Annotated in this window: 38 protein-coding genes (2 of these 38 cut by a window edge); 13 read left to right on the top strand and 25 right to left on the bottom strand. The window is 39.3% G+C overall.

Annotated features, from left to right (window positions below):
* The 7 genes from R2R28_RS05530 to R2R28_RS05500 all read left to right on the top strand — a co-directional run.
* Positions 1 to 155, top strand: partial view of an SOS response-associated peptidase gene (locus R2R28_RS05530; protein WP_316824711.1) — the 3' end only. The gene continues 550 nt to the left of window position 1, outside the view; 155 of the gene's 705 nt are visible here — the last part of the coding sequence; its start codon lies off the left edge, out of view; it ends in the stop codon at positions 153 to 155.
* A gap of 388 nt (positions 156 to 543) precedes the next feature.
* Positions 544 to 1,101, top strand: a complete 558-nt coding sequence (locus R2R28_RS05525; RefSeq protein ID WP_316824710.1) for a hypothetical protein — start codon at positions 544 to 546, stop codon at positions 1,099 to 1,101.
* A 278-nt stretch (positions 1,102 to 1,379) separates the two neighbouring features.
* A complete protein-coding gene (locus R2R28_RS05520) occupies positions 1,380 to 1,769 on the top strand; it encodes a hypothetical protein (RefSeq protein WP_316824709.1) in 390 nt (129 codons plus the stop codon).
* A 186-nt stretch (positions 1,770 to 1,955) separates the two neighbouring features.
* Positions 1,956 to 2,195, top strand: coding sequence for a hypothetical protein (locus tag R2R28_RS05515; protein WP_316824708.1), 240 nt, complete (start codon positions 1,956 to 1,958; stop codon positions 2,193 to 2,195).
* Between the two features lie 462 nt (positions 2,196 to 2,657).
* Positions 2,658 to 2,942 carry a hypothetical protein gene (locus R2R28_RS05510; RefSeq protein WP_316824707.1) on the top strand — a complete coding sequence of 95 codons (285 nt, stop codon included), beginning with the start codon at positions 2,658 to 2,660 and terminating at the stop codon, positions 2,940 to 2,942.
* A 70-nt stretch (positions 2,943 to 3,012) separates the two neighbouring features.
* Positions 3,013 to 3,786, top strand: a complete 774-nt coding sequence (locus R2R28_RS05505; RefSeq protein WP_316824706.1) for a GLPGLI family protein — start codon at positions 3,013 to 3,015, stop codon at positions 3,784 to 3,786.
* A gap of 41 nt (positions 3,787 to 3,827) precedes the next feature.
* Positions 3,828 to 6,452 carry a hypothetical protein gene (locus R2R28_RS05500; protein ID WP_316824705.1) on the top strand — a complete coding sequence of 875 codons (2,625 nt, stop codon included), beginning with the start codon at positions 3,828 to 3,830 and terminating at the stop codon, positions 6,450 to 6,452.
* 234 nt (positions 6,453 to 6,686) lie between these two features.
* On the opposite strand, the gene R2R28_RS05495 is transcribed toward R2R28_RS05500, so the two are convergent.
* Positions 6,687 to 7,241, bottom strand: coding sequence for a hypothetical protein (locus tag R2R28_RS05495; protein ID WP_316824704.1), 555 nt, complete (start codon positions 7,239 to 7,241; stop codon positions 6,687 to 6,689).
* A gap of 358 nt (positions 7,242 to 7,599) precedes the next feature.
* Between R2R28_RS05495 and R2R28_RS05490 the strand changes: the two genes are divergently transcribed.
* The gene (locus tag R2R28_RS05490; RefSeq protein ID WP_316824703.1) at positions 7,600 to 8,331 is read left to right on the top strand and encodes a LytTR family DNA-binding domain-containing protein; all 732 of its coding nucleotides are present in this window, start codon (positions 7,600 to 7,602) and stop codon (positions 8,329 to 8,331) included.
* Positions 8,332 to 8,615: 284 nt separating this feature from the next.
* Here the strand turns inward: R2R28_RS05490 and R2R28_RS05485 are convergent, their stop codons facing one another.
* The 4 genes from R2R28_RS05485 to R2R28_RS05470 are packed head-to-tail and all read right to left on the bottom strand — an operon-like array spanning position 8,616 to position 13,639.
* The gene (locus R2R28_RS05485; RefSeq protein ID WP_316824702.1) at positions 8,616 to 9,461 is read right to left on the bottom strand and encodes a hypothetical protein; all 846 of its coding nucleotides are present in this window, start codon (positions 9,459 to 9,461) and stop codon (positions 8,616 to 8,618) included.
* A gap of 3 nt (positions 9,462 to 9,464) precedes the next feature.
* A complete protein-coding gene (locus R2R28_RS05480; RefSeq protein WP_316824701.1) occupies positions 9,465 to 10,676 on the bottom strand; it encodes a hypothetical protein in 1,212 nt (403 codons plus the stop codon).
* A gap of 17 nt (positions 10,677 to 10,693) precedes the next feature.
* Positions 10,694 to 12,232 (bottom strand): hypothetical protein, encoded by a 1,539-nt coding sequence (locus R2R28_RS05475; protein WP_316824700.1) that lies wholly within the window; start codon positions 12,230 to 12,232, stop codon positions 10,694 to 10,696.
* 30 nt (positions 12,233 to 12,262) lie between these two features.
* The gene (locus R2R28_RS05470; RefSeq protein ID WP_316824699.1) at positions 12,263 to 13,639 is read right to left on the bottom strand and encodes a hypothetical protein; all 1,377 of its coding nucleotides are present in this window, start codon (positions 13,637 to 13,639) and stop codon (positions 12,263 to 12,265) included.
* 311 nt (positions 13,640 to 13,950) lie between these two features.
* Between R2R28_RS05470 and R2R28_RS05465 the strand changes: the two genes are divergently transcribed.
* Both R2R28_RS05465 and R2R28_RS05460 read left to right on the top strand, forming a co-directional pair.
* A complete protein-coding gene (locus tag R2R28_RS05465; protein WP_316824698.1) occupies positions 13,951 to 15,525 on the top strand; it encodes a hypothetical protein in 1,575 nt (524 codons plus the stop codon).
* A 127-nt stretch (positions 15,526 to 15,652) separates the two neighbouring features.
* Positions 15,653 to 17,677 carry a gliding motility-associated C-terminal domain-containing protein gene (locus tag R2R28_RS05460; RefSeq protein WP_316824697.1) on the top strand — a complete coding sequence of 675 codons (2,025 nt, stop codon included), beginning with the start codon at positions 15,653 to 15,655 and terminating at the stop codon, positions 17,675 to 17,677.
* On the opposite strand, the gene R2R28_RS05455 is transcribed toward R2R28_RS05460, so the two are convergent.
* The 6 genes from R2R28_RS05455 to R2R28_RS05430 all read right to left on the bottom strand — a co-directional run bounded on the left by R2R28_RS05455 (position 17,678) and on the right by R2R28_RS05430 (position 25,579).
* Positions 17,678 to 18,685, bottom strand: a complete 1,008-nt coding sequence (locus R2R28_RS05455; RefSeq protein ID WP_316824696.1) for a type IX secretion system membrane protein PorP/SprF — start codon at positions 18,683 to 18,685, stop codon at positions 17,678 to 17,680.
* Positions 18,686 to 18,720: 35 nt separating this feature from the next.
* Complete coding sequence (locus tag R2R28_RS05450) at positions 18,721 to 19,971, bottom strand: hypothetical protein (RefSeq protein ID WP_316824695.1); 1,251 nt, start codon at positions 19,969 to 19,971, stop codon at positions 18,721 to 18,723.
* Positions 19,961 to 21,253 (bottom strand): tail fiber protein, encoded by a 1,293-nt coding sequence (locus R2R28_RS05445; protein WP_316824694.1) that lies wholly within the window; start codon positions 21,251 to 21,253, stop codon positions 19,961 to 19,963. The genes R2R28_RS05450 and R2R28_RS05445 overlap by 11 nt, the downstream gene beginning before the upstream one ends.
* Before the next feature lie 8 nt (positions 21,254 to 21,261).
* Positions 21,262 to 22,923, bottom strand: a complete 1,662-nt coding sequence (locus tag R2R28_RS05440) for a hypothetical protein (RefSeq protein WP_316824693.1) — start codon at positions 22,921 to 22,923, stop codon at positions 21,262 to 21,264.
* Between the two features lie 6 nt (positions 22,924 to 22,929).
* Entirely contained in the window at positions 22,930 to 23,919 is a 990-nt protein-coding gene (locus R2R28_RS05435; RefSeq protein WP_316824692.1) for a tail fiber protein, read from the bottom strand.
* A gap of 88 nt (positions 23,920 to 24,007) precedes the next feature.
* The gene (locus R2R28_RS05430) at positions 24,008 to 25,579 is read right to left on the bottom strand and encodes a hypothetical protein (RefSeq protein ID WP_316824691.1); all 1,572 of its coding nucleotides are present in this window, start codon (positions 25,577 to 25,579) and stop codon (positions 24,008 to 24,010) included.
* A 436-nt stretch (positions 25,580 to 26,015) separates the two neighbouring features.
* On the opposite strand from R2R28_RS05430, the gene R2R28_RS05425 reads away from it, so the two are divergent.
* Positions 26,016 to 26,225 carry a hypothetical protein gene (locus R2R28_RS05425; protein WP_316824690.1) on the top strand — a complete coding sequence of 70 codons (210 nt, stop codon included), beginning with the start codon at positions 26,016 to 26,018 and terminating at the stop codon, positions 26,223 to 26,225.
* A gap of 169 nt (positions 26,226 to 26,394) precedes the next feature.
* Here the strand turns inward: R2R28_RS05425 and R2R28_RS05420 are convergent, their stop codons facing one another.
* The 3 genes from R2R28_RS05420 to R2R28_RS05410 form a co-directional block, all read right to left on the bottom strand.
* Positions 26,395 to 26,856 carry a hypothetical protein gene (locus tag R2R28_RS05420; RefSeq protein ID WP_316824689.1) on the bottom strand — a complete coding sequence of 154 codons (462 nt, stop codon included), beginning with the start codon at positions 26,854 to 26,856 and terminating at the stop codon, positions 26,395 to 26,397.
* A gap of 2 nt (positions 26,857 to 26,858) precedes the next feature.
* Complete coding sequence (locus R2R28_RS05415; protein WP_316824688.1) at positions 26,859 to 27,887, bottom strand: RHS repeat-associated core domain-containing protein; 1,029 nt, start codon at positions 27,885 to 27,887, stop codon at positions 26,859 to 26,861.
* A 96-nt stretch (positions 27,888 to 27,983) separates the two neighbouring features.
* Positions 27,984 to 28,250 (bottom strand): hypothetical protein, encoded by a 267-nt coding sequence (locus R2R28_RS05410; protein ID WP_316824687.1) that lies wholly within the window; start codon positions 28,248 to 28,250, stop codon positions 27,984 to 27,986.
* Between the two features lie 239 nt (positions 28,251 to 28,489).
* On the opposite strand from R2R28_RS05410, the gene R2R28_RS05405 reads away from it, so the two are divergent.
* Positions 28,490 to 28,807, top strand: coding sequence for a hypothetical protein (locus R2R28_RS05405; protein WP_316824686.1), 318 nt, complete (start codon positions 28,490 to 28,492; stop codon positions 28,805 to 28,807).
* A gap of 81 nt (positions 28,808 to 28,888) precedes the next feature.
* On the opposite strand, the gene R2R28_RS05400 is transcribed toward R2R28_RS05405, so the two are convergent.
* The 10 genes from R2R28_RS05400 to R2R28_RS05355 all read right to left on the bottom strand — a co-directional run bounded on the left by R2R28_RS05400 (position 28,889) and on the right by R2R28_RS05355 (position 54,943).
* On the bottom strand, positions 28,889 to 29,296 hold the full coding sequence (locus R2R28_RS05400) for a hypothetical protein (protein ID WP_316824685.1): 408 nt from the start codon (positions 29,294 to 29,296) through the stop codon (positions 28,889 to 28,891).
* Positions 29,296 to 30,756, bottom strand: coding sequence for an RHS repeat-associated core domain-containing protein (locus R2R28_RS05395; RefSeq protein WP_316824684.1), 1,461 nt, complete (start codon positions 30,754 to 30,756; stop codon positions 29,296 to 29,298). The genes R2R28_RS05400 and R2R28_RS05395 overlap by 1 nt, the downstream gene beginning before the upstream one ends.
* 890 nt (positions 30,757 to 31,646) lie before the next feature.
* Complete coding sequence (locus R2R28_RS05390; protein ID WP_316824683.1) at positions 31,647 to 40,967, bottom strand: RHS repeat-associated core domain-containing protein; 9,321 nt, start codon at positions 40,965 to 40,967, stop codon at positions 31,647 to 31,649.
* Positions 40,968 to 41,061: 94 nt separating this feature from the next.
* Positions 41,062 to 41,844 carry a hypothetical protein gene (locus tag R2R28_RS05385; protein WP_316824682.1) on the bottom strand — a complete coding sequence of 261 codons (783 nt, stop codon included), beginning with the start codon at positions 41,842 to 41,844 and terminating at the stop codon, positions 41,062 to 41,064.
* A gap of 11 nt (positions 41,845 to 41,855) precedes the next feature.
* Complete coding sequence (locus tag R2R28_RS05380; protein WP_316824681.1) at positions 41,856 to 48,344, bottom strand: hypothetical protein; 6,489 nt, start codon at positions 48,342 to 48,344, stop codon at positions 41,856 to 41,858.
* A gap of 1 nt (position 48,345) precedes the next feature.
* A complete protein-coding gene (locus R2R28_RS05375) occupies positions 48,346 to 48,756 on the bottom strand; it encodes a hypothetical protein (RefSeq protein ID WP_316824680.1) in 411 nt (136 codons plus the stop codon).
* Positions 48,753 to 49,853, bottom strand: a complete 1,101-nt coding sequence (locus R2R28_RS05370; protein WP_316824679.1) for a DUF928 domain-containing protein — start codon at positions 49,851 to 49,853, stop codon at positions 48,753 to 48,755. Before R2R28_RS05370 ends, R2R28_RS05375 begins: the two co-directional genes overlap by 4 nt.
* Entirely contained in the window at positions 49,850 to 52,408 is a 2,559-nt protein-coding gene (locus R2R28_RS05365; RefSeq protein ID WP_316824678.1) for a hypothetical protein, read from the bottom strand. The genes R2R28_RS05370 and R2R28_RS05365 overlap by 4 nt, the downstream gene beginning before the upstream one ends.
* Positions 52,409 to 52,715: 307 nt before the next feature.
* Positions 52,716 to 53,690, bottom strand: a complete 975-nt coding sequence (locus R2R28_RS05360) for a hypothetical protein (protein ID WP_316824677.1) — start codon at positions 53,688 to 53,690, stop codon at positions 52,716 to 52,718.
* The gene (locus R2R28_RS05355; RefSeq protein WP_316824676.1) at positions 53,687 to 54,943 is read right to left on the bottom strand and encodes a hypothetical protein; all 1,257 of its coding nucleotides are present in this window, start codon (positions 54,941 to 54,943) and stop codon (positions 53,687 to 53,689) included. The genes R2R28_RS05360 and R2R28_RS05355 overlap by 4 nt, the downstream gene beginning before the upstream one ends.
* 357 nt (positions 54,944 to 55,300) lie before the next feature.
* Here R2R28_RS05355 and R2R28_RS05350 point away from each other — a divergent pair, with 357 nt between their 5' ends.
* Complete coding sequence (locus R2R28_RS05350; RefSeq protein WP_316824675.1) at positions 55,301 to 56,041, top strand: LytTR family DNA-binding domain-containing protein; 741 nt, start codon at positions 55,301 to 55,303, stop codon at positions 56,039 to 56,041.
* A 1,079-nt stretch (positions 56,042 to 57,120) separates the two neighbouring features.
* On the opposite strand, the gene R2R28_RS05345 is transcribed toward R2R28_RS05350, so the two are convergent.
* Positions 57,121 to 57,671, bottom strand: the end of a protein-coding gene (locus R2R28_RS05345; protein WP_316824674.1) for a glycoside hydrolase family 97 protein. The gene runs 1,570 nt beyond the window's last position; only the last 551 of its 2,121 coding nucleotides appear in the window; its start codon lies off the right edge, out of view; the stop codon is at positions 57,121 to 57,123.

The following is a 57,671-nucleotide window of genomic DNA, read 5'->3' as shown; positions in this document are numbered from 1 at the left end:
CACTTGATACCAAAATGACTGTGCTGGATACCTTTTCCCAAGAACTGATGAATATGGTTAAGGTGAGCAAGCGTGTAAATGCTGTTTCAACTTTGAAGAAACCGAACAACGACTCGGATTTGTTGCTTCCTTTGAACACTGATGATGATGTCTAACCTATGTTTAAAATGCACATTTTCTTTTCACATCTGTTTCATTAACCCCTTTATTATAAAAATGTTCAATGAGTGGATAAACCGCAGAGGGTTGATCCCATCTCGCCGGAAATTAGATTTGAATTAAATTTAATTTTCTTGTCATTATGGATTTGGCGATATGGGGTCAAATAAATTGGTTTTTCCAATCTTACCCTCTTTTCTTAAAAAAAACGTGTTGGCCGCATATTCGCGAAATGCAGCCTGACCAGAAGTTCATCAAGACGATCATTGAGAGTAGGTTCAATACGATTAATAGTTCCTTAAGCCAAAGTGAAGAGCTAGATAACAAAAACTTAATATACACAATATTTGATATATTCTATTTTAGCCTCATAAACCAAATCAAATGAACACAATGCAATTTCGAACGGCTATTTTAATAGCCTGCCTACTCCTCACAGGACTCTCGTGTAAGAAAAAAAGTAATAACCCTGTTAACGACTTACCACCGCTAACCACAACTGGCGCCAATACTTTCGGATGCCTTGTTAATGGTCAGGCATTTTTACCAAAAGCCGCTGGCGTCAGTGGTAGGGAACCGCTAAATTTCTCCTATGAAATGATAAATAATAAAACTTCCCTTATTATCAATGTTGAAAACAGTGGATCAAAGGGCTCTGCTTATATCCGTTTATTCATTAATGCAGCAATACTTAAACAGGGAGAAGATTATACGTTGGCTAGTGGCTATCCTTTAGACGATAGTCCTAATGGACATTATAATTACAGAGGCCTTCAAGAGTCTTACGGTACTGATTACAATACAAATAACCTGGTGAAAGGAAAACTGCACTTAACGTATTTTGATGAGAAGATTGCTTCGGGAACATTTTCGTTCGATGCAGTAAGTGAAGCAGGAGAAAAAGTGAAGATCACGGAAGGAAGATTCGATATTAAACTGTAAAAATTTTTAACCTATGATAAAAAAACGTTCTCAGGGGAATCCTCATTTCCCTTTTTTCGCTTGCCACATTCTTTGAAAAAGCGCAGGCATAGGAAATCAACACTTCATTTTCAGAAGCGATCGCTCAGGCTTTCGGAACGCTTGAAACTAACCGTACGCCGCATGGCTTACTGTATGATATAGCATTTTAACAGGTAAATCACAACGGTAGTTTTATTGCAGACAGTACCTTTGTGGATATTAAAGAGTTATATGGCATACACCAGACGCTACGCTCAATGCGGTTTGGAAACTCCGCGCCAGCCTTCATGAAAGAAGAAGATATTGACACACTCGCTTTTTCTGTAAGGAAACCTGGTAAGATTCTTTTATGCGGACTATTTTACCATTATACTAAATTAATGGAAGATGCACTGAGCAATAACCTGATAACAGTAAGCAACAATGCCCTATACGATCGTTATATCAACGAAAACTGGCAAAACCCTTATGAAGTTTCATCTGCATTTGCCATAAGTTCCTTTACTGACAATTACGTGGGTCTCCATCAACAGATAGTGCTTCCGACCAACCTTTTTTTCGGAAATCAGGCGGAAGCAATCAGCAGTATGGAGATAGATTCCATCAATAGTGGTTCTTCGTCACTTTTAGCGGAACACCCAGTTTGAGGGTAACAGATCAACCTTACGATTTAATTGAAGTCTTTCCAAAAATACATGGCACGAGAGACACCGTGTAACTGTAAACCCTTTCTGTAAAGTATTATAAGCTTTCTGTAACGAAAATCAGCCGTGCATTTGATTTCCGATGCGTTAGAATCTATTTTTATACCCCCTGAAAACCTTGTAATACCAATGGACAAAAACATTATAGAACTTTTCACAAAATTTATAGAGAATAGACAGACATTTGACGAAAGACTTAGAGTTATTGCCCTTCTTGAGCTAGGAGAAAATATGGAAGAGTGGAAGATAGTAGTTACTAATATGCATGATATAGCTAGCGAAGGTACTTTGAGAACAGGAATGACTCAGAATACCTTTAAAAAGATATCCGAAAGGATTAAACGCAGAAAGATCAAAAGCCTCCCATAATCAAGACATCACTTTAGCCAACATTAGCAATTCTATTTAATCCTTTTTGTCACTAATTAATGAATTGAAACATTAAGAAATAGCCACTCCTATTAAAGCTAAAAAAATCGCCGAATTAGCTCCGCCTAAATTAACAGCCAAAAACTTACACATAAGTAGTTTTAACAGCTAATTATATCTTATAAAAAATACAATAATATAAACTATTAATATGTCAATTTATTTTAATCAATAAATACACTATTAATCAGTATTTTATTACAAAAAATTTCTTTTGACTTAAATAATAATTAGATTAGGGGAATATTATCAGAATAAAATTTCAATTTATGCTCTTTACAAGGTTTTGTGGGCTACCTACCCTTTGTCAAAATATGTGAAAGCCGCTCTTGACATTAAATATGCGGACGAGGAAAGACCGAAAATCGAAAGAGTAGGTCGAAATTCTAAATTAAATTCTGTATGAAAAATTTCCTTATCGCAAGTGCATTGCTTCTAACGACCACTGTAGCAATGGCTTCAAATACCGGCAACGGCCTTAAAAAATCAGAAAAAAACACTTCTAAACAACTAGTTAAAGCAAAAAGCAAGCTTAACCTTGGTACATGTGTAGCTACTTATACTGCATATGACGCCAACACAGGGTCTGCCCTTTATTCGTGGACAGAAACCTATCCTGCAAGTGACGCTGCCGATTGTGCCATGCAAGTGAGAATTCGTGTATGGGCACTTAATAATCCAGCCTAAAGATTAAAAATCATACGGTATACTATAAATACCGTATGATTTTTAATGTTATTAAACAGATCTTTATTACATGAAACTAAAAATAATTAAAACGATAGTTCTATTTCTGATACTTAGCAATTGGGCAGTTGCACAAACAATTCCTGCAATTATGGTTGAGTATCAAAAAAAATATACAGGCTTTGTTGGTACTGAGATGCTTTATGCACAAAAGGACCATGCCTGGTATGTGATACAGCCTAAAAAAGTAAACCAAGCTGGCACCACCAAAATAGATGAAAAGGATGATATGCATGGCATTATAACTTTTAAAACAGATGACATAAAACCTGCTAAATATTTCCAAAAAATTGATAACCCTACCATGTACTACGAGGCATATATTGAAAACAAGCCTTATCTGGTTACTGATAGTGTGCCCGAAATGCAATGGCAACTAATACCGGGGCAAACCAGACAAATTGGTAACTATACCTGCAACAAAGCCGAATTACAATTTAGGGGAACCACTATGGTAGCTTATTACGCTCCGGATCTGCCGATATCGTTTGGCCCGTTAAAATTTAAAGGCCTACCAGGGGTGATATTAGAACTTTACGCTAAAGATCATCCAGAGTTTGGCTGGTTGGCATCGAAAATCAGTTACCCATATACACAACCTAATACATACACTTTCAACGATAAAGACGAAAAAATTTCTATCAAAAATTATGTTGCCCTTTTAGATAAACAAAGCAAAACTAAATTTAATGTTATAATGTCGAGGGCACCTAAAGGAACCCAGTTTTCAAACATTAAAATTTACAGGCCCGGAATAGAGCAAGTTTTTGAATGGGAGAAATAAAAATCAGGTTTTTTTCCTTCTTGTATTTTACTCTTGTTGGCATGACCTGTTTTGGCCAGTATATAATTAGCGGCGCCATTAAGGATAGCACCGCAACAGGCATTGGTTATGTCAGTGTTACATTACTTAACCCCACAGATAGATCTGTCTTAGCTTACAAAAATGCTGATGCTAAAGGCATGTATAGCATCGGGATTAAAAAAACCGGCCTATATATACTGGCTTTTTCAGATATGCAATATCAAACGAAAGAACTGTCTGTTGAACTAAATGGGGTTGAAAAGCTTTATAAAATTGATGTAACCTTATTTGGTAAATCCCGTATGCTTAATGATGTTATTGTAACCGCCACAAAAACGCCTATTACAATAAAGAAAGACACAATAGTATATGACGTCAATTCCTTTAAACAAGGAAACGAAAGAGTAATTGAAGACTTACTGCGTAAACTTCCTGGAATAAATATTGACGATGACGGCAACATTACCGCAAACGGCAAAACAGTTGAAAAGGTAATGGTAGAAGGAGATGACTTCTTTGAAAGAGGGTACAAAGTACTTACCAAAAACATGCCTATACAGCCTGTTGAAAAGGTAGAATTGCTACAACATTACTCGGCGAATAAACTTTTAAAAAATATCGAACAAAGCGATAAAGTTGCTTTAAATTTAAAGCTTAAAGATGCTGCAAAAAGCACATGGTTTGGTAATATTGAAGCTGGGTTAGCTCCTGCTAAAACTATGCTTTATGACACCAGGATTAATCTCATGAATTTTGGAAAAAAAACTAAATACTACTTTTTGACAGCCTTTAATAACATAGGCTATGACGCAACCGGGGATGTCAGTTTACTGACCAGACCAACTATTGGCGAGCAAAATTATTTAAACGGTGATGAAAGTATACAACCGGCCATGATAAGTGATTTTACAGCACTTAGTTTCAAGAAAGACCGGTTTAATTTTAACCAAAACAAGCTGTTAACGGTAAACGCTATCCACAACCCTGTTAAAAATTTGAAGATAAAAACACAGGGCTTTTTTAATTGGGATAAAAACAGTTTATTTCAAAGCACAATCGAAAAATATCAGTTACCCGGCGCGTCTTTTACAAACACTACAGATTTTTTCAGAATAAAGAATCCATTTACGGGCTTTGGTAAAATCAATATCGATTATGAACTAACTTCGCTAAAATCCCTCAATATGGTAACAAGCTATAATTATGGCACTACCGATAATAACAGTGATCTTGTTTTTAACAATATACAGAGGCCAGAATCATTATATGATAACAACAAACGATTTGATCACCATATACTTTTTACAAATAGACTCTCGGACAAGGATGTTGTTCTGATATCAGAAAATATAACAATTGAGCAACTGCCCCAAAAATATAAATCAAGTAACTTCATGTTTGCCGAATTATTTCCTAACGAAATAAACGCCAATAATATAAGCCAAAACATTAACAACACAATGGGTTTTTATGGCGCTAATGCTACCTGGTTGCATAGAACAAAAAGAAACGATCTGTTTATGTTGGTTGCAGGTGATAAATTCAGGATAGATAACTTTAAATCTGTTTTTAACATAAATGAAAATAACACCACGTTAAATATACCATCTGGATATCAAAACGACATGAGATTCACAACTAACACCGTGTTTTTAAATGGTAGTTTTGGATTAACAGTAAAGAATTTTACCGTTACCCCAAAAATTGATCTGCTTCACATCCATAACACCTTAACCACATCCTCTTTATCAAAAGAGAATAATCTTACACTTGTAAACCCACAAGTTGGGATAAAATGGGAAATTAACAAAATCAATAAGCTGCTCGCTCAGTACAGTTATAATACGACCAGCAATAAGCTGCCCGATGTTTACGATAACTACTTACTTACAGATTACCGTAGTTTTTCGAAAGGAGTAGGTCAAATTGATCCGCTTAGTACAAGTACTTACTCATTATCCTATGTTCTAGGTAATTATTTAGACCGGTTTTTTGCCAATACATTTGTGGTCTACACCAATTATGCCGATTACTACGCTAACAAGATTTTTGTAACCCAAAACTATTCCTTGGCAGACAGGATATTGTTGCATGGTAAAAAATCACTTAACGTGCATACCGATGTAAATCTATTTATTGACAAGCTAACCTCTAATTTTAAACTCACCTTAGGATATAATACCAATGATTATCAAGATATTGTAAACACCTCCAATCTTAGAAATGTAAAAACAAACAATTATCTTTTAGGCGCCGAGGTCCGCTCAAGTTTTAAAGGTATTTTTAACTTCAATACAGGTTGGAAGTATAATAAAAATACTTTTGTTACAACTGTAAAGGTAAGTGCTGATAACAGCTACTATTTTTTTGACGCGCTTTTTAATGTCAACAAAAAGTTAAACTTCCAGGCTTCCCAAGAGCTATATCATTTTGGGGGACTTGCCGGAAAAACCGATTACCATTTCTTAGATATTACGGGCGGATATAACGTGATAAATAATAAGCTGGGCCTGTCAATTACAGGAAAAAACCTCCTTAATACAAAAACTTTTGTAAGTTATTCCGTCACAGATATTGGCTCATCTACTGTATCGTACCGCTTATTGCCGCGTTATATTTTACTTAAAGCAGCTTATACGTTTTAAGGTACGCTAAACCTAGTTTGCTTTTCTACTTACTAAAATACTGCTTATTGTTAGTAATAGCATTCATCCCCAATTTACACCACCTCAAATGTTCAAATACCTCTACAAATATCGTAGATTTATTTAGGGGATGTAACACACCTAAAAAATGCAGCGTTATCTACCAAAAGCGACTAACTATCCTTGGGTGGAATGGCTAATGTTCTCTTAGTGAAGATACTATACTTAAAAAGACTAATTTTTCAATTCTTTATGGAACTTTGTGTAATACTGATGAAGTTCCCGAATACCTATTCTCCAATTCAAGCCCTTTGAATCTAGCGGATAGAACCCTATCGCCTTGGCAAAGCCCGCGCTATCTTCATTACAGCATTCGAGTTCTATAAATTCATATTTGTGCGTTATTGCTAGATTGAGGAGAAACCTCATTAAATGTTTACCCTTCCCGTTACGAGTCTTAGCAAAACCAATTCTTGCTATTATAATAGTAGCATGTTTCCTGATATCACCTTGCTCAAAGAACCGAAGATAAAGATCAACCCTTTTTTGCCTAGCGTAGATCAAATTTTCATTTAACCCGAAAACAGCAAAAGGCCGTTTATAATTAAACTCTTTCAGCAGGTAATTATTAACATCATTTAATATTACGGAATATTTCATTAAGTATATTGAAACTAAGTTTTTTTGTAAATAAAATTTCTTTGCCCCTGTGATTGCTCTTAAAATAAAATCTGTTTTAGCAATCCGGTAGGCCACACTGTCAAATTTATGTTCAATAGCAAGATTCATTTTCAATTGCTCATTCTGTTCTGCTATTAGTGGAAAGTCACGCAATCAGTCCCTAAAATAAATTCTATCTCATATATTCCAAAGAAGGAGGCTAAAAATCCCTCCTCCTTCTAACACCATAGGCTTCCGACAGCTTGGTAAAAACTAAAAAATTGAAATGACGAATTAAAAATTAAACCATTATTTCACCGGTAAAATCTTAAATTATTAAAAATCACGCAACAATTTTATGTGAATGACCATTTTTTTATGCGAACTACCTGTACCGCTATGCGAAAGACTTCTGAAGCAGCCATATATTGCTAATTAAAAATACAATTCTTATTTTAGCCATATACCTAGCCGGAACTATTTTGTTATGGAATTAAAATGCGTAATCATCGATGATGAACACTACATACTCACCCAAATAGAGGAACTGATATTAATGACTCCAGGAGTCATCCACGAAAAAAGTTTCGATAATGCTTATAACGCTTTGACCTATTTACATGATCAAAAACATGTTGACATCGTCTTTTTAGATATTGAAATGCCACAGATCAATGGCATTGAAGCCGCAAAACTGCTTCGGGCCTACTGTGATTTTTTAGTATTCGTTACAGGCCATGCGGAATACGGAGCGGAAAGTTTTGAAATCGGTGTAGATGGTTATCTACTTAAACCAGTAAGCGAAGTTAAATTTATTCAACAGGTTCAGCGCCTTCTGGAAACAAAATCGAATGAACCATCCACTAAAAATCCCGACAACTTCTTACTGGTGAAGGGAGGCGCAAAGCATAAATATATCAGCATACAGCTCGAGAAGATTTTATACATCAAATCAATGTCCAACTATATACAGATTTTTTTGGCTGATGAAGAACATATAAGCTATCATACATTGAAGCATGTAGAAGAAGCTATCCGGGAGCGGACTGAATTTTTGAGAATCAACAGGTCTGAAATTATATCTTTTAATCACGTCAAGCAGGTTGATGGATACCAAATCCTGCTCAACAACGGAAAAAGATTTGTGGTTAGCAGAAGTTATAAAAATAAATTTGACGCATTTTTGCGCGGCCGCTTACCTGGTCCGGGGATCAGATAGGCTAAACAGGTATTTGGAAATAAATTCGCAAAAGGATCAGAAAATATCTTAAAGTAAAATAGGTTTACAGTTTTTGAAATAAATTTATTTCAAAAACGAATGAACATACTCTATAATTATAACGCGAAAACGACAAGTAAAAACCAGGATGAGTCAAAAACCCTCTATGCTTATCCTTTGCCGATAAAAATAGCGGGCCATCTGCCAGACGAGCATAAAAACTTAAATGCAAATTATCGCTTTATATACCGTGCTTAAATATTTTTAGGAACTGTCACGATTTATTATCTGATTTTAGTAATTTCCTGAAGTACTTTGATTAGTTTTCCCTGCTCATTAAGTTGCCCTTGCTGTTCAATAAGGTGAAGGGTAAGCTCTTCTATTTTTTTTAACAGTAATTTATTCATTTCGCCTAAAGCAACACCATGCTCATTTACTTCTTTAGCTGTTGGTATTTCGGGAAGGTGTTTATTCGTTTTTATGTAACGTTCCAATTCTTCCAAATTCTCAACTTTATACCCTTCTTCAAAAATATAATCGGGCCAATTTTGGGCATCTACTTTAATTTCGTGTGCTCTTATTTTACCGTTAACCGACAAGGTTTCGCGTGGAGTTGATGTTCCTAAACCAATGTTCCCAGCCTCATCTGTCATCATCAACGGAATAATTTGCAGTGAATTACCCATGTCTGTCCCATCGGGTACTGTGCGCTGGGTTATTATATTTATATAATGTTCGGCAATACCGTTACCAAAAGTAAAAGAAGTAACTGCAAATGATGCGTAATCATTAGGATTGGGTACAATATAGAAATCAATATTGTCCCCGTTCTGATATGCCTTTAATGATATCCTACCCTTCGAATAACTACCTAAACTTGTTTGTTTAACACTTAATCCTCCCCTGTTTGAAATATAATAGCTCGTTTCACCATTTGAATCAGAAAAAAAACTTCCCCCAAAAATCTTAACGATTATTTTTTGCGAGTTTCCTCCAGAGCTGTTTTCCATTATTAAACTCCCAACATAAACATATTTAGAGCCAGGCAGGGTAATCACCTGCACTGGCATTTGAGCGTTCGACAACAGGTAATAAAAAACGCTAATAATTAATAGTATTATTCTTTTCATACTTTATTTTTTATTCAATAGATATTCCTTTAACTCTAGGTAATCTTTTTTCAATCCGTCGATTTGTACCTGCTGGTTTTTAATTAAAGAAGCAGCGTTTTTCAACTCTTTATCTTTCTCAATCAAGTGTAAAGTAAGCTCCTCTACTTTTTGTAGTAATTTAATGTTCAACTCACCCAAGTTTACTCCCTTTTCTACCATTTGTTTAGCCGTAGGGATTTCCGGCAGGTGTTTGTTGGTTTTTACAAATTTTTCGAGTTCAGCCAGATCAGGGAGTCGGTAACCTGGTTCGAATACAAAATCGGCTCCCGAACTGGCAGAAACTTTTATTTCACGTGCACCAATAGTACCTGCCACAGTAAGCTTTTCTTGTGGATTAAGCGTACCAATGCCAATCTGCCCGTTGAGATCCAAAAACATAGCAGTCTGGTATTCGAGCGCTTCATAATTACTTTTACTTTTGGCATATTGAAACTGTAAACCTGGCCCACCGTTATCAATGTTTGTCATCAATTTTATTCCATATGAATTATCTACAGAATTATGATTTACCATTTCCAAAGCCGTGTTTCCATTACCTAACTGCCCAAGCTGAACCCTTTCGAAATTATAGACTCCTGGAATAATCATCTGTTTTGATTGATATGCACTTTTAAAATCCCCTATTTGGAGTAGAGCGGTCGGATTAGCAGTACCTATACCAACATTTCCATTATCCATCAATGTGAATTTATTTGCACACATGCCTCCGTTACAGCCCGGTACATCATAAGCCCAAAACTGCAAACTATTGCCATAGCCACCGCCCATATTATAGATTTTCCAGGAACTAGCTGTACCATTTGTAGTTTTGGCAGGATTATCAATTTGGATTGTACCTCCAATATTCTGATCTGCTATTGTACTGATTAAAGCCCCATTAATTATAGCATTGCCCCTTACATCTAATTTTTGTTGTGGTTCTAAAGTCCCGATACCAATATTATCGGCGTAATTGATAAAAAAATTAGTTTTATTACTTGAACTATTATACAAACCAAATCCCAAATTATTAGAATACAAACTATTATAGTTTACACTGTCTAATTTACGCATCAGGATTTCTGTCGAATTCACCCCATTGCTTCGCAGGTCAATAAATTGTTTAATGGTTTGCTGTGCCTGTAATGAAGCTGAAAGTGATAGTGAGATTGCTAATAAAATGGTTTTCTTCATTTCTATATGTGTTTTTATTAAGGCTTCCTATTTAATCGATTGATCTCGGTTTGTTGCGCATCTACCTTCTTATTTAATTCGATGAGATGCAATGTTAATTCTTCCAACTTCTGCAATAATTTAATATTCAGTTCACCCAGGTTTACACCATTATCTACCATTTGTTTAGCCGTTGGGATTTCTGGCAGGTGTTTATTGGTTTTTACAAATTTTTCGAGTTCGGCTAAATCAGGTAGTTGGTAATCAGTTTCGAATACAAAATCGGCACCTGTATTGGTAGAAACTTTTATTTCACGTGTGCCAATAGTACCTGCCACGGTAAGTTTTTCCTGTGGATTGGCTGTTCCAATACCGATATTACCATCAGCTTTTATTGCCATCGAAAGTTTTCCTGCATAAACCTGATCCTCTGTCACCGATGCGGGTGTATTGGTATAAAAGACAATGCTACCCTGATTAGGCTGATTGTTGCCTGGAATTAGAATGGAAGCGCCAGACAAGCTTGGATGTGTTCTGGCGATTTTTAAATCATCGCTACCATAAAAAAATAGGTTAGAAGAAATGAGTACCGAACCATGGTTGTTCGAACTAAAGTTAGCATAATTCTTTGTACTTGTAGCGGCATTTGGTTGACCAAAAGCCGTATTAAAGCTATTTAGATTACCCATTATATCCAATTTTGCTGTTGGCACATCCATACCGATACCCACGTTACCATTCGACAGAATAGAAAACCTCCTTGATCCCCCGAGGTATGCAGTCAGGTAATCGTCGCTGCCTTCTAAAACAGCTGCCTGATTTGCGCCCTGAAAAGCTATTGAAGGAACATTGGTAGAACCTTTTTTTAATGTTAAGGTGACCCCCGGGGAGCCATTAATAATCGCCGCACCATTTACATCTAACATGGCATTGGGAGTTGTTGTGCCTATTCCTACATTACCACCTGTAAAATAACTATTGCCAGCGATATTCAAATATACTTTCTTTTCTCCCTGTTGACTGACTACAAAACCATGGGATTCTGCTCCTTGATTAGTCATCCATTCTAGATCCCCATCTGAAGATGAATATAGTTTTTTATCTGAAGAATTGTTATCAAATCCTATCCCTCCACCTTTTATTGTAAATTTCTGATCTGGATGATCCGTTCCGATCCCAACATTCCCTCCATTAATGTAATGGTTTCCAGCACCAGTAATCATAAGTTTACCGGATGATTGTACATCATTTTTAGAATCTAATAATGTCATCCAATCAGACCATGCATTTTGCGCATAGAAGGCTTCCCTATATCTGATTTTAGAATTATCCCAGCCTCCAAAGTAAAGCTGACCGGTTTGATGGCCAACTAAACCATAAATTTCCATTACCGTTCCAAAAGAAGTAGGGCCACCATTATTATAATTATCCCATAATTTAATCGACATGGGGTTTATACTTGTTCTTGGTGCGGCTGAAAAATTAATATTTTGGTGTGAAAAGGTTACTTGTTCTTCTTGTGCAAATAGGTAACCTGAAAATATAAGGTTGATTAAGAGGGTTAATTTAAACTTCATCTTTATAGTTTGATTAGTTAGTTTCTAATGTTAATAATTTGCTTTTTGTTTCCTGGGTTTAGGTTTTTGCTGCTCAAGGAGTTCTACTCTTTTAATAAGTCTATTGATTTTTTTATCCCTTTCAATCAAATACAAAGTAAGTTCTTCAACCTTTTGCAGCAATTTTGTATTGAGTTCACCCAACCCTACCCCGCTTTCTGACATCTGTTTAGCGGTAGGCATTTCGGGTAGGTGTTTCTCTTGTCTGACAAATGCTTCAACTTCCTTAAGCGGCCGTAACCTATAGTCATTTTCGAAAACAAAATCTGCTCCATCGGTATTTACCACAATTTCGTTTACTCGTGCTTTACCATTCACATCGAGCTTGTATGAAGAATTGGATTGGGTAATTTTCCCAACCACCAGATTACCGTTTCTGTTAATGTGCATGGTCGATCCCAATGTTGACCCTGAAGGATAAAAATTTATTCCGGCATTAATACTTGAAGCAATTGCGGGTACATCAGGTCCATAATCACCTCCCCAGGTCAGGTTGTACCCATCAGGCATATTAATATTCCCGTTAACATCAAGTTTTGCAAGGGGCGTTGTTGTACCGATGCCAACATTACCATTATCACCGATAACAAATTTTGGCCCCATGACAGAAGTATCATAGTTGTAACTCCAAAACTGTAGCGAGTTACCATATGACCCAGTCATATTATATAAAGCCCAACGGTACGCTAAGTTATCGACATTTTTTTTAACAGGATTTACAAGTATTAGCGCTCCTCCTTCATTTGAACTCGCACTCGAGGAAATATTGCCCTCAACCGATAGTTTCTCAACTGGTTGATTCGTACCTATCCCCACATAACCATTACCATTCCAGATGCCATTACCAGCAAAATTAACGTCTCCTTTGAAACGGTTCTTATATGGAATTTCAATAGTTTTCACCCCTGTCAAAGGCTCGTCTACAGCTGTCCATCCTTCAAACCAACTCGAAATTTCACTTAAACCTTGAGCGAAAGCACTCACTGTAAAACGTTGGTAATAACTTTTGTCATCAATAAATATAACCACCTTCCCATTTTCTGCTGATAAATATACCCTTGGTGTGTAAGCGCCTGCAGAAGACATTGCTGGATAAAGAAAATAATAATTAGATGGATCACTAAAATCGTTCCCGCCTGAGTAGATATAGTAGATTATTGATAAATTAATAGGTTCACTGGCGCCATAATTATAGCCCGTAATAGTAATAGTAGGCATATAACTGGCCGGTGTAAATGGCAAATTGGTTTTAATTTTGACGCCATGCAGAGGCAAACTATTAAATGAGTAATTAAGGATATTGTTGTAATTCTGGGCAAGCACGATATTCGAAGCCAATACAATTAAAATTGTGTAGAGATATTTCATGAGTGTGTTTTGAAATCAGGAATAAACGAATGTAAAACGATACAAAATAGCTGTTTTTAATAAACCGACCTAGATCCGCGTCATGCAGAAACAGCCGATTCATCAATGATTTCGGGAGATTCGTCAAACAAAAAACTGTTTCTGTACAACAGGGTATAAAACTGCCAACTTTTCGCGCATAATTTATTCACTTTTGCGGTGATGGCTTAAGTATTCACGGAAGCAAATCATACCAATATAAAAACAGAAGAAACCAAATTTGATTGGTTATCTCAAACTTATTAAATGCAGCCAGATCAATAAAATAAACTATGATAAAAAGATATAAAATCTTATTGTTTAGCATGCTTTTAGCTAATGTTGTAAAAGCACAGAGCACCTTCCCTCCTGATGGCGGCAATGTTGGTATTGGGACGCTTAATCCAGACAGCAAATTACAAGTAATTGGTGATATACACAGCACCGGAATGATCGGCACTAATGGGGCTTACTATAATATCCTTAAAATCCCTGCACTGCAATCCTCGCCAGCCTATTTTTATATGGATACCAATATACCTGCAACCGATAAACCTGCGCCGCAGATACAGATTACAGGTTATATGTACGCAAGTGGAAATAATACGTATGGGAGTGGCAACAAAGCCATGAAAGTGACCCTAGGCTGGTATTACTATCAGAATAACTTTTATTGGACACAATATCAAAGCGATTTAGGTTATAACAAACCGGACAGAATCAGACTTGGAAAATATGAGAAAAACGGTGCAGCCTATATTCGAATAGAAATTGCGACTAATTCTGTGTATTGGGCCAATTATACGATATCTGCAACTGATCGAGATGACTTTTTGGGTTATTATTCGGGCTGGACTTATGGCCTAGGAGAAATGCCAGCCAATACCACTCAAATGACAGAGGTTGTACAGCAAAAAGAGGTGATAATTGACGGTAACTTAGGCTTGGGAACTGCAACACCAGAAGGCAAACTTGATGTAAGAGGTGTCGGTTATTTCAATAATACTGCCGGACAAAATTATACTGCTATAGCAGTAGGTGCTTCGGGTAGTGCTTATGGAACGGTTGGTTATGGTTACCGTTTTACTCCAAACAGCGATGTTTACACTTATGCCAGTACCGATTTTTCATCACAGATATTTTTTATTCAGGGTGGAATGCGGTTTAGGACAGCCCCCAGTGGTTATTTAGGAAACAATGTGCCATTTACTGATGCAATGACACTTTCACAGAATGGCAACCTGGGAATTGGAACAACGTCCCCCTCTTCGCCACTGCACGTAACAGGTGGTATCCCTATGACTTCTGGCTGGAATAAAACAGTTGTACTAGAAGCCAATTATCCCGTACAGATTTTCAATAGTGCATCCAGTAAATATGGTGGGATTGGCTATGACCGCGATAATGGGATGTACTTATGGGTGAATGGACAAAGTGCTGATGTAAGTGGTTCAGGAACACTTGCTTTAGTTATTGATAATTACGGAAACATGACTGTTGGCAGGGGCGTTCCTGCTAGTAATACAGCATACAGGCTAAATGTACAGGGAAGGGCCAGGGTAAATGAAATTGTGGTGAATACAACGGGTGCCGACTTTGTATTCGAAAAAAATTACAGCCTGTGTTCTTTACCAGAGCTCGAAAAGTTCATCAAAACCAACAAACACCTCCCAGAAATCGCAAATGCAAAAACAATGCAGACACAAGGTATGGGTGTAGGCGATCTGCAAACCAAACTCCTGCAAAAAGTAGAAGAATTAACGCTATATGTTATCGAACTGAACAAGCAAAATATGAAACAGGAAAAGAAGATCAACCAGTTAACTTCAGCACTTAAAAAAGTGGCAATAAAGCATAAAAACAAATAGCTATAAAACAACCCTATCCTGCAAGTTTCCATTTTATTAAAAACGCAAAAGATACGATCTGTAAAAAGTCTGTTGACCAATTATTTAATAATCAATATTTTTACGGACTAACGCTCAATACTATTCTATGTTAATACGCATACTGCTGTTTCTGGTTTTCTTTGCCTTTATTGCTGAAGTGCTGGCACAGGCGCCTGTTAACGACGATATTAAAACAGCAAGTCCGCTTAAAAACGTTATGGTTTATTGCTCTGACGATGCAGCCTTTACAAGTATCAATGCCACTGCGAGCGGGTATAAAAAGGGAAGTTTGTGGAGCAGCGAAGGGAAAGACATCTGGTTCAGTTTTACAGCAATAGGTACCGATATTACCGCTACAGTAACTGGTCAGGCAGCCGGTAACAGCAACACATTGATTAGCCCCTCAATTGCCTTTTATACTTACAAGGACAATATACTTACCGAGCAGATTGGTGCTATGACAACAGGAGGCAACCTTACCACAGCTTATAAAGGAGGCCTGATGATCGGGGAAATCTATTACATCCGCATCAGTGCTGAGAATAACGCCACCGGAAGCTTTAAACTTTGTGTAAACAGTTATAATCCACCTAATAAACCCGGGCAAGATTTCTCATCGGCATCACTTTTATGCAATAAAGACAGTTTTACCGAACTTAAAGTGACTGGCGCTGGTGTCAATAACCGTGAGGCAACCGGCACCTGTTTAAGCCTCGAATCGAACAGCGCATGGTACACCTGGATAGCAGCCAATAATGGCACTTTAGGCTTTACTATTACCCCCACTGCCGTTACCGATGACATTGATTGGGTATTATTTGATCTCGGGCCTACCACAGCACCTGCCACGCCATCATCGGCCAATTCTATCCGCTGTGCGGCAGGCAGTGGTGTAGATTGTAATCCAGGGTATTACATTACTGGTGCCAACAGTAGCTCGATAGACCTTACTGAACAAGGGGGGTGCTCACCAAACCAGGATGGTTTTGTTAAGGCTATTGATATGATCGAAGGACATCAATATGCCTTGCTCATTGACAATTTTTCGAACAACAACAATGGTTTTACGTTGGCCTTTGACGGGGATGGAGAATTTTCAGGGCCTAAATCAGCCATCGATGCTAAAACCGTGGATGCTTGCCTCAGTACACAAAAATTTATATTTATAGCTAATGCCAGTAACTACAGCAGCTTAAAATGGAGTTTTGGTGAAGGTGCCAGCATCGCAAATGCCAGCACAACCGGTCCTTTCGAAATTACGTACAGCACTACGGGCAGCAAAACGGTAATCCTCGAGGCCTTTTCGCTAAAGAATTGCCGCACAGTAAGCAGTTATACTTTTGATATGGCATTGAAACCCGATAAACCTGTTATCTCTGCAAATAGAACCAATTTTTGTTTTGGCAGTACCATGGAACTGAACATACCAGAAGTTCAGGATGCAACATACCAATGGTCGGGGCCGGCCAATTTTAGTGCCTCAACCGCGGCCATCAGCGTACCGATAAGTAGTTTTGCCCAGGCGGGCGATTATATGGTGACCGTAAAAGTAGGTGATTGTTATAGCGAAGTGGCAACAATTAATATTCCCACCATTGTTAGAAACCCCGTAGCAAATTTCCAGACAGATCCTATTGTGCCCGGTAAGTTTGCAGCCCCGGTGCCCATTACTTTTTTAAACCATTCACGTGATGCAGATTATTTTGAATGGAATTTTGGTGACGATGAAACCTCTAACGATTACCAGCCCACGCATATTTACCAGAAAAAAGGAAACTATACGGTAACGCTTAAGGCTTTTACCAACAATGGCTGTGTAGATATATTTACGCTCAATAACCTAGTGGTCCTGGACGGCACAACATTACAAATTCCAAATTCCTTTTCGCCCAACGGAGATGGCATTAATGACCTGCTGAATATTAACGTAAGCAATTTAAAAAGATTCAACTTTAAAATCTTTAACCGTTATGGTGACGAAGTTTTTTTGACCACCAATATATTTGATTCCTGGGATGGAACCTGGCGCAATAAACCTGTACCGGTAGGCGCTTATTATTATGTATTGAACGGAACAGATGTTTTTAATAAGGAGGTCCGTTTTACCGGATCGATCACCTTGATCAGGTAACTACCATTGGCGTTGTGGGCACACCACTTTATAAACGTTATTGAGCAGTAAACCCAGTACAATTTCATGGCTCCCTTTACTGGCTTGGTTGAGCACACTAGTGGTCACATCGTAACTATAGCTAAGGTTAACCAGATGGCTGATATTAAAGCCGGCCATCATGTTTAACGCATCATGCTTTCTATAGCCTGCCCCGATCCAGATGCGGTCTTTAAAACCCATTTTCACATTTACATCTACCGATAATGGAACATTGGGCACATATTTAAATAATAACGAAGGGGTAACATTCAAATCTTCGGACACGTAAAACTTATAACCACTATTTAGAAATACATGAGGAACCTGTTTGCCTGTATTATACTGTTCATCGCCTGAAAAACTTAGCTTTTGTGGCAAAACCTGCTGAACGGAAAGTCCTGTAAAAAAACTAGCGCCGTATAACCATGCACCTACCGAAAGATCGGGTAAAAGCCTGGCATTAGCGGCATTGTTTAAAGCAGGATCGCGTGGATTTTCGAGCAAAAGCGCATTCACATCTATGGCCATGCGGGTTATCCCTCCTGCTGCACCTAATGAAAAGTTAAGCTGCTTGTTTAGTTGCAAATGATAGGCATAACTGATATCAAAAGTAGTAGTTGATAATTGGCCTGCTTTATCTGATACGGCTACAAAGCCCAATCCATGGTGCGCCGGAGAAGCGGTATAGTTTTGGGTGTAGCTCCTGGAGCGGGGATTGTTACCATCGGTTTCGAAAGATAAAGCATTAGCCCACAAGTATTCATCGCCCAGTGCCCAATGTGCCGATATAAATGCAGTTTTAGGTGCATCCTGCAGCCCAGCCCATTGTTGTCTATAACCTACTTTCACATCCGTATAATTTTCGATACCACTTAATGCAGGATTTAGCAGGTAACTGTTGAGCAGGTATTGGGTATATTGCGGCTGTTGCTGCGCATTAAGCCCTAAGGCAATACATAACAATAACAGGGAGAGCCAATTCTTCATTACCAGTTTTTATTTACCATTTGGTTGCTGCCAATTTACTGTTTCTCCAGCTTTGTCTCTAACAGGCGAATGCGCGCTTCCTGTTTTTTCACATCACCCAGCAGGCCATCATATTGTTTATCTTTTTCAATCAGATGCAGCGTAAGTTCCTCTATCTTTTTCAACAACAATTTATTCATATCACCAAGGGCTATCCCATCCCTTTCAAATTCCTTTGCCGATGGCACTTCGGGCAGGTGTCTGTTCCTTTTAATATAACCCTCCAACGCTTTCAACGTTGCAACCTTGTAACCATCTTCAAACACATAATCGGGAGCACCAGCACCATTTACCCGGATTTCATTAGCCTTTATTTTACCGTTAACCATTAGTTTTTCTGTTGGATTTAAAGTATTGATACCTATATTTCCGCTTCCATCGATCACGATATCATCACCATAGAACCATTGTTGGCCATCCCCATTTTTACTGAACATCCTCCTTGTACCTAAAATCATTTTTCCGGTAGCATCGTTATTATTATTGTTACCAGCAACAGTTATAATCCTTGCTTGTCCCCAGGCATTGTTCCCATCTGCTCCTGCAGGTATTGCAAATTCAATTTGTGCTCCCTTATCAAAGGTTCTTCCACCAGTATTAGCCTGTATAATTAAGCCAGTACCCCCAAATTGATAACCGTTTCCCCCATCAATTGAGGCAGATGTTCCACTTAAATGCAATAAACTTGAAGGAATATTGGTGCCTATACCTATATTACCATCTCCCGAAATTCTTACCCTTTCGGTCATCCCCGAATATAGGGCAAGCCCTGTTTTATTGCTATGTAAGCTTTCGGAAATACTTGATATACCTGCCCATTTATCTTCACCGATGTAACCGGAATAGAATTTTAAACCATTAATTTCTCCTGCAGTTGGCGCATTAACGCGGCTGTTCATAGTCCAGCCACTTGTAGGTTGCATCACCTCGAATTTTGTTGCCGGAAAGGTAGTACCTATGCCTACATTGCCTTCCTGTGGGTTGAGATAGGTATTACCTTTGTTATAATAATTTATATAAGTTGCAAAACCAGCTTTGGCATCCAAATGCAAATTCCCATTGGTTACCGCTACAAAGGCATGATCGGTTACCTGGCCGTTACCACCAACCTGCAGGTATTGTGACCAGGTAGAATTTGGGCCATATAAGTGGTATTGATCGTTAGTGATATTTATGGCCTGTCCATTTGCAGAAACGATTGCACAGAAAAAGAATAAAGCAGTAAATGTGACACGTTTAATTTCCATTCTTTTTTAGTTTCTGGTTTTCAACCTCTAACTTCTCCATCCGCTTGTTCATATCAATTACATGCAGCGTAAGCTCCTCTATCTTTTTTAATAACATTTTATTCATATCGCCAAGCGCTATTCCATCCCTTTCAAATTCTTTTGCAGATGGTACTTCGGGCAGGTGTTTGTTTGCTTTGATATAACTTTCCAACTCCTTCAACGTTCCAATATTGTAACTTTCTTCAAATACATAATCGGGTGCGCCCTGCCCATTTACCCTGATCTCGGTTGCTTTGATTTTCCCCTTTACCGTAAGCTTTTCATCCGGTGTAGTTGTGCCAATCCCCACGTTGCCTCCTGAATTAGGATTAAGCAATATTTTATTTGCGCCATTTTCGGCTTCTATGGTTAAATTATCTCCAGCACCAAAATACACATATCCTGATCTGGCAGTATTAGTTGGGTTATATGAAGAAAAGTAAGTATTGTTACCTATCCCTCTAATAAGCTCAGCCCCTGTAATCGTATTATTTATACTGGCTACATCCTGTAAAGTGGTTGCCAATGCTGTTTTAACTTGTGAAATAGTGCTATAACCATAAAAATTTGTACCATCTTGATTGGTCATAAATGCATCAATTTTTCCATTCGAACCGATAAATTCCTGACCGCCCCACTTTACTGCGTTGGCGGCCTTACCATTAATATTAACGAGGTGAACATTATTTTGGTTATCATTAACGTCATTTTCGCTTCTTAAATTCCAACCGGTACCATCCCAATCGTGCACTAAATAATAACTCTGGTTATTATAACTATGAAAATTGATTGTTCTGTTTTGATAAGCAAGCGCGCCCAAGCCCATCCAGGTTCTTAAAGCAGCAGGTGTATATTGATAGATTCCTGTTGTAGGATCGATACCGATTAAGCTTGTAGGTGCATTATTTAACAACGTACCGCCCCAAATATTACCGCCTAAGCCACCACTGTTTGATGAATATGCTGCATTATCGGCATGGCCAACATTAACCGGAGAAGGGTGGTTACTTTTTAACTGCCAATAGGTACCGTCCCAGGTATTGGATAAGTAATAATCGGTGGGGTGAGAGCTAGACCAAAGTTTAATACCATTAACCCCCACACCATTTACAGATAAATTACCATTAACAGATACGCCGCCGATCTGTAGCGAGTTTGTTGTGGTATTTCCCCTATCAGTAACCGTTTGTAGCGTTTCTCCTTGACCAAAAACATTGGCACAGGTTAGTATAAGAATGATGGTGACGTATAATTTTATCATAATTTGGTTTATTTGTTACCCTGCTCTAACTTTAACAATCTGGTTTCGAAATCTTTGTTGATTCTTAGTTGCTCTTTTAGCGCTTTATCCTTTTCGATGAGGTGTAAAGTCAATTCTTCTATCTTTTTCAATAACAATTTATTCATATCCCCGACAGCGATTCCATCGCGTTCAAACTCCTTTGCAGATGGTATTTCTGGCAAGTGTTTGTTCTTTTTAATGTATGCCTCCAACTCCTCCAAGGTTCCAATCTTGTAACTTTCTTCAAACACGTAATCGGGCGCACCATTTCCATTAACCCTGATTTCGTTTGCTTTAATTTTTCCGTTAACGGTGAGCCTTTCACTTGGTAATGTGGTCCCGATTCCTACATTACCACCAGATGGATTAAATAGTAAATTGTAGGCGGTAGCTCCGCCATCTCCGCGTTGTTGTTGAATATACCCATCTCCTACGTTTAAAACACCAAATTGCATCCCATAACCATTGTCATCATTAGCGAGATATAATTTATAATTCAAAGCTCCTAATTCCGGTATGGCATTCTGGAAAGAATTAATTCTAATATTATTCGTACTGATATTACCCGCAGCAGTTACATCCTGCAAGGTGGTTGCCAAAAAAGATTTAACAGAAGCGGGAGCAAATGGATTTATTTTCCCATCACTGTTATTGGATCCAACAAGCCATTGAATACCGTTGCCGTAACCTGAGAAATCGGAAGGAACACCAGCGAGCGACTTAGTATTATCAGCGATTTTAGCATTCTCTACCCTTATTCCAAATGTATTAGTGCCATTCCAGCCCATTAGCGAGGGGAAAGTGGTCTGCCAAGGAACTTCAGCATTTTCTGCATTATGACTTGTTCCATTAGGAGCGATACCGTTCGACATATCAATAATGGTGTGGTTATTTCCATAATTTCGCCAACCGAGTTGTGTCACTACCATATCTTTTAACAAGCCGCTTGTACTCCAGTTGGTCCGATCATTTAAATTTGAAGTTGTAGCCAATAAAGTCTTAATCGAAGGCTCATCGCCATTTACCACTTCTACCCTTGGTGCATAGAAATATTGGCGATCGTTTACATTTGTATCATAATAAAGATAAGCGCGGATATAGGTCCAGGTAGCTCCAACAGCAAACTGATAATCGGGTATATCAACTACTTTGGTTCCGTTTGAGCCATCGTAAATACCACCATAATAAGTTGTAGAGGCATCGCCACTACCATGCACATAACCTACCAATAAATACCATTTATTCAGTTCTGGCAGATCACCAGACCAAAAATAGGGATTCGAATGAGGGCCACCATTTAAATCGTTTACATTATCTGTTCCAAAATAGCTGATACCATCAGTAGAATTAGTTTTTTTTAACCAGATAGAAAACCGGTACATCTTGGTATGATCGATGGCAAATGAGCTATGGTTAAAACCACCATCATCATTACTTTCTCCCTCTGGTTTTGCCTCCCATAATATAGCCCTCTGGCCTTGAGGCCCCTCTCCCCAAATTCTTTCATTTTCTATCGTTTTCCCATTTTGGTTAAATGCACCAGTAGTACCCGTGCCCATAGTCCAGCTTTGCATATCCAATACATTCTGTGCTTTGATTAAAGGATGTAGCCCTAGAAAAATAAATAGTGTTAAAATTAACTTTTTCATAAATGACTAGTGATTTTGTGTATTTTTTTTCAGTAAAACATCTAATTTGGTCTCGATATTTTTCAGTCTATCATTCTGCATTTTATTCAGTTCTTTTTCCTGTGAGAGTTCTTTATCTTTTTCGATGAGGTGGAGGGTTAATTCCTCTACCTTTTTCAATAAGAGTTTATTTATTTCACCAAGAGCTATTCCATCACGCTCAAACTCTTTTGCCGATGGCACTTCGGGCAGGTGTTTATTGGCTTTGATGTAACCTTCCAGTTCTTCCAACGTTCCAACATGATAACCTTCCTCGAACACATAATCGGGCGCACCATTTCCATTAACCCTGATTTCGTTTGCTTTAATTTTTCCGTTAACTGTGAGTTTTTCTTCGGGGTTAACCGTACCAATTCCAACATTTCCATTGGCATCAATCCGCATTCTTTCTATAAGGCTGTTTGTTGCGCTTGATGATGTGGTAAAAAAAGCTAACCTACTTCCCCAATAATCATATAAATTACTATAGCTTCTAATCTGAGAATAATTGCCTGTTCCATTTCCATAATCGCCATCTAAGGTTATCGCTACATAATGTTGTTTACTATCTCCATTAATAGTACTACCCTGTACAATTAGCCCGGCTTCATCTGCTGCACTTTGATATAAGTGCATTACACTTTGAGGATTAAAGGTGCCTATACCAACTTTTCCATTACTTTCGGTTACGATTTTTACCCAGGGCTGCTGGGCGTTGTTAGCCGTTTTACGCAGGTAAAAGTTCTGATCAAAAAAACTACCCGCAAGTTGCATTGCAAAGTTGTTACTCAGCGTACTGTGCCTTACATCTAGCAAATGCCACCAACTCGAGGCTCCAGTTGGGAAATTGATAGGATTAGATGTTTCAAAAAAACCAGATATTCCGCCCATTAGGCCGGCATCATCTTTTGGTTTAGTTTCCTGGGCAAAAAGAGTATAAGGAATACACAAAAAAAATAAAAGTGTAAAAAATTTCATCTTATATAAGTTTGGTTTTGTATGCTCAACAGATATTAAAGCTTAGTCATTTTTATAACAGGCATAATAAGCTAAACTAGGGTTATTACTATTTTGCAGCCATTTTCTTTTCCAATTCTGCAATTCTTAAGTTCTGGTTATCTATTTTTTTATTTTGTTCGATAAGGTGCAGCGTAAGTTCTTCCAGATTCTTTAGCAGTTTTTTATTCATTTCACCTAAGGATAGACCTTCTTTTTCGATCATTTCGGCAGAAGGGATTTCGGGCAAATGTTTGTTAGTTTTAATGTAACTTTCCAATTCCTGCAAGGTTCCAACTTGATAACCTTCTTCAAACACATAATCAGGCCATCCAGCTGATTCTACCTTAACCTCCATTGCCCTTATTGTACCTAAAACCGATAATTTTTCTCTAGGGCTAAGTGTACCAATGCCAATATTACCTATTTCATCAATTACAATATCATCGCCATAAAACCATTCTGGTCCGGTTTTTAACTTATCGAAAGATCTACGGGTGCCGATAATCATTTTTCCGGCCGCATTACCACTATAGGTATTTCCGGCCACAGTAATGATCCGCCCCTGGCCCCATGGATTATCACCAGCCGTATTTGCGGGGATCATAAACTCGATCTGGGCACCTTTGGTAGCAAACCTTCCCCCAGTGGCTGCCTCTATAATCAAACCGCTACCATTATACTGAAAGTTATTTCCTCCATCTACACCGGCACCATTGCTTTTTACATGCAGGATACTTCTTGGTACAATTTCTCCGATCCCCACATTTCCACCCTTATTTATAGTAAATATTTCCTGTTCGGAACCTTGCCCACTGTTTGTAGAAAAGAAGCCCAACCGTTCGTATACGCTATTGATATCGTTGAGTTCAATTTTAAAACGCCTCGAATTATCCGAAACATGAAAACCGATACGGGGCTTTTGCGACGCTTCGGCACCAATTGAAATACCTGAATTACTATCGTAATTATAGGCCTTGATATCGCCATTGGCAACAGTAAGTTTGGCGTATGGTGTAGCGGTACCTATACCCACGTTTTGATTATCCGAACGGATATGAAATAACGCCTGATACTGCACACCGCCGGTGTTATTGCTGATTGTAAAATCATTTCCGGTAGAACCCGAGTAACCAATGGCCCAATTCCCTTCATAATTCCCTGTACTTGGATCATTCCGTGCAAACCTAATCCCTGCCCAACCGCTTGGCCTTACCACAGCAAGGCCTTCAGCCCAGGCGCCATCAGCAGCCATTAGCTTTAAATTACCATTGAATAAGCCATTACCGACTACATGTAAAGGCACCTGTGGTATAGTTGTTCCTACGCCTACCTTACCATCATTTTCTGTCACAATTTTCACCCATGGCTGTTGTGCATAATTATTGGTTTTACGCAGGTAAAAATTCTGGTCGAAAAAACTCCCTGCAAGCTGCATCGAATAATTATTATTTGCATTACTGTGCCTTACATCAAGCAAATGCCACCAGCTAGATGATCCAGCCGGGAAATTGATTGGATTAGATGTTTCAAAAAAACCAGATGTTCCTCCCATTTGGCTGGCATCATCTTTTGATCTGGTTTCCTGAGCCAAAAGAAAGTATGGCATACAGAAAATAAATGAGAACAATAAAAATTTCATTATAACTATGTTTGGTTTTATGGCCCAAAAGAATTTAACGGGGGTTAGTTATTCCCCCTACAGACATAATGAGCCAACCTAAAATCCTGAATTAAAATCGCAAAAAAAACAGTGATTGATGAAACCGCGCTTTTTGACTGATGAATACGGCAAAGTGAGTGACTAAAAGTTGGGGCACTGGAAATTGGTTAACTGAAAACGGGTTAATTGTATAAACCGGTTAACTGAAAATTGCCAACTGAAAACTGACTTATATACTCCTTACATCTTTTATATGGTTATTACGATTCAAGGAAAAAGCATTTCGTCATCCTCGCGCATGCGGGGATCATAATGCGTGTGAAATGAAGCGAAGTACTGGAGCAGCTGGCCGCGGGTGTTGACCCTGCAACGGGGAGAGGTTTTCCCGCCCGATAGCCCATACCAGCAGGCTGTAGTGATCAGAGCACTTTACTTTGCCATCAATGAAAAAAAGGGCCTTGCCCAAAAGGGAAAAAAGGGACAGCCATGGACAACCGAAGAAGACAGCCTTTTGTTAAAAGCTTTTAATGAAGTCAACATGATTACTGAACTGGCTAAACTGCACGGACGCTCTTATGGAGCCATTAAAGCCAGGCTCATCAAACTCGGAATGCTGGAAAAGTAAAAAGCCCGGCACAAAACACCAGGCTAAGATTATTTTAAAGTACAAGTCATCCAACCCTCTGCCTTGCTCGCTAAGACTTGCGCTAGTGAAGCTTTTATTGGTACGAGTTAAAAACTCGCACCAGCACAATTTATCTAATTGCAATCCGCTCGGACTAGCAGAGGGGCAACTATCTTTTAATAGAAAATGAACTTACAGATTCAGGTATTTTCACCATTATAATATCAAGTTCATCACTCCAATCGTAATTATTCGAATCATCATCATTATCAAAAACAATTATTCGAAATAAATTACTCGTATTAAAAGTATTTTGTAAAATAATTTTTATTGGTTCTCTTTGAGAGTGATCCAATGAATCAAGGAATATCATTACCTCAAGTCCAGCTTTTTTACTTTCAAAAAAACTTATTGAAATTTCTCGATGATCAAACTCCCCTATTACTGTAAACCCTTGTAAATTTTTAATTTTGAGTAAAAAATCAGTTTCAGATACTACCGGATTACAATATTTAAATTCTAAATCTTTAATATCTAAAAATCCTTTTAAATTTATACTCGATTCATTTAAAAATTGAGACAATTTATTGAAAGAGATTAAACAATTACTGCATAATAAAACCATAGCCATGATTAGTCCTTTTTATCTTTAATCTTAAATACATTTTCTTTTCCCAATACTTTCTCAAGTTTACTTATTAAGGCATCAGGTGTGTTATCAGCCATGTATGCCTGTGCTTTAACTCCTCTTTCATTTGCTATTTTTTTTAATGATGAAACCGTACTCAAAAACTTCCCTTCTTTCTTCCCTGCTTTATTTGCACCGCCAACTGTTATAAAATCACCTTTTTCACTTATTACATCTACGGTAGCCCCAAGTTTCCCATCTCTACTCCTTACAACTATGTCTTTTCCATCAACTTTTGCAATCTGACCTCTTGTTACTTGCGCTACATAAGCCTCTCTTAAATCACCAACATCAGATTCTTTAACTACTCTTAATTTAGGCAATGTAACCTCAGCTTCGACTTCCACATGAGGCTGTTGTGGTAATCTTGTTCTAGCACCAGAAGAAAATTGCTGGCTAGTATGATTATGATTTATCAGGGATTGACTCATTGAAGCAGCAATATATTGCCCCTTTGTCATACCTGGATAGCTATTAGAATTATATACTGGTACTGGCTGTATCGCGTTCATTTGAAAAGCTAGTCCCTGCCTCATCCAGAAAGAAGCTGGCTCTTGAAACCAATTATTGGTAACTATTGTTTTAGCTGTAGCTGCATCTATAACATTACCTCCACCCATTATATTAGCAATCCCCCCTTCTAAACCATCAACATCTAAGGCCCAGATCGGCGTATTACTCGCAAATTGATATGGAGTTAATTCCGGATACTGATAAGTTATCGGATCCACACTCAGAAACTTCCCTATCCTCGGGTCATAGATCCGCATGCCGTAATCCTGCTGGTTCCCTGCGCCTTTTACCTCATTATCATTTTCCTTGCCGTTAAAACCATAACGGTAGGCATTGGCTTCGCTCAGGGTAAAACTCCGGCCCGGCATCAGCCCGCCAAAAGCATAATAGTTGGTACTGTTAATTACCCCGGCTTCGTAACTGCCATTGGCAGCATTCTGCTTATCGTTAATTACGGCCATTACGTTGCCCAGATGGTTGCTTAACTCAAAGAACTTTTTGCCATAAGTACCCCAATCGGCAGAGGTGTTGGCATCCGCTAAGTTAAGGTTCGGCCGCTACATTCCCAAACGGCTGCTGCCATACAAACTTTGCTCGAGCCAATTGATTGCACCACTCCTGTTCTCGTATACAGCCAGGTTGTTCCCCTGTGCATCGCGCACATAATAAGTGCTCAGGCCATTGATGGCCTTGCTCACCCTATTGCCCGATGGATCGTAGCTATACACCAGATCGCGTGCATTATTGTCCTTATCAATTTTAAGGATCTTGCCGTATACCGACCAATCGATGTTGTTAATGCTATCCTTCACATCGCTGATCATATTACCCCCGTTCTAGCGCAAGTCTTAGCACCCCAGACCTAAGCCATGGCCTGACCTGTGCTTCGTTAAAATAATCCCGAGATAAATTTAGCTCTCTAAATGCTGGAAAGCACGAGTCAAGCCACTCCCTACTATCCTGCCCACTTAGACTTGCCTTAGTAAGGGACATGTATTTGCCGCAATAGACGCTTTTATAAAAGCAGCCAAACTGAAGAATTTGCAGCCACGTAAATAAATATATGCAGTATAACCACTTACATATCGAGGTATTGGAACAGCTGGCGGCAGGTGTTGACCCTGCAACAGGCGAGGTTTTCCCGCCCGACAGCCCCTACCAGCAGGCCGCAGTAATCAGGGCGCTCTATTTTGCGCTTGCCGAACTTAAAGTTTTAGAAGTTAAGGGAAAACAGGGACAGACTTGGACAGCGGAAGAAGATAGCCTTTTGTTAAAGCATTTTAATGAAGGCAGCAGAATCTCCGAACTCGCTAAATTGCACGGACGCTCTTATGGCGCAATAAAAGCAAGGCTCATCAAACTCGAAATGCTGGAAAAGTAAAAAGCCTGGCACAATAGCCAGGCTAAAATTATTTTAAAGCACAACTCATCTGGCCCTCTAGCCCAAACACTAAGACTTGCGTTAGTAAGAATTCCTTTTTTTAAAAGGGTATAAAAAAAATAACATTATAAAGATCATAAATATATCAAAAACGAAGATTAATGCTCTTGGAGTATTATAACCATTTAAATAGGCTTTAGTCTTTGTATATGAAATTACTATGTCTTTATGATTACCCCTCAATTCTTGTGCATCGTAATTATTTAGACTCGCACTATCCACCTTTAATTGATTTAACAACTTATTATAATAACTAAACTGAACAATAGCTTTATCATGTCCCTCACCTAGAATAATACTTTTAATTTCACCTACTCCATCTCTTCGAATTATATAAAACTTACAGTTTGAATATAAATCATATGTAAAGCCAATTAGTATAATCGACGCTACAATTTTAACAATAATTCCACTAAAAGATTTTTGCATTATTTATTTTTTAAATGATCGTTGTACTTATCGGATAAGTAGTCTAAACCTCGCTCAATCGCCTGCTGTAATCCTACTTTTGCAGCTGAAGCTTCTTTACTTAATCCACTTTGATTTGCTTTAATAGTTGCATTTATTGATCTATTCAATGCTCTTTCACCTATTCTTGGTGTTCTTTCCAAGATTGCCTTTTTTATTGTATTCCTATATCCTGCCGTATTGGTTTCAGCTAATGATGCGGCTAGTTTTGATTCAATCATTTTTGTTATTTTTCCAACAATAGCATTTGATAGCGTATTTGCAACAGCTCCCACACCTCCACTGATTGCTATTTTTTCTAAATCATACCCTCGGGTACCGCCAAATCTATTATCGAATTCTTGACTTACTATTTCGCCCAAAATACCTGAATTTGCTCCTGTTGCAAGGAAACCACCAATTGAGCCTCCTGAACCTATTCCCATAACAGCACCACTAAAAAAGCCAGATGTGGCAGATTTCAAAATTTCATATCCGGAATCACCTTTTGAATAAGAAATAATCGAATTGACACCCGCACCAATTACAGCACCTTTTGCCATATTCGTTAGAAGAGCTCTATATCCAAGAGTTGCCCAGACATTTACTCCGTATCCCATTGTCAAAGCACTTCCTACGAAAGTAATACCAATAACATTACCTTTATCTTCATATTCTTTTGCTAATCTAGGATCTATTTTTGTTAACCTAGCTTTCTCTTCTCTTATTAACCGATAAGCATGTGCTCCTGATTCCGCGTATTCTAATCCATCTTGATCAATCCCATCAATTGGTCTATTACTTGCGAACTGATATGGGGTTAATTCAGGGTATTCATTACTTATCGGATCCACACTCAAAAACTTCGCAATCCTTGGATCATAGATCCGCATCCCATAATCCTGCTGGTTGCCCTGCCCCTTCACTTCGTTATCATTCTCCTTACCGTTAAAGCCATAACGGTAGGCAGACGAGCCCTCTAAGGTAAAACTTCGGCCCGGCATCTGCCCACCAAAGGCATAATAATCGTTGGCGTTAATTACATCAGGCTCATATGTGCTACCGCTTTGCAAACGGTTATCGCTTACTACGTCCATTACATTGCCCAGGTGGTTGCTTAACTCAAAGAACTTAAGCCCATAGCTGTTCCAAATATTGTCGCCATTGGCTGTTGCTAAATTAATGTTTGGCTTCCACATTCCCAAACGGCTGCTGCCATACAATTGTTGCTCGCGCCAGTTGTTGGTATTGCCCGCATTATCATATACAGCTAAACTGTTACCCTGGGCGTCGCGTACATAATAGGTTTTAATACCATTGGCTGTTTTAGTTACCCTGTTACCAGATGGATCGTAGGTATAACTGATGTTGCCACTGTTTTTGGCTATGTTATTAATTTTGCCATAAACACTCCAGTCAACATTGTTAATACTGTCCTTCACATTGCTGACCATGTTACCAATCGGATCATAGCCAGAGTTGCTGGTTCTCTCCTGGCTGGAGGAAGACTCTACGTTCCGGTAGCCCCTACTAGCAGGCCGCAGTAATCAGGACGCTCTATTTTGCGCTTGCCGAACTTAAAGTTTTAGCAGTTAAGGGAAAACAGGGACAGACTTGGACAGCAGAAGAAGACAGCCTTTTGTTAAAAGTTTTTAATGAAGGCAAAAAGATAACCGAACTCGCTAAACTGCACGGACGATCCTATGGCGCAATAAAAGCCAGACTCATCAAACTCGAAATGCTTGAAAAGTAAAAAGCCCGGCACAAACGCCAGGCTAAGATTATTTTAACACAAGTCAGCCAGCCCACAAGCCTGCACACGAAGACTTGCGCTAGTGATGGCCAGGCTAAGATCATTTAAATGCACAAGTCAGCTAACCCGCAAGCACCACGCACTAAGACTTGCCCTAGTGAGGAACTAGATTATCATCATTGTTCTATAAACACATCTGATACACTACCCCAATGCTTTATGGAAGGACTATAGTAATAAATTTTCTTTTTCGACATTTTTCCGAATTTAAAGAAAGGTATATATTTACTAGATCGACTTTTGGCATCTTGGTATTCACCTCTTAGTAATGTATCATTTCGAAGATTATACTTATAAAATTTAATCTGTCCTTTTGAACTCATTAAATAAATTCTAACTCTGACCGAATCGTTAATTGTTTCAATTATTGTATCAGGAATTTTTTCTGGATATATCCATAAGTTTAGTTTTTTTAAATTAATTGGAATTATTTTTTCTTTCCTATTCTGAGAGCTGGCATCCAAGCATGTTAGTAGCAACAGACTTAATAAAAAACAAGTTATTATTTTCATCTTTTTCTTAGTGTTTTACAGGCTGCACCGTAGTAACCTCTTTAGAGGTTGTAGATATTTTTGTATCTTGAATCTGAATATTAAAAATAGTTTTATTCCCTTGGCTATTCAACTCTTTTAAGTCCACACCTGTACTGAGCTTCCCAAGTTTAATCTTACTGGAACTTATCCCATTTTTATTTAATGTGCCTGTTATTAATTTAAATCTATCTTTTAACAGGGATAATCCTCCTTTATTAGCAGGTTCGTGTGTGCTCAAATTTACTATGACTACGCTCTTTCCCCGAACAAAATTAGCAATCCCAGCAACTTTAGATTCGTCTCCAGAGGTATTATATTGTGCGTCATCTGTAGGCTTAAAAGCTATATTTACTTCTTTAGTGGTATTAGTTATTTTAACATACGGGGTCAAAACTGTATTATTACTATATCTCTCTTCAGTCGTATAAAGTGTTAGCCCCTTATTTTCTTTTGGAGTTTTCGTCATTGCACCAGGTATTTCCGTTATATAGTAAGGATTATCGCCCGGAATTCGATACTCACCATCACGTTCATTAAATGCACGGTCTTCATCGGATAATCCTTCCTGATGAATAATTTCAAGTATTTTTCCAGATGAGGTTACGCTCACTATAACTACATTATTTTTAGCAAATCTATTCCCATGAACATCTTTAAAATTCATATCCACCACTTCTTTATTTTTTTTATCATCTAGTTGACTAGTGATAATTTTTTTATACATTCTTTTGTTATCATCATAAAAATTTGTAACCACATACTTTTCCAATCCATCCAAATCAACAGCTTGAATGGGTGTGTTACTTGCAAACTGATATGGCGTCAACTCTGGATATTGTGAAGTTATCGGATCCACACTCAGAAACTTCCCAATCCTTGGGTCATAAATCCTCATGCCGTAATCCTGCTGGTTGCCTGCTCCTTTTACCTCGTTATCGTTCTCCTTACCGTTAAAACCATAACGGTAGGCATTGGCTTCGCTCAGGGTAAAACTCCGGCCCGGCATCTGCCCGCCAAAAGCATAATAGTCGTTACTGCTGATCACCTCTGGTTCGTAACTACCATTAACAGGTATCTTCTTATCGTTAATCACCGCCATTACGTTGCCCAGGTGATTGCTTAACTCAAAGAACTTTTTGCCGTAGGTACCCCAGTCAGTTGTGGCATTGGCATTAACATCAGCTAAGTTAAGTTTTGGCCGCCACATTCCCAAACGGCTACTGCCATAAAGGCTCTGCTCCTGCCAGTGCATTGCGCCGCCTTCGTTATCATACACGGCTAAGTTGTTCCCCTGTGCATCGCGTACGTAATAAGTATTTAAACTGTTGCTGCTTTTGCTTACTCTGTTGCCCGATGGATCGTAGGTATAGGTTATGTTATCACTTCCGCCCTTATCAATCAGCCTGATTTTACCGTAAACACCCCAATCGATATTGTTAATATTGCTTTTTTTATCGCCGATCATATTGCCAATAGGATCATAAGTATAGTTACCAGGATTATCCTGTCGCAGCAGATCAAAATCGCCCGTAGTTCCGTTTATATCGTCCCATACCTGTTTTAAGCGGTTATTGCGCAGGCGGCCTTTTGCATCGCGTTCGTAGGTGTAGCCGAGGGCATCCATCTGCACGCCATTATGGTTTGCACGCTGCAAAGCAGTAATATTTCCATTACCATCATAGGTAAAACTTTCTTTAAATTTATCGCTGGCAGTGCCGAAATTCCATCCGTTTGCACCAATGCCACTTCGCTGCCTTACCAGTTTAATGCGGTTCAACTGGTCGTAAGCATAGGTGTAGCCTACTGGGCCACCGTCTATTTTAGTCAGATCGTAAGTACTGTTACTGATGTTTCCGTTAAAAAGTTCCCTGCCCGAGTCTTCATTGTTATTGGCATGGTATGCAGAAAAAGCACTGCCGCTACCAATTGGTTTATAATCGCTATTGTAATAACCAAGGCTATAGGCCAATGCGTCTTTGGCAAGAGATACGTGCTGACCAGGCCCTGCATCGGCACCTATTTCAGTACCTGTATTTAAACTGCTTCCGTTAACCCCTTTTAACCAGCCCTGCAGCGTATAGGCATAATCTACACCCTGTACCTTGGCTGCGGCGCGGCCCAGCTCCATCCTGGCCATAGGTCCGTGCAGGTAGTATTGGTACGAAGCATCTAATTGCTTATAGTCATTCGCCAACTGACTGCCAAAACCGTAACTGGTGATATTGGCCTGCGTACCGCTCCAGGCCGAAATTAAGCGGTTTTCGCTATCGTATTCGTATTTGTAATAAAACTGGTCTTTTGCAGCTGCACCCGTTCTATTGTGCTGGTAGGCTAACAGGTTTACCTTACCGCTTACCAGGTCGTACTCATAATCGAGGGTTTTAATGCCGAGGCCGTTTACTTGCTGATAAAGTTTTTTAACATTGCCGCCAACATCATAACTGTAATAACTGGCATTAATCGCAGCAGTACTTCTATTGTCGCGGTAAACACTGGTTGATACTCTTTTGCGCAGGTTATCCTGTTGTAAGGTGGTATTTACACCTGGTGCAGCTGGTGCCTTATCATCGTAAAAGGTTTGGGTAATCTGGTTATCGGTATTGACATGCCTGGCCAATATAGCTCGGTAACTGACATCATCAATGTATGGAACGCCGGGTTTGGTATCGCCCTGTTGATCCAGTCGTTTCTGGCCAACCTCAGCAATTCTGCCCAATGCATCGTAATTGGTATAACTATAATCTGAAACTGCCGCCTGCTTAGCATTTTGTGAAAATACCAATCGGCTCAGGTAATCGTACCAAAAGGTACTTGCACCACCGTCGGGTGTTTCCTGTTGCAGCACCTGATTAGTAGCATTATACGCATAACTGGTTTTAAGCAGATGCCCGGGATAAATGCCATTGTACTGGGTTTCTTTTGTACTGTTATCGGCCAGGGTAGTTGGTCCACCCGGCGATGGTGCGTTGAAGCGGAAACGGGCAATAGCCGTTTCATCAATGGCGGCAAAACAGCCACTGGCAGCATTGGCAGCTATTTCGCCTGCCGACATTAAACGGTCGTGATAGGTTCTTAAATATTTTATGTTGGCGAAATTACGGGGCATGGTAATAGGGTTGCTGCTAATGGCCCAGCCACAACCTGCCGAAGGTGCACCTGCCACGGGGGCATAACCTTTACCGTTTACATAAATCTGTAAAGTACCATTTGCCAGGTTGGCTCCCTGCACCACAATATGTGTCCAAGGGGCAAGTGGTAAAATATCGCTTACATCGGCGGTAATGTGGTTACTTAAGGTAATGCTTACATTATCGGCCGCGGTTTGGTTTAAGGTAAAAATATCAACATTTACCAAATTACCGTTTACACAGGCCTGTAACATGTATTTCATGTCGGGTGTGGTACCGATAAACTGGCGGCTACCATCCAATGCTGCATACAACCACATTTCAATAGCATTATTACCCGTGTTTTGTAAAATGCTGCTCAGGTTGTTTAAGGCATCAGTTTCGCTGGTTACCGGACGCTCCGGTTCACCATCACAATCAGACGATTTAAAAGCGCGGTTGCGTTTTACCAGGGCCATATCGTTGGCCTCTAATAGCGTAACCCCTTCAGGCGGTACGGTGCGCACCAGGTTACCTGCCAAATCGTAATAGTAAAGTGTATAATGGTAGGTTTGTTCTCTTGCCGATAGGTGTACATTGGCTTTTGCGGCTGCACAGGTATTGATGTAAGAATCGGCAAATTTTTGGCGTTCTTCTGCTATATATATATCATATTCGCGGCTTCCTGTTCCGAAAGAAAGCTCGATCAATGATTTTGCACAGGCATAAGGATCATCGGGCATGTCGCCATAACTGGTTTCGTTGCACAAACTTCCGCTACGCTGCCCAAAAGCTTCGTAATCATCATAACCCAGGGTAAAACCAAACCTATGGTTCATAAAATTGGTTACAATGGTTTGGTAATTGGTCCAGGTGGGATTTATAATGTTATAAAAAGCCGCTTTCATCTGGTCCATTGCGGTATCAAATTCTGCACGCGTAATGCAGCCCTTCGTTCCTTCCTGTAAAAATACCGGCAGTTTTAAATCTTTTTTAAGCAAGTGTTTGCAATTCTCGCAACCATCAATCAATAACAAAAACTCTGGTAAACTCAGGTTCATTGCCGAGCCATACTGATTTTTAAGATTCTGATAAAACACAGCATTATCGGTTGATGTTCTTAAACCCGCCAGTTTATAACACAGTGAATCTGTAGTGGCAGATATATATTGCTCTGTGGCCTGCTGCAAAGGCTCGTAAGGGTATGGCGAATCGAGCAGCCATGGGTTAAGCAGGTTATCGAATGCACCAATGTTTAAGGTAATCCGAATCACTTCGCCAAAAGAACGAACTTGGTTCCCATTGCCTAATCCCATAGAAGGTTGCGCAGGTGCCAATGTACTTGCGCCGAAAGGATGGTTTAAATCTACTGCCTTACTACTTAAAGCAATCAGGTTGGCCCTTAATCCTGCAGTATCAACACTTTGTACCCCTCTAATGGTAATAAGAGAATCAATTCCTTTTTTTAAACGCTGCATCCACGCATCCGACAGGTATTTACTTGCGCTTGTAACCTGGGTAGCTAAAGCAGACTGCTGATCACTTTCATATTGGTAAGGATTTATAGTTGACTGGGCAACTACCAGATCGAAACTACTTTTCTTAGTGGCGTATACAGCAGGGCAGCTAGAAGGCACAGTAGGTCCGCCGTCAAGTCCTGTCACGTCGACAATTCCATCGAAATAGGCATCCTTTTGAGTACAGTAGGTCCCATTATCAAAATAACTTCTGGTTTCGTAAGAAAGCGAAGTATTAAACTGTCCTGCAGGGAGCGTCACGTAACTTAACCCATAATAAGGTGTCTGTCCTACGTTTCCGCTAATATAATAAAATTGCAAATGGATCGTAATGTCGTTGGCAGCGGTAACCGGTTGTCCATTAGCATCAACAAGCGCAAAATTTAATCTACGCACTTCATTATAGTAATAGTTCCCCCTACATAGATTCAATGGAGGATCAACATATTCTTCGGTATAGATGATATGATTGCCATTGGCACCCATCACATTTTGCGTTTGTTGAATATTTTGACTTTCCTGCCCATTAATATTGGCAGACCGAGCAGAAGCGATCATTTTGGTTGCTTTTCTTTCTTTTAAAAAGCGCTCTGTTTTTCTGCGGTGCGCTATAACCGAACCTGTATCGGGTATATAATTGGCCACATAAACATCCCTGAAAATCTTATATTCTCCGGGTCTTATTTTTAATGCGAAGTAAGGCTTAAATGTATAATTGCCAAATCGCTTTCTAAAGTCGCTTTTTTTAGCTGCCGCACCGGCCTTTGCCTGAGGCTCGGCTAGCTTATCTACGCTATAAATTGCATGCGTCTGGTAATCGGCCACTACCTCCTGGCTGGCTGTGCGCGATGCCTGTAAATGCAGGGTCTCATTACAAGGAGTTTCCAGATTTCGATTTACATTATCAGCAACAGCACGCATCATAGGTGTTAATGGCCCACATGGATTGCCACCACCGCCACCACCACCACCACCGCCTTGATTGAAATAAGAATTGCAGGTGCTTAACCAAACATTGCTGTAAGTGTAAACCGCCGCACCAACATATATATTAAGACATGGATAAAAAACGGGAACTTCAGCATCATCATATATCGAACAATAATTTGGAGGATTATCATTTTCATTTAAGCCCTGGGTGATATAATAATTACTACGAACGGGATAATTGGTTCTGTAATACTGATCAGGACCAGCGGCTGCATCAGCAGAAATTTCGTAAGTCAACCCACAACCTACCGGAATCGGTTCTTTGCATACAATTTCCCAAACACCACTATAACGTACGGTACTGCTACCCAATGTTACATCAATACAGGGTCTAAAGCCCATGCTTACTGTATTTTGGTTACAATAAGCAGCGGCATTTGGAGGGTTTGCAATATTGCCAGCAACATAGTAGTATGTTGTTTGGATATTGTTAATAATATCTCTGCTTCTGTAGGTTCCCGTAGTTACTACAAAACTCTCAGCGCTCATTAGCCTATTTATACAGGTATTTACAGCCGTTGGTGCACTTTGGTTGGTGCTTATTGGTTGGCCGATAATACACTTATTATCCTGGCAGATAGTTGCATCCCTAAGCTGGTTAAAATATTTGTTTTTTAGCTCCAGGTATTTGGTGCGGTAGAGTGCCCATTCGCGATCGAACACCCTGCAGTTTGCGATGGGAGAGCAGTTATCCCAATTATTGGTTGGGGTACCCGCTCCATTTGTGGTTGCGCCTTCAGGCGCACAGTATATCAGAAAATCAACTACTTTACTTAAACTTTTGCTATTTATACTGGTCAGATTTAATACCTTATTACTATACTGTTGCAAATCGATTAGCATTTGAGAGGCGTAGGTATTTCCTGCACCATTAAAAAATGGATCCTGGCTTAACAACCAGTTTGCTGCATTATCAGTATTGTAACCGGCTATGGTAGCATCTTCTATACCCTCAAGCCTTTGATCCCATAGTTTACTGTTGGCCTGCTGATTACAGAAATCGAGTTTACATTTTTCAGGGTGAAACTGAAGGAATACCTCTGCCCACTCCGGTTTCCAGTATTTTACCAAATCGGCAGGACTAAAATTAGCATCATAAGGTGAAGTTACAGTGTTATCTTCTCTGGTTATCAGATTTTCCTTATAAGCCGTATTTTCAGGATCGGTTGGAATAAATACCGTATTATGAAAATTAATGAGAAGCATATTGCTTAATGGCTCTATCAAATTGCCAAGGGTATCTAGCATGGCATACTGTCCACCTGGTGATACATCTAGTAACATGGCCTTGCGGTAAACATCGCAAGGTGATGACATTTGGGCACAGTTCTGCTCTATTAATCCAATGTTGGTACTGATTTTTACGTAAGTATTATGAATAACCTGGTTATATTGATCAAGATTATCTTCACCCAGTTTTATTAATTTTGCTTTAAACATTGCAACAAAAGCCTCCTCTGTGCCTAATTTAGCACGTGCAGTGGTACAATCGGTAAAGCAATCGGCAAATTGGTTCTCTTCTAAATATTTGATAACAAAATCGGCACGTCTTTTTAGCGCTAAAGCCTGCTGCCCCTTAATGATATAGTTATCGGTAAACTTATCGATAACCCTTTTGTTTAATGTAAAGTTAAAAGTAATGTAATATTCGCCGATATTCGGGAAAACCGTAGCAATGCTATCAGGCAGCTTACTGATGTAGTTGCAAAGGGTATCAGTTGTACCGATTTTTAACGTATCGCCTGGAAAGCTGAAAGGTACTTTATTTTTACAATCGTCCATTATGCTCACAGTAAGCTCATAATAGCAGCTGCTGCAGGGATGAAATGGTCCTTCAGGGTAGGTATGAATTAGTTTTTCGAGATCGAATTTAAATTTTGCTTCTCCTGTTACCGAAGCCACATAGGTGGTAGTTGCCGAAAGGCTTAAAGTACTGGCATTAAATTGAAACTGCTCCGGTTTTAAAATGTTGCTTTGTATTACTTTTACTGCCGGTTTTGAGGCGAGGCTATCCACGTTATCGGGCGTTCTTCCCGCCAGCGCCGTGGCAATGGTTTTACCCCCGGCATTTAAGTAGCTGATGCTGATCTGCCCGTTAGGATCAACCACCATATTTTTAAGGTAATGTTCGGCATAACCCACATCGTTACCGAATAAAATATCCAGTTCTTCCTGCTGTGGTTTACCATAATAATATCGTGTGGTATGTCGTCCTCCATCTGGCCCAGGCTGAAACATTGGCCCAACACCGCCCTGAAGCTTAACCCTTCCGGTATTATCGGCCGTATACTGCGTTACCGACAGTGGGAATTTTTCGGCATCAGGAATGTATTTATTAAAACTCTTTTCACCACCTAATGTTGTGTTAAGAAATTCGCTGGAATAATATTTTGATGCACCTGAAGCTGTACCTAGCTTAGCGGGTTGTATTTCACAACCGGAAAGATCGAGGTTGTTCAAACTGTAAGGATGCCCGGCGGTATCAAGGTTGAAAGCGGGGAAATAATGGAGAAATGAAGAACCATTGTTTTCTCTTACCGGGGCAGGAAGAATACTGGCAGAGGCACGGCCAAACTGATCGTAAACGTTTTCCTGTACTACCGCTACATTATCGCTACTATTCAGGGTAACCGTTTGCCTGCCCCTAAGTGAGCCATCAAAATAACTGATTACTTCTTTCTTTTTGCCTTCTTCGGCAAAAGCTGCTGAATATTGCCAGTTCAGGTCAGGTTCGTGCCAGTCGAGCGGCCATGCGGCATACTCGGTGTTATTTTCTTTAGTGTAAAACCAGTCGCCCTCGTTCCTTAATCCGTCAGCAGTATAAGTAACCTGCCTGATCCTAACTACAATGTAATCGGCATTAAATACGAGTGAAATGGTATCTTGCTGTTTGTGGGTGGTAATACGGGTAGCATTGTTTCTGAACATGGGTGCAAGATCCGCAGCACTGTAATTGGTAGAGCTAACGGTATTTGGAGGTATCATACTCCGGGCCATTGCGCCCCATTCACTTCCTGCATCAATGGTTACCCATTCAATATCGTATTCTTCGGCACCCAAAACAGATCCCCAGCTTAAGGCAAGCTGCTGGTTATTATTAATTCTGGTACCCGCAGCCAACCTCCTCAAGCCACTTTTTGACCCCGAATTGGTTTCGCCATTTAAACCGATAAAAAGAAAAGGTTTAAAAACATATCTCCTGTCAATATCGATGTGACTGGTTAACTGTAATACCTCTGGTAGCTGATTACCATATTCAGGGCTCGAAATAGCCGTTACATATACTTTAACATAATATCCGTTTTCGAAAGAATAAATGTCTTTTCCTTTATAAACCGCTCCGGCTGTTTTGTTGTAATTGATAGTCAGGCTTGCCGAATCAATTTTGGTTGGTTCTACCTGTGCGGGGCTGCTAAAATATTCTACCCTAAAAGTAAGTTTACAACTAAACGATTGTGCAATGGCCTGCTCGCTAAGCAACTGTAGCGAAACCGTATTCTTTACCGAAATATTGGTAATATCGGCCCAGTTAAAAGACGGGTTTTTAAACTTCTCGTCTTTTACCAACAGCGAATCTCCAACCTTGATGCGCCCCTTCAAAAAGTTTTGATAGGGTTCTACAGCCGCAAAAGCTAACTGCTGAACAAAAAGCAACACCACTGTAAAAAAAACAAAACGGAGCGTTCTTAACATATTATTATCTTTATTCTTAATTCCTTATGGTATAAGTCAGTGATCATTTGCTGACCTAAATTATTTTTTCAATCTGCTGATTATGCACCAGTTTTTACATTCGCACAATTATTTCGTAACCTTTATAGGCTTCTGTAGCGCTGTATTGATTCTTAGCCAGCTTTTTTAAGATGCGTGTGCTCATCAGTTTCGATGCATCCGCAAGCGTATTGGCATATCTAAAATCGACCGTTTTATCTTTCTTGTCGTTTAAAGGATCGTCTATATTGCTCATCCTGATGCTTACCCCTTTTGCATGGAGGTTGGCTTTATCAAAGTAGATGGAGTATTCTTTGCACTGGATATGGTTGGGGTTTAAAAGCGAAATTTTGTTTTCGGTAGGGCTCACCACATTCTCCCTGATCTGATATTCTTCTTCTTTCATCCGCTTAATCATTTGTTGCATATCAGGCAGAATATTCTGCGCAGTGATTTTTTTGCCTTGCGATACCAAAATTTTCTTTTGCACTTTATCTACGAATACATAAAGGCCATTGGCATTTAGCGTTTCCGTTAAACCCAGGCTCGAATAAAATGCTGTTCCCCGTTTAATCAAGCGGTATGGGAGCTTGCTTACATTCTCACTGCTATCGCTTCCATTATGCACGCTAAGCTTGCCACTGATGGAAATATTTTCCTGGTCGAAATGAAGGTCTTTGGCAATTTTGGCCAAACGCTCCAGGTTTGTAGTATCCACAACAAAAGCGGTATCAATCGGCGCAGCTTCTTTCTCAACTGTTTTTTTAGCCGATCTTTTTGCAATGCTGGCAAAAGATACGGCCAAACCAATCCCCATGGCCAGCGATAAGAATATGATGTTTTTATATCGGTTTTTCATTTCTAAAATCTTTAATGCTTTTTATACGATGATCTGCTTTCTTTAATGGTGGCAATGCCTCTTTCGGTTTCTTTCTTTACCCGTACCAGCGATCCTTCATCATCATATTCGTAAAAGGTGGCAAAGGCATTTTCATCCAGCTCTGCCATTAGTTTAAAGCTCCGGCTATCGTAAGCGTACGATTTTAAGTGGGCAGCTTTTGGATGGATGCGGATATCGTCGATTTTTACGCCATTAGTCGATTTAATGCTCAACTGCAGGTTTGCTCCCGAGATATTTCCGGTATTAATTGTACCCTCCATCAATTTCCAGCCATCTACAATGGCTTTACAGGTGAGGTTTACCGGAGTTAATGTGCTCCCATCGCCTTTTATATTTACGTTTAGACTTACAGTACGGCTTAACGGGCTGTTATCCTTCACCCATACATTAAAGAGGTATTCTTTATTTGGCATCGGCTCAAAACCATTTGGATAAAGGCCAGTGGTTCCCAATAATGAATAACCCGTAGCAGATGCACTGAGATAATTAGTTGTTTTATGCTCTGCCGTATGGATTTTGGTATCCAACAGTATCCCTGTTGAATTAATGTTAAGACTTGATTTACCGCTATGCGAAACCAAACTATCGATCAAATTCATCAAGCCCTTATCGCCAACCGGGTTATATAACTCACCTTTAATGGTTCTATTTTTAAAGGCTACACTATCGCCATTGAACTTAGACCTGTAATCTTCAAAGGAGTTTGTATAAACCTCCCTGTTCATGGCATTTGATGCCACCGCTGCAGGTAGCTCTCCATTAAAATCGAATTTAGCCGCACTGTAACGGTTTAGGGCGTCTTTGTTCTCGAGTTCCTGTCCATACTTGTCATACAGGGTAACCGTATTGGCATTTACCCACTCTTTTGTGGGGTTCTGGATCCAGCCACCATTGTTAGTCCACCATGATGTATAGGTTGTTAAAAAACCTGTTTTTTTAAGGTCCATGCCCCGTTTACCCGCTGTAAATACATCGTTGTATTTACGTGTGGTTTGATAAACCTTGCTTTGGTAAGGGCGCCAATTGCCGAGGTAACCTGAAATATAGGGATTTATTAAATTTGAATTTGATGCCTGGATTCCACAAACATCTGTGTTTCTTATGAAGATAGGCCATTCTGTCAAATAATCGGTATATTGATCAAATTTGATTAAATCTAAGCCTCTTATCATTGCAGTACTGAATATTGTTTTTAGTCCAGTTCCATTGATATCTAGAGACTCTAATTCCTGAATAGTATTATCATAAATTTCAAACCCTCCTTTACCAAAGGGATCTTCCGTTTGATATGAACTGAAGAAGCCAATTGTAAGCTTATGATTTCCTTTTGTGAGATAAATCGGCTGCCTAAGCAATGTCCAAGTATACTTAGATTTATCTCGTTCACGACTGAAGATACCTACTCCTGGTGTATCATCAAATACTACAATAGCTTGACATGTTCCAATTATATAATATCCATCATGGGGAACTTCTAAACAATACACAAAGTCGCTAGCATCATTTACAGCCACCGGATCACGGCTCAACATGACTTTCTCAAAAAATGCTTTGTTAGACCAATAAAAGGGGGATGGAAAAGGAGTAAATTGATTAATATCACTAGTGCTTTCTAGGACATCAAACTGTTTATTATTTGCAATAATCATACCTTCATGCCTAACATATCTGTATGAATTATTATTGTTTTGACCAAATTTAAAATCCGAGTTCTTATAAGCCCAAGCTTCATCAAACAGATTTACCGAAGTAGAAATTACCTTTAAACTGCTCTGGTCGCCTGCTGATGCCAGTTTAAACTGGCCACCTTTTATCGGGTTTTCCATACAAACCACGCTGGTGGTAGGTGCGCCTAATATATTCCGGTAACCGGAACGGATAATTTTGGCCAGCGGGATATTCACCGTTACGGTTTTGCCCTCACGGTCGATTAACCTTTTGGCACCTGCGGTTTCAATCACCCAATAATGGGTACCCAAAGCCACATCTACCCATTCATCGCCCGGCATTACAAAGCTGCTATAAGTTAAATTTTGTATCACGCCATTTGTACCGGTATTAAAATCTTTTAACATCGTGCCCAGGTTCTGGTAGGCAGCGCCCATACCTTTGTACATCCAATAAGCCGGCAGGTTTACCGAATAATAATCCTGTTTAAATTCATTCTGTGTTTTGGTTACGAGAGCCTCGCCGGTTATTCCATCGTAAGCTACATTTTCTACCGCAATAGAAGAACCGTTTTCGGTTTTGATTACTTTTTTAATCAGTCCATTAGTCTGTATCACCTTAACCGCACAGGCAGACCTAAAGAGTTTATATTCGCTGTTCACGCCCATAGGGGTATGTGGCCAAACTATTGGTATACCAAAGAATGGCAATGGTATAACATCAGCGCCAATGTTAACAGAAACACCAGTATTGCTATTTTCCTGTTCCCTGAAATCGGTAAACAGTTCTAAATCCCTACCAATTACGCCTTGCAGTACTTGGCCGTTTGCAGCAATGATACTAACATTGTTGTTCAACCGTTTTTCTACCGCTTTTTGATTATCTACCTGATATTCGTATACAGTTGAAGAAATTTCGGCACCAGATTGATTATAGACGCGGTTGGCCTTTGGCTTTCCATGCATATCGTTCAATTCGATCATGTACCCCTGAGAGAGCACCATTTCTTCTATACTATTGGTCATAATAATAGAATACTGTTGCTGTGGCCTTGGGTTATATTTCTGCATAGGCATTGCCGTTACCCGTACCGGAAAATCTTTTGCGCTATAAAACTCACTCACTATATAACCAGTTTTTGGGCTGTTGGCAATAGGAATTTCATTGCCATCCTGATCAAGATCCACTACGGTAACTTTACTATAGCCCACGCTTGCTCCGGGATACAGCGATTCGCCAAAGGGTTCTTCGAGCTCGAAGTAATTGTTTATGGCACCTTTTATTTTTTGCACATAAGGTACCGGCTGTCGCATTGCATTTTCATCACTCCCTACCGAAGGTTCGTAAGCGGCTACACCACTACTGATTTGCCCGCCGATCTCATCTTTTGTAGTATAGATGTAACTTTGCCCATAACTACCAGACCGTGCCGCACTATTGCTCAAGCTGCCCCATTCATCGCTGATGGCGATTTTTTTCACCCTTGCACCACCACCAATTTTGGCTTTCGAGTTTAAGCTTATCCTGGCAAAAGAACGCGAGGCATTGATATTAGCGCCATAACCTTTTCTTTTTGCTTTTTGATAAAAATTCTCACGGAGTTCCCTTAAATTGCCGGCAGCATTAAAAATAGCTGTTATGGCTGCCTGAAATGCAGAACCATTATCTTCAATCCTATTTTGATACCCTGGATACGCAAATTTTGGATAATCGTTTTTAAGTTTTTGCCAGGCTGCAAAGCGAATGGGATTAGTAGTTACATCACTTTCATTAATCTGCTCCAAGATCAGCTTGGCCTCGTTACCTTCGAAATGCACACTATCTACCCTACAATAGGCGGGTACAAAATCATCCCCATCATTTGCCATCGGGGCATTGGAATTGCCTAGCTTGATGGTAGATTTGGTATAAATATAATCCGAACCGTTTAAATAGTTTTTCTTAAACCACCTGGTTTTATTACTTTCTGTACTGGGTGGCTGCTCATCAACGGTTACACTAATTTCATCTGCACCACCTCCATTCAGTCTATAAGGGACCATTATAGCTGCACGCTTATTCTGCACGTAAGCATAATCATCTGCCTCGTAAGTTACTGCAATTTTTCCACCCGAAGGAAGATCGATGCTAGTGATGTTCCAAAGCCCCGCCGCCTCATTTGCCCTGGTTTTATCCTGATCGGCATAAGGGTATTCTTCGTTGTTTAATCCGCCTGGGTTACCACCCTGTTTATAATTTCCCCACCTATCGGTTTTCATTACGCCATAATCCACCTCGGCATTGTTTAAGGCTTTATTATAATTAAACACATAAGGATGATTGGAGCCTCTATGCGTGTTTCCATATTCGAACCATACTTTCTGTAAGGTGAGCTTACCACCTTGACCTGCAGATGAATTTGGTGTGCTCTTACACAGATCATAACCATATTTAAACTTTACTACTTTAATAGGTTTGCTGTAGTCATGTTTAGAATATAAACGGATTTCCATCAATCTTTTCTGTTTGATAACCGAGCCGCGTTCCCCTTGCCAGGTATCTACCCCAAGCGCATCATCACGATCTTGGGTATAAAAAAAAGCCACTTTATTTTTTGATTCTATGGAATGAACGTAATAAATTTCTTTTTCGCCATATACGATAGAGCCCTTATCATCATCTGGATCGGCGAGCTGCCCACGGTTTAAACTTGCTTCGGGAACATGCGCCAAGCCATTCTTTTTATTGCCATAGGGCGTTCGCCACCTGTAATTTGAAATCCGGCTATAATTAAATTTAATGGCAGTACCGTCATCATCAGGAGTAATACCATCACTGGTTTTATCTACATAATCAGGCGATAATATACCCGAAATAAGATAACTATAGGCATATGCCGGCTGTTTTTCAGTGTGAAAATAGTTGTCTATCCCTCTTCTACCACTATTAAGCGCATCATAACTGGCATTGCCGCCAAAATAAGTTACATCTGTCCTCCCGGTACGGTTATTACCATTACCAGCTAATGCAAAAGAAGTTTCTTCTTGTGCAATGTTATACACTGGAATGCCATAAACCATACGCTGTCCTGCCGCACTGGTAACAGTAAGTTCGGATATATGGTGTTTTTGTCTGTAACCTGTGTCTCTAAGTTCTTTGGTTGGTTCAATAGCCAAAGGGTTAGACTGTGAAGGGTCAGGTGCATTTATATCGATAAAGTTGTAATGTTTAATCTGTTTGTCCATTCCAACTTTGGCAGCCTGCGTAGCTGTAAGGTAGGTTACTACCGACGATTGTACCTGTTTAGTTTTTTTAGCCAGTACCGGTACGGCCTGTGTAGTGTAACTGTTAAAACCAAGTGCTTTTTTAAAGGCAGCATTGGCTGTTTTACCTGAGGTTGAAACCATAAGAGGTACAGTACTACCTAAATCGTTTACTAGCTGGCTGTCTTCTAAATTGTTTTCTCCTACATGCTTAAAAAAAACATGCTGTGCTTTTGGCTCGGTGAATGATTCTTTCTGGAAATCACCACTTTTAAGGTAATTGTTATTCGCCGTCCACTTACGCGATACATTGGCCGTTCTTTGGTAAAATAGTGCGACCCCAGCATGAGCATAGAGCCCTCCACCAATATCATAACCTGCGGTAGCTGTATTGGATACATCGCTTACTTCGTTATCAAAATAAACACCTGTACCCCCACGGTAAAGACGGAACTGCCCAGAACCCGCTTGGCTGTTATAACTAAAAATATCGGGCGTGGCAATAGGTAATGCCAGATTAGGAAGCTCAGGAATCACAGGATTTTCCTTTTCGCGGAGAAAATCATGAACAGCATTTTTAGTATCTTTTCCTGCTTCCGAATAAAGAAAGCCATATTCTGGATTTTCCTGTTTACCTTTATTAACTACAGAGCGAATATTGCTGTAACCCGTTCCACCGACCCCTATATAACCTCCAAAAACTGCTGGTCCGACATCCACACTAAAAGATCCGTAAACCGATGAATAAGGATATTGTATTTTGGGCATGATCGGTTCAGTATTGAAGTTATAGGCACTAGTTGTATTGGTCATGAGTAAATTATGGCCGAAACTGAAAGCCTTTAGTCCAGAGCGCGAATTGTAGCCTAAAGAAGAACTAAATGAGGAAGATTTAAGATTTTTTTCCGTTTTATTATCATAAATGGATAATGATACGTTTGGTGTTACATCTACCCCCGATGAGGTATTAGAAAGCACGCCGATTCCCATACCTGCAGTTAACATTCCATCATTGGCCAATGAGAACGACATACCAGCATTTGCGCTGATTTCAGCCCCCATTCCTGTATAATTATCACTAAAAACCCCGAAGCTGAAAGATCCTCTCACCTTTGCCCCTCCTAAAAATTCTCCTCTTGCGGTTAGACGGCCTCCAACAGTAACTTTGGGTTTGGTATAATGTTGCGTTTTAAGTTTATCGCCATTAAAATCATCAGGAATGCCCCTTAGTTGCCTGTTTATTGCCCCAACGTTTAAATTCCAGCCCAATCCAACCCAACTGGCCTCATCATCAATACCCGTACCCGATTGATAATTTAAATTAATGGGATACCCATCTATGTCCATTAGCGGAATATTATATTTAAAATCGCCGCTAAATAGGTCAACCATATCAGATACGCCAACCGGCTGGAACGATTGTGCCTCTGGCTGTGAAGGTCCTGAGGTTAATGCCCATGCACCAACAGGCTGTATAAGCTGTAAAAGCCATAGGGCCAATAAAAATCTTGCTGTAAATTTAATCCTGCTTCTGTAACTGTAATTCATATTATTTAATTGCAAGCACGTATTTTTTCTGATTGATAAATTTGTCCTGATAAATGAGTGTATCGGTTTTTCTATTAGCTGCAGCGTTAAAAGCAACCAGAAATTCGTAACTCCCTTTAACCCCATTCGATACAGGTTCTATGTACAATGGGTAATCTTTTTTACTTCCATGAATCAGGTATATACTGCTATCAGGGCGGTAAAGCATCTCTTCGGCGAGTTTGTTTCCTCCATTTTCCAATACTAGTTTTGACGGAAATATTCTCACTTTATAAGTATTTCCCTCTCCATCTGTCGCGTTTCTATTCCTAATGGCCATCACAGTTAAATCGCTATCTTTTAATTCTGCTATTTGGTTTTTAGCCCTGCAGCCAAACAATATGGCCAATAGCATTACATATCCAACCCTCATTCTGGCAATTGTTTATAGGTAAATCTTAAACTTTTTTGGGTACCATCCGGCATCCGGATTTTCATTACATATGAATAATTATCATCGAAAGAAAAATTTCGGCTGATATCTATATTAACCTTATTCTCTCCTGATTTGAACCTCAAGATGGGCAGATTCCTGATTTTTTTTGAGGGGTCGTTGGTGCAAACAACGCTATAACTGATTTTTTGTGGTGCGTAAGAGTTGATTACCGAGAAGCGGATAAAACCGTTGCTGATGTAATAATTCCCTTTAACCAAATCCTCAATATTCCGGTAACCATAATCAGCTGCGATCACATTACTCACGCTATCCTGACAGTTTACCTCGAACGACCAAACATCTGAACGATTGATGATCGTTTGATCGCGGTAGGCACTTACCTGCCAGGCGTATTTTTTACCGGCTACCAGTTCTTTTGAATTTGGCGGATACACCAATAAATTAGCCACTACACCCTTTTGATTCACAATTGGCAAGTTGTAGTTTAGAGCTTCGACTGCATTTTGTTTATCTTTAATTTCGACCAGCATCACCTGATAGAGCAATCCATCCATTTTAGGTATAGAGGGCTGCCAGGTAAGTAATGGGCGTTTTTCGCAGATCTCATCCCGATCATAAGGTTCAATCAGATCCAATGGTGCTGGTGGGGTAATTTCGTTGTTAAAGACCTGATCGATAATGATCTCCTGACTGGATGAGGCCGAATAAATATTAAAGGAATATTCGTAATCACCTTGCGGAAAATATTGGTTTCGCCTGATGAAATTGGCCGTTGAGTTTTGTGCCATGGCTACACTGGCGGTACGGGCTACACCCGAAGGGATTATATTATTTCCCGGCACAATGGTAAAAGCTTGGGTTTGTATGGTGGCGATTTTACCGGCACGGGCTTCTCGTATAGTAATATTCATCCTAACCGATTTTACACCGGAAGCATTAAATATTGATGCCCTGAAAAGGCCATTTAGTGTAGTACCATATACCTCTGGAACAAACACAATGCTGGTTTGCGCATAGGCGGCTGCACTTATGGAGATAAATAATACAAAGAATATGAATTTAAGCTTGCTCATTGTTTTTGGAGATAGTAGTGTATAGATATTTCTCCCCTATTGGTAGAGAAAAGATCCGGATAGGTTGGGGTAATCAGGTTTTTGCGGATATCAAGGTAAGCCGAGATGTCGAAATGTTTCTTTAGCATAAACTGGATGCTTTGTTTAATGCCGGCCTGACGGGCTAGATTTTGGTTATCAAGGTAACTCAATCCGCTCGACATGGAAATACCCCTGAACAACTGGTACTGTAAGGAAGCATCTGAGTTGAGCATATTACCCAATATGGTGTTTGCATTAAGCTCGCGGTTGTAAAACAGGTTTCCTGAAAGTGAAAAGCCTTTAAATACAACGGTTTGTACATAATTTAACTGCATCAGGCTAGAATTTCCCAGGGATAATGGATTAGCGATTTCCTGTTGTGCCACGCTAATATGGCTAAAGCCACGCTGCCCAAAGAGTTTATAATTCGAATTAAGATCGAGCTGGAGTTTTTTGGAAGCATAAACCGGGCTGCTACCCTGCGATACCTTATCGACACCATTATCGATGTATTTTAAACCTAAATTAGCCGAACGGGAAATACGGAACCTCGAATCGAGCTGGATATTGTGGTTGCTCCAATGCGAATTATCGGTAGCGCTTATGGGCATATTCTTAAAGTCTGACCTTACAGTAAGCGTCATTTTGTTATGGAAAAAATCTTTACGGATATTACCACCGAACCTTAGATTAAGGTTACCAATCCCCTGTTGCCCCGGATTTTGAAAACCTGAACCTGCATAGTTAACAAATACCGAACTCCTCAACCCTAGTTTTTTAGAATCGATGGAATGGTTTAACCCTACAGACATGGTTTGCAGGAAATCATCCCTAAAGTAATTCCCATTGGTATTTCTATCGATCATTAACTGATCCGGTCCAAATGCAGCAAGCTCTTTGTACTGGGTAGAAGATTTGGAAACATCAAAAGTAAGTGTACCTGCTTTACTAAAGTTAAAGGCCTGGCTAAGGGTGAATACCATGTTATTGCGTGGCAATGCATTTTGTGCAAACCCAATGTTACCGTTGAACTGCCTGTCGTAAGTGCCCACCCAAGAAAGCTTGCCCGAGCCAAATGAGAAATTGGTAGTAGGCACACTTAAATAACTATATAGTTTTGGGATGGCATAAGTAGATGAATTAAAACCAGCGTCTTTCGTTGAATTAAGGTCTCGGTTTGTGCTCACGCCTATGCTAACCGGGCCTCTTGCTGTTCTTAAAGAAAAGTTGAAACCATTTAAGAAGAGGTCGCGGTTGAGAAAACTCCCTGGCAGTTGATGGCCAAAATTACCAGCCTGAAATTCGCGCAACCGGGCATAGCTCTTTTGCATAAACCCCATATCCTTTCCTTTTGAAAGCTCTGAGATAAAGAAATTCTCTAGCTCCCGTTGCGAGATTTTACCTTGCGCCACTTTCTCCAATAACTCCAATTTTTCAGCATCAAGTCCGCTCTCATTCATTGATTGCTGTACTTTTTTAATTTCGGTAAACAACTCCTGCTTTTTGGCATTCAAGATGTTGGTAAGTGAATCCTGTCCGTGTTGGCTGAGCTGTTTGCCCCCATTCTGCGCCTGTTCTTTAATTTCGTCGGTAAATTCATTTAGTTTTTCCTTCAGCTCCAATTCATCCATTTTAAGCATGCTCCTCAAATTTTGCGGGTTGTTTAAATAAGCCTGTAGTTTTGGAGCCGTTGAAAGATCAATGTTCTTTGCAATTTTATCCTGAACTTTCTTTCGGAGAAAAGATTCAGCGGTTTGCCCGCTCAGTACATTTTTACGCAAGTTGCGGTATTTGTCCAGGTCTGCCTTGAAAAACTGGTTAAAACCCGGTTTAGGTAAATTGAATTTAAAAAGATTGCCCTGATCTAGCCTAAAATCCCGCATGGCGGTATAGGTATTGGCCAATGAAAGATCAATTGGGATATTGTAGACTTTTAGCTGACCGGAGAAGGTTACATTATTTAATAAATTTTTACCGTTGGCAGGATTCTGTGTTTTGATGTATTGTGTTTCATTGCCCACAGAAACATCGCTAAACTGTATCTTATTGCCTTTTTTAAGGGTATCTTTTTTTAATAGTTTAGCAATATCCGATTGTTTTATGCGCTGATCGGCCTGTGCCAACATCGACTTTTTAGTTGCCTGTATTTTGCCCATAGCCAAAGAATCGACCTTTGAGAATTTCTTCTTACCAACTTTAAGCGTATCGATAAGGGTCTGCTTTGTTTTAGTATAGTGTGCAGCAGCATCTGCCGAAATACTTGTAGGCTGAATTTTAAGGACTTTCTTTAACGTATCTTTTTTCAGTAAATCAGTTATTCCCGACTTTACACCTTCATTAAATTGTGTGACTACAGATTTTTTAGTGGCCTGAATTTTTTGCATGGCCAGCGAGTCTGCTTTGGATAATTTATTCTTAGCCGATTTCAGACTGTCTGTAACGGCCTTTCCCGTTGAAGGAAACTGTGCAAGAAGCTGCACCGACTGCAGGCAAAAGAATACCAGCACAGTAGCTGTTATTACGGCTTTGTTCATACATTAATTTTAGCATAGCTTCATCAAGCTTTTCCGGGCAGTTACGCAAAGACAGGAATAGACATCAATAAGGCGTTAATTTGTTTGGTTTGGGAGTCTGAGAACTCAATTTCTAATATCAAGATAAAAATGTAGGCAAAAAAGCTCACAGAAGCCGATTTCCACAAACTGGACCTTTCTGCTGACGAAAGTGACATAATGTTTGATGAAACCCCCTATATTGAAGGCCTACTTTTTCATGAAAAGCATTAATTTCTTGATAATTGAGGTTATATAATATGCCAGTAAACTTCATAATCATCATTTTTTACGATTTTCCTGCTTGTTTTTTCGCATTAATCGCATAATTGGATTGTTGCTTTTTTAACAGCTTAATTTCTTTATCCTGTTTAATTAAATGAAGCGTGAGTTCTTCGATCTTCTTAAGCAATATTTTGTTCATCTCTCCAAGTTCAATCCCATTATCTTCTGCTTCCCTGGCAGAAGGTACTTCAGGCAGGTGTTTATGTTTTTTGATGTAAACTTCCAACTCTTCCAACGTTCCAACCTTGTAACCCTCTTCAAAAACATAATCGGGAATCTGCTGTCCATTCACCCTGATTTCATTTGCTTTGATCCGCCCATTTACCGTTAATTTATCTTCAGTATTGAAAGTACCAATGCCAACATTTCCTATTGGATCAATAACCATCCTCATCATGGGCTGCGCGCCATTAGAGGTGGCAAAAATCAATCTGGCTTTAGCATTATTAGTTGCATCATCAGTAAGCTGTGTCCCTATGTATGCCATCCCTTTATTGTACTGTGCATTCCTGGCCATCCAGCTTATGGTCCCAGCCGAACTTCCACTCACTGTTGAGTTATTACTGAGGATTAAATGCGACTGACTATTAAATTCGGCACTTGGATTCAAAATTTCAAAAACCTTGTTATTTCCTCCATGATAGTAACTTTGAGGATTTGTCACATTCAAGCCCAGATTACCAGAGGGGATATCCATTGTCAAAAAGTTGGTTCCAGAATATGGCCCACCTAAAAATATCTTTTTGGTAGAAGTAGTACCATATATGGATGAAGCATTATAACCACCTACAAAAATAGCTTCAGGATCCCAGCCCTGATAGCTACCAATAAGCTGGTGTACAAAATCGCCTTGTCTGCTCACAACAATATTATCGTAGGCATCTTTAATGGTAACACTTGTGGTAACAATGGGTGCCTGTGCCTGCAATTGTTCCATAACGCCAATACTTAATAATATATAAATCAAAAATCTTTTCATTTTCTTTTCATTTGTGCTGTTATCGCTTTTTTAACCTGTGACTGTAGCGTTAAAAGCATTCGTTGCTGATCGGCTACCTGCATTTTAAGTACATTTATATCTGCCCTTTGTACATTTAAGGCTTTGTCCTTTTCTATCAGATGTAGCGTGAGTTCTTCTAAGTTTTTGAGCAGGAGTTTACTCATTTCTCCAACAGCTATTCCATCCCTTTCAAATTCTTTTGCAGATGGCACATCAGGCAGGTGTTTGTTCTTTTTAATATAACTTTCCAACTCTTCCAGTGTTGCAACCTTATACCCCTTCTCAAAAACATAATCGGGTGCACCCTGGCCATCAACCCTGATTTCTTTAGCTTTGATTTTACCATTTACCGTTAATTTTTCAGTCGGATTGGTAAGCCCTACGCCTACATTACCCGCATACGCGTTAAGCCAGCTATCATTATTACCCATTAACCGGGTATTCTCTACCCCATTGGCATAATATAATTTTAGCATTGCACCTATTCCGGCTCCGCCTCCCAAAACTGCAATATCCAATCCCCCCTGGGCGCCAACTGACATGTATCTTGCCACATCCAATGGATAATTTGGCGTTGTAGTACCCATACCCACATTGCCTTTTGAGATATAATGTGTGCCCTCGCCAGTAACCATAAGGTTACTTGTAGAAGTTAAAGGATTATCAGATAAGAGCGGTACCGAAAAATCGCTGATCTCCACAGGTACCGGAGTAGTATTAACCTTAATTTGATCCATGTAGTTAAGACTTTCTACCCGTTCTTGCTGATAGGTAATTTTCACCCTGTAGTTTGCAAAATATCTGACATCAATATAAATGGGATATGCCTTATTCACAAAACCACCATAATTGCTAGGTAAATCATAACTGGTGCCTAATGTTACTTTTGCAAGCTGTTCCAATCCACTGCTTTCAACCAGGCTAATTTTAATCTGGCCAGAATTAATTCCCCTACCAAAACCATTATCAATTATATACCTCTGGTAACCTGTAGTGAAAGACCGCTGAAAAAGTTCAATTATAATTACTCCTCCTGGCTGCCAGTGATAAGAATTGAAACCAACCGTAGCTACTTCATACCTCATTGCCTGCGTGTTGTTAGCAGTGAGGTCGCTTATAACTGATGATTTTAATCCATTTTGGTCGGAATGAATCTGCCCATTCACCCGTACAGTAGAACTGAGTAGTAAAAGACAGCAAAAAACTGTTGTGATAGCAATATTAATTTTCATAGGACATTCTTAATAGCTTTAATTTTTTCTTTCATATAAATTGATCAACAGCGTAGCTAAAACATTCAGTACAGGCTGACTGTGGATAGCTACTTATCGAATAAAAAGTAAGTTGGCATTACCGACTTATTTTATATGCAGTAAATGATCAATTTATCGTTAATTTGTTTGTTTACAGAGCAAAGAACTCCGGACGAAGATGAAAGAAAAAAAAGAAAATTTACCCCATTAACACTTTCGGTTACACATAAAGGTGGATTTTGTACTATGAAAAGGATAAAATGTATGATGAAACTGTCATTTTTTTGTTATTGATGTTTACAGATTATATATTTGAGCTTTAATAGCTCTCCTTATATGAAATTTAACTGTATTGCAGTCGATGACGATCCTGCAAACTTAGAACTACTGCGTGATTACCTCTCCACACTCGATGATTATGAACTTGTAGAAAGCTTTACCGACCCTATAAAAGCGATGAACCGAATCATTGCAGGTGACTATGTTGATGTTATTTTTCTGGATGTGGAAATGCCAGGTTTATCTGGGATTGACCTGGCTAAAATCATCAGGCATAAATCAAGGATTTTAATTTTCACTACTGGTCATTCTAAATATGCACTTGATGCCTTCCAAATTGAGGCAGATGCTTTTCTGCTAAAACCCTTTTCTTTTGGCCACTTTGCATCGGTAATGCATAAACTGCAAAGTAAACAGGTATTCACCAATCCCGAAAAGAAAAGAAACGAAGAACAATATTTTTTTATCAAAAGTAAAAACGACAAATCGAAATTGGTAAAGATCAGGTTTGATGATATTGTGGCTATAGAAAGTATACAAAACTATATTTCAATATATACTATACAAAAAACTGTAGTAGCGCACATTACCCTTACCAAGATGAAAGAAATATTAAGGGATAATAATTCATTTATTCAGATTCACAGATCCTTTATTATTTCAAGGAATTATTTAGAGGAAATTGAGAATAACCTGGTAAGGATGAAAAACGATCTGCTGTTAACCATTGGGGAAAACTACCGCGATGAGCTTATTGGTTTTGTAAAAACAAAAACCATTAGAACCGGACGAAATTAGTGCATAAATCATATCAATTGGCAAATAAATAGCTTAATCAACAGTGATATAAATTTTACAAAATAAAAAACAGGAAGAAGATTGCCTCAAAACTTGTTTATTTAGAGATATTCAACTCGGCTATATGTCTCAAATCTTCAGTAACAAAGGTCGTTTCAGGTTTTATAGGGAACAATAATTTAAACTTGTCAGCTGGGCTGGCAAGTTTTTTTTGAAAAAAATCTTCTCGGACATCTACCCACCTCATAATCTTAAAAACTGAAAAACAACACTTATAGATTGATAGGCACATTACCGTGCCGATAGCGATGGCAGGCGTTTGGATGTTAACAGATCGTTTTGCACGCACGTTGAACGACCATTTTCAGTTTCTGGGCCGCGTACTTTCACCACAATACTAAATATTGTTGAAGAATCATGCTGAACGAGTGCTGGCGGAATATTTTAAACCCCACTGCAACATTTCATTTATGAATCATTTTTTAATTTATATTTGATTAATAATTTTAACCGAATATAAACATGTCCACTCATAGCGTTTTAAGTGATGATGTCGACTTATTACTCAAGTTAAGTGAAAGTGAGGTATGTGTATCGCCCTAGTATAGCTTGCCATCAAAAATTACTATTCGAACAATAATTACTCTTGAATTTATTTTTTAAGATAGGTTAACTTGCCAGGGTTATTTGGGAATTTTCAAATCTGAAATTCGCTTCAAACCTTCGATAAAAAATTTCGTTAATTGTCTCATCAAGATCCTCTTTCGCGTGGGAAGAGATTCGGTAAATACCATGCCCGCATGGCCTGTCATCAATATTGTCAAACAGTTTGGAACTGAGGTTTTATCTGTTCCTGGCGGTTATTTAGGGCTATCTTTTGCAGCCCAACGAGTTTGCCACTGATCTGATAAACGGACTGAAAAAATCGGAATAAATTATAGGTATTTAATTGAGGTTAATAACCGAACATTCTATTTAAATGTAAAAGGTCTGATAAGATCTGCATCGAAAGATTCAGCACTTTTATCAGACCCTTTAATAATTTTAGACAACTATTTAGTTTACCATTTAAATAATATTTACTTATCCAAAGGCCTTATTGAAACTGCCGCACCTCCCCCGGGGGCAAGTAATAATTTAAGCATACTTTTAGCATTAACCTTTATTGTTTTAATCTGATAGGACTCAGGGTTGGTTTTCCAGTCGGCACCTGCACCATCAGCGTAAATTGTTGCTGTATATTCTTTATTTTGATCAAGAAAATCGAGTTTTACAGAAGATGCGCGTTTATTGCCATTGGTAATTGCCCCGATAAACCAATCGTTTTTGCCTTTCGCTTTTCGGGCAATGGTAATAAATTCACCAGGTTCAGCCTCAACAATTTTGGTATCGTCCCAATCTACTGCAACATCCTGTATAAACTTGAAAGCATCCATATGGGCGGCATAATTTTCAGGAATGTCGGCTGCCATTTGTAGTGGACTGTACATGGTTACATAAAGTGCAAGCTGTTTGGCCAGCGTAGAATGCATCTGCCTATCTGGTGCTCCAGGCGCATAATTTCTTAATTTGAAAATCCCTGGTGTATAATCCATCGGACCTCCGATAAGCCTTGTAAAAGGTAAAATGG

It is taken from the genome of Pedobacter miscanthi, assembly GCF_032678605.1.
Taxonomy (GTDB): Bacteria; Bacteroidota; Bacteroidia; order Sphingobacteriales; family Sphingobacteriaceae; genus Pedobacter; species Pedobacter miscanthi_A.
Note: the sequence above shows the minus strand (reverse complement) of the source record. Positions and strands in the feature narration are given on the sequence as shown.

Excerpts from the sequence above, each read along its gene's own strand:
- R2R28_RS05385 (WP_316824682.1), bottom strand. The coding sequence starts at position 41,844 with ATGAAAAACCGATATAAAAACATCATATTCTTATCGCTGGCCATGGGG.
- R2R28_RS05495 (WP_316824704.1), bottom strand. The coding sequence starts at position 7,241 with ATGAATCTTGCTATTGAACATAAATTTGACAGTGTGGCCTACCGGATT.
- R2R28_RS05435 (WP_316824692.1), bottom strand. The coding sequence starts at position 23,919 with ATGAAATTTTTTACACTTTTATTTTTTTTGTGTATTCCTTATACTCTT.
- R2R28_RS05485 (WP_316824702.1), bottom strand. The coding sequence starts at position 9,461 with ATGAAAAGAATAATACTATTAATTATTAGCGTTTTTTATTACCTGTTG.
- R2R28_RS05450 (WP_316824695.1), bottom strand. The coding sequence starts at position 19,971 with ATGGAAATTAAACGTGTCACATTTACTGCTTTATTCTTTTTCTGTGCA.
- R2R28_RS05375 (WP_316824680.1), bottom strand. The coding sequence starts at position 48,756 with ATGAGGGTTGGATATGTAATGCTATTGGCCATATTGTTTGGCTGCAGG.
- R2R28_RS05505 (WP_316824706.1), top strand. The coding sequence starts at position 3,013 with ATGAAACTAAAAATAATTAAAACGATAGTTCTATTTCTGATACTTAGC.
- R2R28_RS05365 (WP_316824678.1), bottom strand. The coding sequence starts at position 52,408 with ATGAACAAAGCCGTAATAACAGCTACTGTGCTGGTATTCTTTTGCCTG.
- R2R28_RS05360 (WP_316824677.1), bottom strand. The coding sequence starts at position 53,690 with ATGAAAAGATTTTTGATTTATATATTATTAAGTATTGGCGTTATGGAA.
- R2R28_RS05520 (WP_316824709.1), top strand. The coding sequence starts at position 1,380 with ATGCGGTTTGGAAACTCCGCGCCAGCCTTCATGAAAGAAGAAGATATT.
- R2R28_RS05400 (WP_316824685.1), bottom strand. The coding sequence starts at position 29,296 with ATGCAAAAATCTTTTAGTGGAATTATTGTTAAAATTGTAGCGTCGATT.
- R2R28_RS05475 (WP_316824700.1), bottom strand. The coding sequence starts at position 12,232 with ATGAAGTTTAAATTAACCCTCTTAATCAACCTTATATTTTCAGGTTAC.
- R2R28_RS05455 (WP_316824696.1), bottom strand. The coding sequence starts at position 18,685 with ATGAAGAATTGGCTCTCCCTGTTATTGTTATGTATTGCCTTAGGGCTT.
- R2R28_RS05355 (WP_316824676.1), bottom strand. The coding sequence starts at position 54,943 with ATGAAAATTAATATTGCTATCACAACAGTTTTTTGCTGTCTTTTACTA.
- R2R28_RS05370 (WP_316824679.1), bottom strand. The coding sequence starts at position 49,853 with ATGAGCAAGCTTAAATTCATATTCTTTGTATTATTTATCTCCATAAGT.
- R2R28_RS05415 (WP_316824688.1), bottom strand. The coding sequence starts at position 27,887 with ATGGCCGTAATTAACGATAAGCAGAATGCTGCCAATGGCAGTTACGAA.
- R2R28_RS05515 (WP_316824708.1), top strand. The coding sequence starts at position 1,956 with ATGGACAAAAACATTATAGAACTTTTCACAAAATTTATAGAGAATAGA.
- R2R28_RS05445 (WP_316824694.1), bottom strand. The coding sequence starts at position 21,253 with ATGATAAAATTATACGTCACCATCATTCTTATACTAACCTGTGCCAAT.
- R2R28_RS05405 (WP_316824686.1), top strand. The coding sequence starts at position 28,490 with ATGCAGTATAACCACTTACATATCGAGGTATTGGAACAGCTGGCGGCA.
- R2R28_RS05525 (WP_316824710.1), top strand. The coding sequence starts at position 544 with ATGAACACAATGCAATTTCGAACGGCTATTTTAATAGCCTGCCTACTC.
- R2R28_RS05420 (WP_316824689.1), bottom strand. The coding sequence starts at position 26,856 with ATGGCTATGGTTTTATTATGCAGTAATTGTTTAATCTCTTTCAATAAA.
- R2R28_RS05510 (WP_316824707.1), top strand. The coding sequence starts at position 2,658 with ATGAAAAATTTCCTTATCGCAAGTGCATTGCTTCTAACGACCACTGTA.
- R2R28_RS05480 (WP_316824701.1), bottom strand. The coding sequence starts at position 10,676 with ATGAAGAAAACCATTTTATTAGCAATCTCACTATCACTTTCAGCTTCA.
- R2R28_RS05470 (WP_316824699.1), bottom strand. The coding sequence starts at position 13,639 with ATGAAATATCTCTACACAATTTTAATTGTATTGGCTTCGAATATCGTG.
- R2R28_RS05430 (WP_316824691.1), bottom strand. The coding sequence starts at position 25,579 with ATGAAATTTTTATTGTTCTCATTTATTTTCTGTATGCCATACTTTCTT.
- R2R28_RS05500 (WP_316824705.1), top strand. The coding sequence starts at position 3,828 with ATGACCTGTTTTGGCCAGTATATAATTAGCGGCGCCATTAAGGATAGC.
- R2R28_RS05390 (WP_316824683.1), bottom strand. The coding sequence starts at position 40,967 with ATGTTAAGAACGCTCCGTTTTGTTTTTTTTACAGTGGTGTTGCTTTTT.
- R2R28_RS05350 (WP_316824675.1), top strand. The coding sequence starts at position 55,301 with ATGAAATTTAACTGTATTGCAGTCGATGACGATCCTGCAAACTTAGAA.
- R2R28_RS05410 (WP_316824687.1), bottom strand. The coding sequence starts at position 28,250 with ATGATCAGCGATGTGAAGGATAGCATTAACAACATCGATTGGTCGGTA.
- R2R28_RS05380 (WP_316824681.1), bottom strand. The coding sequence starts at position 48,344 with ATGAATTACAGTTACAGAAGCAGGATTAAATTTACAGCAAGATTTTTA.
- R2R28_RS05465 (WP_316824698.1), top strand. The coding sequence starts at position 13,951 with ATGATAAAAAGATATAAAATCTTATTGTTTAGCATGCTTTTAGCTAAT.
- R2R28_RS05490 (WP_316824703.1), top strand. The coding sequence starts at position 7,600 with ATGGAATTAAAATGCGTAATCATCGATGATGAACACTACATACTCACC.
- R2R28_RS05440 (WP_316824693.1), bottom strand. The coding sequence starts at position 22,923 with ATGAAAAAGTTAATTTTAACACTATTTATTTTTCTAGGGCTACATCCT.
- R2R28_RS05460 (WP_316824697.1), top strand. The coding sequence starts at position 15,653 with ATGTTAATACGCATACTGCTGTTTCTGGTTTTCTTTGCCTTTATTGCT.